At 38.4% G+C, this 57,069-nt stretch carries 62 protein-coding genes and 1 riboswitch (1 of these 63 only partly in view); of the genes, 44 read left to right on the top strand and 18 right to left on the bottom strand.

Going from position 1 to position 57,069, the window contains the following annotated elements:
* The 5 genes from ACIQAA_RS28890 to ACIQAA_RS28870 form a co-directional block, all read left to right on the top strand.
* Positions 1-29: the 3' portion of an aromatic ring-hydroxylating dioxygenase subunit alpha gene (locus ACIQAA_RS28890; RefSeq protein WP_402626519.1), read on the top strand. The gene continues 1,276 nt to the left of window position 1, outside the view; 29 of the gene's 1,305 nt are visible here — the last part of the coding sequence; its start codon lies off the left edge, out of view; it ends in the stop codon at positions 27-29.
* A 61-nt stretch (positions 30-90) separates the two neighbouring features.
* Complete coding sequence (locus tag ACIQAA_RS28885; RefSeq protein WP_402626517.1) at positions 91-600, top strand: aromatic-ring-hydroxylating dioxygenase subunit beta; 510 nt, start codon at positions 91-93, stop codon at positions 598-600.
* A 22-nt stretch (positions 601-622) separates the two neighbouring features.
* Positions 623-1,408, top strand: coding sequence for an SDR family NAD(P)-dependent oxidoreductase (locus tag ACIQAA_RS28880; protein ID WP_402626515.1), 786 nt, complete (start codon positions 623-625; stop codon positions 1,406-1,408).
* Between the two features lie 28 nt (positions 1,409-1,436).
* The gene (locus ACIQAA_RS28875; RefSeq protein ID WP_402626513.1) at positions 1,437-2,405 is read left to right on the top strand and encodes a VOC family protein; all 969 of its coding nucleotides are present in this window, start codon (positions 1,437-1,439) and stop codon (positions 2,403-2,405) included.
* A 273-nt stretch (positions 2,406-2,678) separates the two neighbouring features.
* Complete coding sequence (locus tag ACIQAA_RS28870; protein ID WP_402626511.1) at positions 2,679-3,296, top strand: GntR family transcriptional regulator; 618 nt, start codon at positions 2,679-2,681, stop codon at positions 3,294-3,296.
* Positions 3,297-3,326: 30 nt separating this feature from the next.
* Here ACIQAA_RS28870 and ACIQAA_RS28865 read toward each other — a convergent pair whose 3' ends face one another.
* Together ACIQAA_RS28865 and ACIQAA_RS28860 are read right to left on the bottom strand one after the other, a co-directional pair.
* Complete coding sequence (locus ACIQAA_RS28865) at positions 3,327-4,880, bottom strand: ABC transporter permease/substrate-binding protein (protein ID WP_402626510.1); 1,554 nt, start codon at positions 4,878-4,880, stop codon at positions 3,327-3,329.
* Complete coding sequence (locus ACIQAA_RS28860) at positions 4,880-6,010, bottom strand: ABC transporter ATP-binding protein (RefSeq protein ID WP_402626508.1); 1,131 nt, start codon at positions 6,008-6,010, stop codon at positions 4,880-4,882. The genes ACIQAA_RS28865 and ACIQAA_RS28860 overlap by 1 nt, the downstream gene beginning before the upstream one ends.
* Before the next feature lie 168 nt (positions 6,011-6,178).
* Here ACIQAA_RS28860 and ACIQAA_RS28855 point away from each other — a divergent pair, with 168 nt between their 5' ends.
* Both ACIQAA_RS28855 and ACIQAA_RS28850 read left to right on the top strand, forming a co-directional pair.
* The gene (locus ACIQAA_RS28855) at positions 6,179-6,385 is read left to right on the top strand and encodes a M50 family metallopeptidase (protein WP_402626507.1); all 207 of its coding nucleotides are present in this window, start codon (positions 6,179-6,181) and stop codon (positions 6,383-6,385) included.
* Positions 6,349-6,843, top strand: a complete 495-nt coding sequence (locus tag ACIQAA_RS28850; protein ID WP_402626590.1) for a M50 family metallopeptidase — start codon at positions 6,349-6,351, stop codon at positions 6,841-6,843. The genes ACIQAA_RS28855 and ACIQAA_RS28850 overlap by 37 nt, the downstream gene beginning before the upstream one ends.
* Before the next feature lie 35 nt (positions 6,844-6,878).
* Here the strand turns inward: ACIQAA_RS28850 and ACIQAA_RS28845 are convergent, their stop codons facing one another.
* The gene (locus ACIQAA_RS28845; RefSeq protein ID WP_402626505.1) at positions 6,879-7,217 is read right to left on the bottom strand and encodes a hypothetical protein; all 339 of its coding nucleotides are present in this window, start codon (positions 7,215-7,217) and stop codon (positions 6,879-6,881) included.
* 162 nt (positions 7,218-7,379) lie between these two features.
* Between ACIQAA_RS28845 and ACIQAA_RS28840 the strand changes: the two genes are divergently transcribed.
* Entirely contained in the window at positions 7,380-7,865 is a 486-nt protein-coding gene (locus ACIQAA_RS28840; RefSeq protein ID WP_402626503.1) for a nitroreductase family protein, read from the top strand.
* A 42-nt stretch (positions 7,866-7,907) separates the two neighbouring features.
* On the opposite strand, the gene ACIQAA_RS28835 is transcribed toward ACIQAA_RS28840, so the two are convergent.
* The gene (locus ACIQAA_RS28835) at positions 7,908-8,888 is read right to left on the bottom strand and encodes an NAD(P)H-dependent flavin oxidoreductase (RefSeq protein ID WP_402626501.1); all 981 of its coding nucleotides are present in this window, start codon (positions 8,886-8,888) and stop codon (positions 7,908-7,910) included.
* Between the two features lie 277 nt (positions 8,889-9,165).
* On the opposite strand from ACIQAA_RS28835, the gene ACIQAA_RS28830 reads away from it, so the two are divergent.
* Positions 9,166-10,140: an acyltransferase family protein gene (locus ACIQAA_RS28830; RefSeq protein ID WP_402626499.1), complete on the top strand. Its 975-nt coding sequence runs from the start codon at positions 9,166-9,168 to the stop codon at positions 10,138-10,140.
* Positions 10,141-10,328: 188 nt separating this feature from the next.
* Here the strand turns inward: ACIQAA_RS28830 and ACIQAA_RS28825 are convergent, their stop codons facing one another.
* The 3 genes from ACIQAA_RS28825 to ACIQAA_RS28815 all read right to left on the bottom strand — a co-directional run bounded on the left by ACIQAA_RS28825 (position 10,329) and on the right by ACIQAA_RS28815 (position 12,749).
* Positions 10,329-10,853, bottom strand: a complete 525-nt coding sequence (locus ACIQAA_RS28825) for a MerR family transcriptional regulator (protein WP_402626497.1) — start codon at positions 10,851-10,853, stop codon at positions 10,329-10,331.
* Between the two features lie 53 nt (positions 10,854-10,906).
* Entirely contained in the window at positions 10,907-11,788 is an 882-nt protein-coding gene (locus ACIQAA_RS28820) for a MerR family transcriptional regulator (RefSeq protein WP_402626496.1), read from the bottom strand.
* A 172-nt stretch (positions 11,789-11,960) separates the two neighbouring features.
* Entirely contained in the window at positions 11,961-12,749 is a 789-nt protein-coding gene (locus tag ACIQAA_RS28815) for an HAD family hydrolase (RefSeq protein ID WP_402626494.1), read from the bottom strand.
* 113 nt (positions 12,750-12,862) lie between these two features.
* On the opposite strand from ACIQAA_RS28815, the gene ACIQAA_RS28810 reads away from it, so the two are divergent.
* The 5 genes from ACIQAA_RS28810 to ACIQAA_RS28790 all read left to right on the top strand — a co-directional run bounded on the left by ACIQAA_RS28810 (position 12,863) and on the right by ACIQAA_RS28790 (position 17,230).
* Positions 12,863-13,588, top strand: coding sequence for a polysaccharide deacetylase family protein (locus tag ACIQAA_RS28810; protein WP_402626493.1), 726 nt, complete (start codon positions 12,863-12,865; stop codon positions 13,586-13,588).
* A 168-nt stretch (positions 13,589-13,756) separates the two neighbouring features.
* Positions 13,757-13,901, top strand: a riboswitch (cyclic di-AMP (ydaO/yuaA leader).
* A gap of 105 nt (positions 13,902-14,006) precedes the next feature.
* On the top strand, positions 14,007-14,402 hold the full coding sequence (locus ACIQAA_RS28805; protein WP_402626491.1) for a sporulation protein: 396 nt from the start codon (positions 14,007-14,009) through the stop codon (positions 14,400-14,402).
* A 145-nt stretch (positions 14,403-14,547) separates the two neighbouring features.
* Positions 14,548-14,895 (top strand): hypothetical protein, encoded by a 348-nt coding sequence (locus ACIQAA_RS28800; RefSeq protein WP_045524297.1) that lies wholly within the window; start codon positions 14,548-14,550, stop codon positions 14,893-14,895.
* A gap of 121 nt (positions 14,896-15,016) precedes the next feature.
* Positions 15,017-16,522: an aminotransferase class V-fold PLP-dependent enzyme gene (locus ACIQAA_RS28795; RefSeq protein WP_402626489.1), complete on the top strand. Its 1,506-nt coding sequence runs from the start codon at positions 15,017-15,019 to the stop codon at positions 16,520-16,522.
* A gap of 213 nt (positions 16,523-16,735) precedes the next feature.
* A complete protein-coding gene (locus ACIQAA_RS28790) occupies positions 16,736-17,230 on the top strand; it encodes a L,D-transpeptidase family protein (RefSeq protein WP_402626487.1) in 495 nt (164 codons plus the stop codon).
* Between the two features lie 203 nt (positions 17,231-17,433).
* Here ACIQAA_RS28790 and ACIQAA_RS28785 read toward each other — a convergent pair whose 3' ends face one another.
* Complete coding sequence (locus ACIQAA_RS28785; protein ID WP_402626485.1) at positions 17,434-19,833, bottom strand: immune inhibitor A domain-containing protein; 2,400 nt, start codon at positions 19,831-19,833, stop codon at positions 17,434-17,436.
* A gap of 543 nt (positions 19,834-20,376) precedes the next feature.
* Here ACIQAA_RS28785 and ACIQAA_RS28780 point away from each other — a divergent pair.
* Positions 20,377-21,270: a hypothetical protein gene (locus ACIQAA_RS28780; RefSeq protein WP_402626483.1), complete on the top strand. Its 894-nt coding sequence runs from the start codon at positions 20,377-20,379 to the stop codon at positions 21,268-21,270.
* Positions 21,271-21,444: 174 nt separating this feature from the next.
* Entirely contained in the window at positions 21,445-23,769 is a 2,325-nt protein-coding gene (gene helD / locus ACIQAA_RS28775) for an RNA polymerase recycling motor HelD (RefSeq protein WP_402626481.1), read from the top strand.
* A gap of 42 nt (positions 23,770-23,811) precedes the next feature.
* Here helD and ACIQAA_RS28770 read toward each other — a convergent pair whose 3' ends face one another.
* Positions 23,812-23,949: a BA3454 family stress response protein gene (locus ACIQAA_RS28770; protein WP_402626480.1), complete on the bottom strand. Its 138-nt coding sequence runs from the start codon at positions 23,947-23,949 to the stop codon at positions 23,812-23,814.
* A gap of 95 nt (positions 23,950-24,044) precedes the next feature.
* Between ACIQAA_RS28770 and ACIQAA_RS28765 the strand changes: the two genes are divergently transcribed.
* Positions 24,045-24,521 carry a GNAT family N-acetyltransferase gene (locus tag ACIQAA_RS28765; RefSeq protein ID WP_402626479.1) on the top strand — a complete coding sequence of 159 codons (477 nt, stop codon included), beginning with the start codon at positions 24,045-24,047 and terminating at the stop codon, positions 24,519-24,521.
* On the opposite strand, the gene ACIQAA_RS28760 is transcribed toward ACIQAA_RS28765, so the two are convergent.
* On the bottom strand, positions 24,518-24,748 hold the full coding sequence (locus ACIQAA_RS28760) for a hypothetical protein (RefSeq protein ID WP_402626478.1): 231 nt from the start codon (positions 24,746-24,748) through the stop codon (positions 24,518-24,520). The two genes, ACIQAA_RS28765 and ACIQAA_RS28760, sit on opposite strands and share 4 nt — an antisense overlap.
* A gap of 251 nt (positions 24,749-24,999) precedes the next feature.
* Here ACIQAA_RS28760 and asnS point away from each other — a divergent pair, with 251 nt between their 5' ends.
* Positions 25,000-26,391, top strand: a complete 1,392-nt coding sequence (gene asnS / locus ACIQAA_RS28755) for an asparagine--tRNA ligase (protein ID WP_402626476.1) — start codon at positions 25,000-25,002, stop codon at positions 26,389-26,391.
* Between the two features lie 294 nt (positions 26,392-26,685).
* Here the strand turns inward: asnS and ACIQAA_RS28750 are convergent, their stop codons facing one another.
* A complete protein-coding gene (locus ACIQAA_RS28750; RefSeq protein WP_402626475.1) occupies positions 26,686-26,820 on the bottom strand; it encodes a hypothetical protein in 135 nt (44 codons plus the stop codon).
* A 205-nt stretch (positions 26,821-27,025) separates the two neighbouring features.
* Between ACIQAA_RS28750 and ACIQAA_RS28745 the strand changes: the two genes are divergently transcribed.
* Both ACIQAA_RS28745 and ACIQAA_RS28740 read left to right on the top strand, forming a co-directional pair.
* Entirely contained in the window at positions 27,026-27,247 is a 222-nt protein-coding gene (locus ACIQAA_RS28745) for a helix-turn-helix domain-containing protein (RefSeq protein WP_402626474.1), read from the top strand.
* Between the two features lie 257 nt (positions 27,248-27,504).
* Complete coding sequence (locus ACIQAA_RS28740) at positions 27,505-27,705, top strand: cold-shock protein (protein ID WP_063254447.1); 201 nt, start codon at positions 27,505-27,507, stop codon at positions 27,703-27,705.
* An 85-nt stretch (positions 27,706-27,790) separates the two neighbouring features.
* On the opposite strand, the gene ACIQAA_RS28735 is transcribed toward ACIQAA_RS28740, so the two are convergent.
* On the bottom strand, positions 27,791-28,405 hold the full coding sequence (locus ACIQAA_RS28735) for a PH domain-containing protein (protein ID WP_402626472.1): 615 nt from the start codon (positions 28,403-28,405) through the stop codon (positions 27,791-27,793).
* 156 nt (positions 28,406-28,561) lie between these two features.
* Here ACIQAA_RS28735 and ACIQAA_RS28730 point away from each other — a divergent pair, with 156 nt between their 5' ends.
* Positions 28,562-29,530 carry a DMT family transporter gene (locus ACIQAA_RS28730; RefSeq protein ID WP_402626470.1) on the top strand — a complete coding sequence of 323 codons (969 nt, stop codon included), beginning with the start codon at positions 28,562-28,564 and terminating at the stop codon, positions 29,528-29,530.
* A 42-nt stretch (positions 29,531-29,572) separates the two neighbouring features.
* Here the strand turns inward: ACIQAA_RS28730 and ACIQAA_RS28725 are convergent, their stop codons facing one another.
* The 4 genes from ACIQAA_RS28725 to ACIQAA_RS28710 all read right to left on the bottom strand — a co-directional run bounded on the left by ACIQAA_RS28725 (position 29,573) and on the right by ACIQAA_RS28710 (position 32,909).
* A complete protein-coding gene (locus tag ACIQAA_RS28725; RefSeq protein WP_402626469.1) occupies positions 29,573-30,433 on the bottom strand; it encodes a DUF421 domain-containing protein in 861 nt (286 codons plus the stop codon).
* 27 nt (positions 30,434-30,460) lie between these two features.
* Complete coding sequence (locus tag ACIQAA_RS28720; protein ID WP_402626467.1) at positions 30,461-30,658, bottom strand: DUF1657 domain-containing protein; 198 nt, start codon at positions 30,656-30,658, stop codon at positions 30,461-30,463.
* A 114-nt stretch (positions 30,659-30,772) separates the two neighbouring features.
* Positions 30,773-32,023 (bottom strand): erythromycin esterase family protein, encoded by a 1,251-nt coding sequence (locus ACIQAA_RS28715; protein WP_402626465.1) that lies wholly within the window; start codon positions 32,021-32,023, stop codon positions 30,773-30,775.
* 103 nt (positions 32,024-32,126) lie between these two features.
* Positions 32,127-32,909, bottom strand: coding sequence for a GNAT family N-acetyltransferase (locus ACIQAA_RS28710; protein WP_402626464.1), 783 nt, complete (start codon positions 32,907-32,909; stop codon positions 32,127-32,129).
* Positions 32,910-33,463: 554 nt separating this feature from the next.
* On the opposite strand from ACIQAA_RS28710, the gene ACIQAA_RS28705 reads away from it, so the two are divergent.
* The 3 genes from ACIQAA_RS28705 to ACIQAA_RS28695 all read left to right on the top strand — a co-directional run bounded on the left by ACIQAA_RS28705 (position 33,464) and on the right by ACIQAA_RS28695 (position 35,522).
* Positions 33,464-34,381 carry a YitT family protein gene (locus ACIQAA_RS28705; protein WP_402626463.1) on the top strand — a complete coding sequence of 306 codons (918 nt, stop codon included), beginning with the start codon at positions 33,464-33,466 and terminating at the stop codon, positions 34,379-34,381.
* Between the two features lie 88 nt (positions 34,382-34,469).
* Entirely contained in the window at positions 34,470-35,336 is an 867-nt protein-coding gene (locus ACIQAA_RS28700; RefSeq protein ID WP_402626461.1) for an SPFH domain-containing protein, read from the top strand.
* Positions 35,337-35,348: 12 nt separating this feature from the next.
* Positions 35,349-35,522, top strand: a complete 174-nt coding sequence (locus tag ACIQAA_RS28695) for a type II toxin-antitoxin system antitoxin (RefSeq protein ID WP_402626459.1) — start codon at positions 35,349-35,351, stop codon at positions 35,520-35,522.
* Positions 35,523-35,911: 389 nt separating this feature from the next.
* Here ACIQAA_RS28695 and ACIQAA_RS28690 read toward each other — a convergent pair whose 3' ends face one another.
* On the bottom strand, positions 35,912-36,163 hold the full coding sequence (locus ACIQAA_RS28690) for a sigma-G-dependent sporulation-specific acid-soluble spore protein CsgA (RefSeq protein WP_402626458.1): 252 nt from the start codon (positions 36,161-36,163) through the stop codon (positions 35,912-35,914).
* A 147-nt stretch (positions 36,164-36,310) separates the two neighbouring features.
* On the opposite strand from ACIQAA_RS28690, the gene pssA reads away from it, so the two are divergent.
* Positions 36,311-36,802 (top strand): CDP-diacylglycerol--serine O-phosphatidyltransferase, encoded by a 492-nt coding sequence (gene pssA, locus ACIQAA_RS28685; RefSeq protein WP_402626456.1) that lies wholly within the window; start codon positions 36,311-36,313, stop codon positions 36,800-36,802.
* A gap of 147 nt (positions 36,803-36,949) precedes the next feature.
* Positions 36,950-37,219, top strand: a complete 270-nt coding sequence (locus ACIQAA_RS28680; protein WP_402626454.1) for a hypothetical protein — start codon at positions 36,950-36,952, stop codon at positions 37,217-37,219.
* Between the two features lie 26 nt (positions 37,220-37,245).
* Here ACIQAA_RS28680 and ACIQAA_RS28675 read toward each other — a convergent pair whose 3' ends face one another.
* Positions 37,246-38,127 (bottom strand): VanW family protein, encoded by an 882-nt coding sequence (locus ACIQAA_RS28675; protein WP_402626452.1) that lies wholly within the window; start codon positions 38,125-38,127, stop codon positions 37,246-37,248.
* 211 nt (positions 38,128-38,338) lie between these two features.
* Between ACIQAA_RS28675 and ACIQAA_RS28670 the strand changes: the two genes are divergently transcribed.
* The 18 genes from ACIQAA_RS28670 to ACIQAA_RS28585 all read left to right on the top strand — a co-directional run bounded on the left by ACIQAA_RS28670 (position 38,339) and on the right by ACIQAA_RS28585 (position 56,954).
* Positions 38,339-38,551, top strand: coding sequence for a hypothetical protein (locus ACIQAA_RS28670; protein WP_402626451.1), 213 nt, complete (start codon positions 38,339-38,341; stop codon positions 38,549-38,551).
* Between the two features lie 106 nt (positions 38,552-38,657).
* Positions 38,658-39,866 carry an acyl-CoA dehydrogenase gene (locus ACIQAA_RS28665; protein ID WP_402626449.1) on the top strand — a complete coding sequence of 403 codons (1,209 nt, stop codon included), beginning with the start codon at positions 38,658-38,660 and terminating at the stop codon, positions 39,864-39,866.
* A 68-nt stretch (positions 39,867-39,934) separates the two neighbouring features.
* On the top strand, positions 39,935-40,687 hold the full coding sequence (locus ACIQAA_RS28660; RefSeq protein ID WP_402626447.1) for an SDR family NAD(P)-dependent oxidoreductase: 753 nt from the start codon (positions 39,935-39,937) through the stop codon (positions 40,685-40,687).
* A gap of 31 nt (positions 40,688-40,718) precedes the next feature.
* Complete coding sequence (locus tag ACIQAA_RS28655; protein ID WP_402626445.1) at positions 40,719-42,332, top strand: long-chain-fatty-acid--CoA ligase; 1,614 nt, start codon at positions 40,719-40,721, stop codon at positions 42,330-42,332.
* 97 nt (positions 42,333-42,429) lie between these two features.
* Positions 42,430-42,990 (top strand): TetR/AcrR family transcriptional regulator, encoded by a 561-nt coding sequence (locus tag ACIQAA_RS28650; protein WP_402626443.1) that lies wholly within the window; start codon positions 42,430-42,432, stop codon positions 42,988-42,990.
* A 115-nt stretch (positions 42,991-43,105) separates the two neighbouring features.
* Positions 43,106-44,179 (top strand): phosphotransferase family protein, encoded by a 1,074-nt coding sequence (locus tag ACIQAA_RS28645; protein WP_402626441.1) that lies wholly within the window; start codon positions 43,106-43,108, stop codon positions 44,177-44,179.
* A 34-nt stretch (positions 44,180-44,213) separates the two neighbouring features.
* Positions 44,214-44,993, top strand: coding sequence for an enoyl-CoA hydratase/isomerase family protein (locus ACIQAA_RS28640; protein WP_402626439.1), 780 nt, complete (start codon positions 44,214-44,216; stop codon positions 44,991-44,993).
* Between the two features lie 15 nt (positions 44,994-45,008).
* The gene (locus ACIQAA_RS28635) at positions 45,009-45,983 is read left to right on the top strand and encodes a quinone oxidoreductase family protein (RefSeq protein ID WP_402626437.1); all 975 of its coding nucleotides are present in this window, start codon (positions 45,009-45,011) and stop codon (positions 45,981-45,983) included.
* A 188-nt stretch (positions 45,984-46,171) separates the two neighbouring features.
* Positions 46,172-46,873: a winged helix-turn-helix domain-containing protein gene (locus tag ACIQAA_RS28630; protein ID WP_402626435.1), complete on the top strand. Its 702-nt coding sequence runs from the start codon at positions 46,172-46,174 to the stop codon at positions 46,871-46,873.
* Positions 46,845-48,269, top strand: a complete 1,425-nt coding sequence (locus ACIQAA_RS28625; protein ID WP_402626434.1) for an ATP-binding protein — start codon at positions 46,845-46,847, stop codon at positions 48,267-48,269. Before ACIQAA_RS28630 ends, ACIQAA_RS28625 begins: the two co-directional genes overlap by 29 nt.
* Positions 48,270-48,767: 498 nt before the next feature.
* Positions 48,768-50,231, top strand: a complete 1,464-nt coding sequence (locus ACIQAA_RS28620) for a S1C family serine protease (protein ID WP_402626432.1) — start codon at positions 48,768-48,770, stop codon at positions 50,229-50,231.
* Positions 50,232-50,252: 21 nt separating this feature from the next.
* Positions 50,253-51,146 (top strand): peptidylprolyl isomerase, encoded by an 894-nt coding sequence (locus ACIQAA_RS28615; RefSeq protein ID WP_402626431.1) that lies wholly within the window; start codon positions 50,253-50,255, stop codon positions 51,144-51,146.
* 23 nt (positions 51,147-51,169) lie between these two features.
* Complete coding sequence (locus tag ACIQAA_RS28610; protein WP_402626429.1) at positions 51,170-51,583, top strand: hypothetical protein; 414 nt, start codon at positions 51,170-51,172, stop codon at positions 51,581-51,583.
* A gap of 177 nt (positions 51,584-51,760) precedes the next feature.
* A complete protein-coding gene (locus tag ACIQAA_RS28605) occupies positions 51,761-51,916 on the top strand; it encodes an RAxF-45 family protein (protein ID WP_402626428.1) in 156 nt (51 codons plus the stop codon).
* A gap of 145 nt (positions 51,917-52,061) precedes the next feature.
* On the top strand, positions 52,062-53,936 hold the full coding sequence (gene abc-f, locus ACIQAA_RS28600) for a ribosomal protection-like ABC-F family protein (protein WP_402626426.1): 1,875 nt from the start codon (positions 52,062-52,064) through the stop codon (positions 53,934-53,936).
* Positions 53,937-54,033: 97 nt separating this feature from the next.
* Positions 54,034-55,026 carry an L-glyceraldehyde 3-phosphate reductase gene (mgrA, locus tag ACIQAA_RS28595; RefSeq protein ID WP_402626424.1) on the top strand — a complete coding sequence of 331 codons (993 nt, stop codon included), beginning with the start codon at positions 54,034-54,036 and terminating at the stop codon, positions 55,024-55,026.
* An 83-nt stretch (positions 55,027-55,109) separates the two neighbouring features.
* The gene (locus ACIQAA_RS28590; protein ID WP_402626422.1) at positions 55,110-55,538 is read left to right on the top strand and encodes a cell wall hydrolase; all 429 of its coding nucleotides are present in this window, start codon (positions 55,110-55,112) and stop codon (positions 55,536-55,538) included.
* 102 nt (positions 55,539-55,640) lie between these two features.
* Positions 55,641-56,954 carry a Na+/H+ antiporter NhaC family protein gene (locus ACIQAA_RS28585; RefSeq protein ID WP_402626420.1) on the top strand — a complete coding sequence of 438 codons (1,314 nt, stop codon included), beginning with the start codon at positions 55,641-55,643 and terminating at the stop codon, positions 56,952-56,954.
* The last annotated feature ends 115 nt before the right edge of the window (positions 56,955-57,069 follow it).

Raw genomic sequence — 57,069 nt, 5'->3', positions numbered from 1 at the left:
GTTATTGGCTTGACTTAATGACAAAATGAGATTGCTCTCACACTTTTCATGACCTTTATCAAAAACTAGCAAAGGATTGAGGGAGAAGTTATGACAATTGAAAAGATGCTAGCAACCTACGAGTTTGAACAATGGCTCTATCGGGAAGCTAAACTGTTAGATGATATTGATTTTGATGGGTGGTTTAGTTTAATGCACCCATCTTTAAAATATCAAATGCCGGTTCGCGTTAATAAAGAGGGGATAGAACGCCCCGATTATGCGTTGGATATGTTTGCGTTTGATGATGATATTGAACTATTGAAAATTCGTGTGGATCGTCTAAAAACCGATTATGCGTGGGCAGAAATTCCACCTTCACGGACTAGACGGCTAGTCAATAATGTCAGGTTACTTGATTACGTCCCTGATAAAAAGGCAGTCGTTAACAGTTATTTAATGATTTATCGGAGCCGGAGCACAGATATTCATCACGATTTAATATCTGGTGAACGACAAGATGAATTTATTTTTGAAAATGGAGAATGGAAGCTATCAAAACGCTTTTTCATTGTTGACCAAACGACGATTAATACACGTAATCTAGCTATCTTTGTTTAGTAGCAGGAAGGGGCAGTGTGATATGGCTCAATTAAGTGGTAAATCAGTATATTTGACTGGTGGTGCCTCTGGTATCGGAAAGGCTGTAACAGAGGCTTTTGTGAAAGAAGGAGCAGTGCTTACCGTACTCGATAAGTCAATAGCGGGACTGAATCAATTAAAGCAGCAGTTTGGTGATTCTGTACAATGTATCGAGGGAGATGTTACGAATTATCAAGCACATGCTGATGCAGTTCAAATGGCGGTTGAAGCATTCGGGAAGTTAGATGTTTTTGTTGCCAATGCTGGTGTGTTTGACGGGTTTGCTAAATTCCAAACAGTTACTCCCGAAGCAATGTCAAATGCATATGACGTCCTGTTTGACATCAATGTAAAAGGATATTTCAATGGGGCCAAGGCGTCAGTGGAGGAATTGAAGAAAACAGGCGGTAATATGATTTTCACCGTGTCAGGTGCAGGATTCTATCCTGATGGGGGAGGAGTCTGGTATACCGCCAGTAAACACGCACAAATTGGCTTAATGCGCCAGCTTGCATTTGAGCTGGCTCCTGACATAAGAGTGAATGCTGTTGCTCCGGGAGGAACGTTGACAGCCCTAAATGTCATTTCTCCACTTCAACCATTTGTAAAATCGGTAGATAACGAGACAAAGGAAAAAAGTATAAAATCACGAAACCCGCTTCGGATTGCAATGTCTTCTGAAGACCACGTTGGTGCCTATTTGCTTCTTGCTTCCGATAATGCTAGAGCCATTACTGGAGAAGTTATCTCGAGTGATGGAGGATTATCTGTGCGTGGACTAGGTTAATAAAAATGGGAAATAGAGGTGACCATTTGTGGAAGAATCGCTAACAGAAAAGAAGCCTATGGCAGGAAATAATGAAATCAATCAACTTGCATTTGTTGTACGTGATATTGAGAAGACATCTGAAATGTTTGCTAAACTTCTTGGGATTCCGAAACCAGCATGGTTCTTAACTGGTGATAGTGAAGTTTCCAAAGTGGTTTTTCGCGGCAAGCCAACCAATTCTCGAAGTAAATTAGTGTTTATGAATACACCAACCGTGCAATTTGAACTAATTGAACCAAATGAGGAACCTGGTACAATGCGTGAATTTTTAGATACAGTTGGAGAAGGAATCCATCATATTGCTTTTGATGTAGAATCCATTAAGGAGATTCTGCCGGTTTTTGAGAGTAATGGCTATCCTTTACTTCAAAGTGGTGAATTTACATCAAGTGATGGCAGATATGTATATGTTGATACCTTGAATGATCATAAGACACTGGTTGAACTTCTTGAAAGTGCTGAACCACGAGATACAGAGCCAAGCAAAGAATCCTTTGAACCTTTGCTCGGGACCAATAAAGTGGAGCAACTGGCGATTGTTGTTAAAGATCTCGATGCAGCAGCAGATGCTTACTGTAAACTACTAGGGGTTGAAAAACCTCAAGTGATTCAATCCGGACCGAGCGAGTTAACTCAGGTTGTTTTTGAAGGAGAGCCAACCGAAGGCGATTCTAAATATATGTTTATTAACACCCCACTGCTTCAAATTGAATTAATTGAACCTGGTAAATCTCCAAGTACATGGAAAAAGCATCTTGAAATGCATGGGGAAGGTGTTCACCATATTTCGTTTTTTATAAAAAATATGGAGGGAAAAATTAAGCTGCTAGAGGATATGGGTTATCCTGTTATTCAAACTGGTAATTTCTATAATGGGAAAGGCAGATATGCTTATATGGATACCACTTCGGACTTTAAAGTAATAATAGAATTACTAGAACGATTTGATTCCTAAATTGAGTGCTAGACACCTTTGGTGCCTGGCACTTTTTTAGGTGTATTCAGAAAGATTTGTCTTCAATCAAGGGTCGCCAACACACCCCTTCATTCGGAACAGTTGCCTTTGTACTAACCAAACTATGCTTGAAGTAATCTCTTTTTAGAAACTGCTCTTCATACCAATGTCGACAATGGCAAAAAGTTCTTTATCTGCGATTCGCAACGACATCGTTTTTGGAGTATAGTGGATGTATAAAAAGCAGATGGACACAGCTTAGTGGAGGAATATATGCAGAGGGCACAAATACCAACATATGAACGGATTGCCATTGACTTAGCGAATCGAATTTACGATGGAAAGTTTAAAGTAGGTGAAAAGATTCACGGGAGATCAACATTGGCTAGTGAATATAAAGTTTCACCAGAGACAGTAAGAAGAGCAATAAAGATATTGGAAGATGTCGAGATAGTTCAATCTACAAAGGGCAGTGGGATTGTTATTTCTTCCCGTGAGAATGCCTATAAATATATTCATCGATTTACGAATTTGGCGAGCATAAAGGACCTCGAAAAAGAGATAAACAGCCTTATAGCAGAGCGAGTGAAAATCGAAGAGCAGCTTTTTGATTCGGTTAGAAAAATCATGGATTATTCCACAAAGCTTCGGCATACCAATCCATTAGCACCGATTGAGGTAGAGGTATTGCCCGGCTGTGTACATATTGGTCAGACCATTTCTGAAGTGAAATTTTGGCAAAATACTGGAGGCACAGTCATAGGGATGAAGAGGAAAGGGGAATTGATTATTTCTCCAGGACCATATGCACTCATCCTAGAAGGGGATGTACTTCTTATTATTGGTGATGATGAAACCTATGAGAGAGTCGTCCATTTTATGGAGGATTAAAAAAAGCCGGCAGCGCCGGCTAATTTATTTTTACAATAGTCCTTCTTCTTTTAGAAACTCTGTAGCCACTTTTCTAGGTGATTCCTTGAGGCTGTCAACTTTGTAATTAAGCTTTCGCATTTTTTCATCTGTTAGTTTGCCTGCAAGGGAATTAAGAGCTTCTTTAAGTTCAGGATGTTCCTTTAATGTTTCTTCTTTAACAATTGGAACAGCATAGTATGGAGGGAAAAAGTTTTTATCATCCTCTAACACTTTTAAACCAAATTCTTCAAGGAGACCATCTGTCGAAAATGCATCGATGACGTCACTCTTATGATTATCAAGAGCTGTATAGCGTAAACCTCCGTCTACCGCTTGAACGTCTTTAAACTTCAAATTGTACGTCTCCGAAAGTCCAATTAATCCATCATCACGATTTGGAAATTCAATCGTGGGTCCCATAATCATGCTGTCACTAACTTTGGCAAGATCGGAAATGGTATTTAAATGATATTGTTGAGCTGTATCTTGACGTACTGCCAAAGCATACGTGTTATTGAATCCTAGTGGTTTTAATAAATCAATTCCATATTTCTCTTTGAATTCTTTTTTTACATAGTCATAAACCTTGTCAGGATTACTTTGTGGGCTTTGCTTAAGAATATTAACGAGTCCCGTCCCAGTATATTCGACATACATATCAATGTCGCCATTTTTTATTGCACTAAAAGCTACTTGTGACCCGCCGAGATTCATTTTTCTTTCTACTTCAATATCAGTCTTATTTTCTACTAAATCAGCAAGCATATGTCCTAGAATCAGCTGTTCACTGAAATTTTTAGAACCGATAACAATTTTATCCCCGGCGCTTGTCTTTGAGTAAACAGTAAAGGCACCGGCAGCAACGATGATTATACTAGTAAATCCGATTACTAAACGTTTTATATTTTTACCAGTTTTAGCAGCTGACTTTCGTTTATTCGTATATGAGAATGACGTTTCAAGCTTTCCAACAACAAAGTCAATCAAGAGGGCAAGGATACATGCAGGGATTGCTCCTGCCAGAATCATATAATTATCAACCGTCTGAACACCAGAGAACACCAGATAACCAAGTCCGCCTGCGCCAACGAAGGCTGCGATTGTCATCAATCCGACAGCTGTTACGGCAGAAATTCTGATACCCGCCATAATCATCGGAAAGGCAAGCGGCAGCTGAACCTTTTTCATTGTTTGACTCTTGGTCAGACCGATACCTTTGGCGGCTTCCAGAATGTCAGGATCAATATTCGTTAATCCTGTATAGGTGTTCTTTACGATTGGAAGAAGGGAATAAAGTACAACCATGACAATGGCAGGTGCACTGCCGATACCAATAAAGGGAATTAAAAATCCAAGTAAGGCTAAGCTTGGTACTGCTTGTATGACGTTAGTTGCTCCAATAATCGTCTTCGATAGCTTTGGCTCTCTTGATATCAAAATACCAAGCGGAATACCAATAATAACGGCAATTAAAACGGAAATTATACTTAAATAAATATGTTGACCTAATAAATTAATAATCTGTTCATAGTTCGAACTTAAATAATTATAAAAATCACCCATTAAAAGGCCACCTCCAAATCAATTAGTTGGCTGCTTAAGGCCGATAAAATACTGCTTCTCGTTATAAGTCCAGTTAATTGCTTCGAATGATTGATAACAGGCACATAGCCAATTTTATGTTCATTCATCGTTGCTAAAATGGAAATTAAGTTATGATCCTCTGAAACAGCCAGAATATTCTTCTCCATAACACTATCAATCTCCGAATTTCGATTCAGCAATTGGATTCCTTTTAAGGTGACTAAACCTATTAATATATTATTTTTGTCTGTCACCATTAAACTGTCGACCTTATTAGCTTTCATGATCTCGATCGCCTGTAAAACCGTTCGCTTTGTAGTAATTTTTACAGGGTTAGGTATCATAATATCCTCGGCCATTAACAATTCAGGGTTATTCCAAACTCGTCGCTTTCCAATAAATCCTTCAACAAATTCATTAGCTGGGTTCTTGAGAATATTTTCCGGGGTATCGAATTGGAGAATATCGCCATCTTTTAAAATACAAATCTTATCGGCTATTTTAATCGCTTCGTCCATATCGTGGGTGACGAAAATGATGGTTTTATTAAGTTCTTTTTGCATTTGAACAAGTTCATCTTGAAGTGAGTTTCTTGTCACAGGGTCCAATGCACTAAAGGGCTCATCCATTAAGATAATATCTGAATCGGTTGAAAAGGCTCTTGCTACCCCAACCCTTTGCTGCTGCCCGCCGCTTAATTCCTTTGGGAAACGGTCTAAATATTCAGCAGGATTTAATCCAACTACATCGAGTAGTTCCTCTGTTTTTTTAGCAATTTTAGCCGGGTCTTCACCTTTAAGTTTTGGAATTAATTCCAGATTCTCTCTAATCGACATATGAGGGAATAGACCAGTGTTTTGGATGACGTAGCCAATATTTCTTCTTAGCTCGATAGCATCCATGGTGGAAATATCCTTGCCGTTAACAAAAATCTTTCCTGCTGAAGGCTGGATTAATTTGTTGATCATTTTTAGCAATGTGGTTTTCCCGCATCCGCTCGGTCCGATAAAAACCACTAATTGACCCGCATCAATATCAATTGAGAAGGGTTTAATAATGGTTTTATTTCTGTATTTCTTTACGATGTTTTTAAATTCGATCAAAGTCATTCCTCCTTAATAAAAAATCATTGTACGTAATTTGCAACAACCTAATGTTAACATATAAGTTGTTGGTTTGTCGAATTTATTTCTGTTTAGGACCCATTTTAGCCAAAACTTAATAGATCATAAAATTTTTCAGAATATAAAGAACTCTTCATTGGGTTGGCATTCGTCTTGACGAAAATTCCAATAATTGGTGATTATTTTAGAATGATTAATACGGTGATCCATGAATCTGGTCACGCATTTATGGCTTTATTTGGGGGTAATGTAGAATCCATTTCATTGTACATGAATGCAGACGGAGTGACACACGGTACACAATCGATTTGGATTATTGATTTATTACTTGTGCAGCAGGTTATACAATCGCATCGTTAATTGCTTACGTTTCGTTTTGGTTAATAAAAAAGAAAAAACATATACTTTTTATCGATATGCTATTAGGAATTATCATAATCAATTTGATATTATGGGTACGTAATCCCTATGGTTTATTCTGGCTCGCATCCTTCGGGATTTTGTTTCTAGCGATACTTATTAAAGGAAGTAAAAAGGCAATCGACAACCTAGTGTTGTTAATTGCTTCTGTATTATTAGTGGAATCTGTCAGTACAGCATATGATATTTTCATCATCAGTTTAATTCAGCCGCATGCAGCAGGAGACGCAACCAACTTATCTCAATTAACTGCGTTTATTCCAGCTCAAGGATGGGGGATTTTCTTCTTTGCACAAGCCATTTTTTTTATTATCCATGGTTTTAAGAAGGGATTATTCCGTTTGGGTGAGGGTGAAATCCAGCACAATTATCGACTAGAAGGAACAAAAGAATACTAACCAAAAAGCTCGCCGGATTGGCGAGCTTTCTCACATTAATAGTAATAAGGAAATGGAAAGAAATATGGGAATACAAAGACAGCGTATGGAAAGCGTCGTCTCCTAAAGCGGCGGAATCTACGTCTGCCGTACCCGCCATATCCACCATATCGCATATCATCGGAATCGTCATCGACATCCTCAGGAACGAGCATAGTAACGCCTTCATCATCCATTTCTTGAAGAATACCATTCATTTGAGTGCCATCACTCATTTGACCAACCACATGGTAATTCATATAACGCTGACATGTATTCATGATATTCCGATAATCGCCGACTTCTTGACTACGATACCCTGGATTTCCATTAGGTCCATAGTGATAATTATTCAATATAATCGCCTCCTCGCATACATCATATTCAGGTAAATAGAATTAGTGACCCATTATATTCAGAATATTTAGGCTGTGTAAATATTTTAGAGAAATAGAACATAAGATTGATTAATGTGAATAAAAACACGTGGAATTCCAATATATAAAGGAGGGGCGATAATGGATATCCTTGATATCATAAAAAGCCGGAGGAATATTAAAAAGTTCAAATCACAGGCTGTTCAATTAGACTTAATCTATTCCTGGCTGGAGGCAGCTAAGATGGCTCCAAACCACCGAATGACAGAACCATGGGAAGTGTACTTTATAGGTCCTGACACAAGAGCAAAACTGAACCATAAAACGAATTTTGGAAATGCACCTGTACTAATCGCTATATTATCCAAACATGGTGCTTCCGCAGTTGAAAAAGAGGAAAACGCATTGGCCACTGCTTGTTTTGTGCAAAATTTTAATTTAGCAGCCTGGTCTGAAGGAGTAGGTACATTTTGGTCATCGATCGGAATCACAGCAAAGAATCGGAAAATCCTAGGAGTTCCTGAAAATTATGACCTCGTCGGTGTATTAGGAATTGGGTATCCTGAGATTGTACCAGACCCAAAACCAAGAACATCAATTAAGAATAAAATAAAAAATTTACCTTAACAAAGAAGACAACCAATTGGTTGTCTCTTTTTTATATCGAACTTAATGGCCGCCCACAGCATTTTGATACTCTATTGTAAGGTTATTTATGATTTGCTGCACAGGGAGAATATCCTTAATTTCATCAACTCGTGCCCCAGCAAAGACAAGTCCATTTTCGACATCTCCTCCCATACTTGTAAGAAGGGAATCAAGTGTACAGAAGCGATAAGAACAATTTTTTAAACAATCATGACATTTAGCAATTTTTAATTTGTCTGGCCCGCTGATCAATTTTGCAAAGTTATTAACGATGACTCTTCCATGCAAGCCAACAGTTGTTTTAACTAAAGCTGTATCTTCTTTTCGAGCGTCCACATATTTCTGTTTAAATGAATAAGGAGCATCACATTCTTCACTTGCTACAAACCTTGTGCCCATCTGAACCCCGGCAGCACCCATGGAAATAGCTTTAGCAATATCTTCGCCAGTCATGATTCCGCCTGCAGCAAGGACAGGGATGGATACTGCTTCCACTACCTCAGGAAGAATATCAAACATCGGTCTGTCTGTGCCAAGGTGTCCGCCAGCTTCAAAACCCTCAACGACTACAGCAGCAGCGCCAAGTTTCTCTGAAATTCTAGCCAATTTTGCAGAAGAAACAATAGAAATGACAGGAATGCCAGCCTGTCTTCCCCAAGCATACATATCCCTTGAGATTCCTGCTCCGGAAATAATAAAATCCACTTTTTCTTCAAGAGCCGCTTTCATCTTTTCTGCAAAATCATTCATTGCGAACAATACATTTACTCCAATATATCCGGCGCCTTGTACTAAATTTTTTGCTTTTCTGATATGATCGCGCATTTCAGCGGTGGTAATACCTGTACCTGAGATGATCCCAACACCACCAGCATTTGCTACGGCTGAAGCTAGTTTGCTTAATGAAATTCCGACGCCCATACCTCCTTGGAAAATAGGTACCTTTGGCATGATATGTGCAATTTTTAATTGTGGAAAGTTCAATTTATAACCCCATTTCATTTGTTTAAGAATTTAGAACTTACTCTGCATACTACCATCTATCATCATTTGTGTATGTGATTTTTATCACCAGGTCATAAAATCAGGTTATAGAATTTATTACCACTAGTCATAAAAGCATAGGAAATTACTATTATTATTTTAGGATTGTGATTTGTTTGAAACAAAAAGTAACTTTTATTCAATTTCTTTGTAACATTGATAAGGTAAAATGGTGTAAAATAGGTGTGGAATTTTTTTAGTATAACTTTGTGTGAAAAATTTTAGGGGGGATAGGATGGCTTCCACAGCATGCAGAAGTAAATATTTTGATAATGCCAAATTTATATTAATTTTTCTTGTTGTTTTCGGGCATATGATTAGCCCGTATAAGGAACAGGATAAAATTTTATTTACCTTATATACCGTGATTTTTCTTTTTCACATGCCAGCTTTTATTATGATTTCCGGGTATTTTGCTAAAGGGTTTAAAAAGAAAGGGTATTTGCTTAAAACTTTTCAAAAAATCTTAATTCCATATTTTATCTTTCAAATCATCTATTCTGTTTATTACTTTTTAGTTGGAAAGGAAAAAACGCTTGAATTTGATCTGTTCCAGCCACATTGGTCATTGTGGTTTTTATTGAGTTTATTCTTTTGGAATTTATTACTGTATGTCTTTGCAAGATTAAAATGGGCAGGATTGTTTATTGCGGTTATACTCGGAATCGCAGTTGGTTATTTTGAGAATGCAGGAAGTTTTATGAGTATATCTCGGACATTTGTATTCTTTCCGTATTTCCTTCTGGGGTTCCTATTAAATGGGGACCATTTAAAACGGATCATTGGAGCAAAGTTTTCAGTTCCAGCTGGAGTAGTCATTATCTTCGTCACGTTTTTATTTTTTGGGTTTAGTTTTCCGCAAGACGCTGTCCCATGGCTGTTAGGAGACACCTCTTATGAAAATATGGGAGGTATGCAGCTTAGTGATGGACTGCTTCGTGCAGTACAATACTGTTTAACGTTGATTGTCGTTTTTGGCTTCTTGCCTTTAATCCCGTCAAATCAGTATCGAATAACCAAAATCGGAGAACGAACACTTTATGTTTACTTGTTCCATGGGTTTATCATTAAATCAATACAAGCTATTTTACCGAATGCCGTCTCAGAAAATTATTTATTCCTGCTAGCTTTCTCTTTCGTGGTTTGTATTGTTTTGGGAAGTTATATGATAAAAAAATATACCCGCCCGCTTGTCGAGTTGAAAATATAAAAGCCGAATGTGTTCTGAACACATTCGGCTTTTTAACTAAGTATAAAATTTTCTACTTTGAGAATTGTCTAGCTTCAGCGCCTAGGGGCTCGGGGTCATAAGCCAATCCGTCAAGAAGGTAAAGAGCAACCTTCTCGCCGGCTCGTCTTATGCCTGTCGCCCTTGGCAAGGCGCTTATGCTTTACTAGTTACCCTAAAAATCCAAATAACGAACTTACAAATTTCTTCTTTTTTCTGTTAAGCTTGCCTTGCTCTAAAACTAACGGTTTTTCTGGCAGGGTGGTTTTCGTAATCTCATGAAGCTGTGCTTGCAGGGATTGTACTTGTTTTGTTAAGTCTATAACTTGGCTCTGTAATTCTTCTATTTCTCGGCGGTGCTGCAGCAGCTGATAGGAGGCAACAGAGTCTGCTTTTGAATTCACCTTTGCTTCCAATTCACTGACAATCGAATACAATCTTTCAAGCTCAGCATTGCCTTCAATCGCTTTTACTGTTCCTTTCCTGGTCTTCTTTTCTTGTACAGGAGCAATTTCTTGAAGTAAGGTTCCATTTTGGATTTGTGTCTGGATATTTTTTAGAAGTTCAATATCTTCGTCATTAAAATGATAATGTCCTCGTTCGTTCCGCTCCATCGGCAGTTCTAGCTGTTTTACCCATCGCTGAATGGTACTAGCTGAAACTCCTAATAATTTTGCAACTTGGTTTGTATTCATCATCATTCCCCCCGCTTGAAAAATTTGACTTTAGCAGCAAGCGTCATTGCTTATTACTCCCAGAATTTCCACCATTTCTTTTCTTTTGCCGCAGCTACATCCCGAAAACTTGTTAATAAATCCTGAAAGGCAGCTTCTCTTTGTGTAACTTCATGGCGGAATTGGTCCCGTTCTTTTCCGCGCTCTAAGCGGTCGATTTCAATCGTTTCTGAAAGGTTAAAGATTTCTGTATTTGTAATATCTACGTAATGGGCAAGTTCTTCTGCAGATTGAGATAACTGCTTCGAAAGTGTATAAATCTCTTCTGAAGTTTCGTGAGAGGCATTGGCAATACTTTTGGATAAATATAATAGTCTCTCAGTTGTCTGCTCCGCATTTTTTTCAAGATGACCAGATAGTTGTTGAAACTCAGCTTTTGTAGTTGCTGTAGACTTGGTTATCGATTCAGAAATAGTATTCACTGTATAATGAGCGCCATCTGCAATTTCCTTTTTAACCTCTTCAACTACTTCCTTACGAAGAACACTTCGTATTTCCTCTTTTACTTCATTTAAGAATGTTTGTTTATATTGGTCCATCGCATCGAAAAATTGATCGGCATTCTTAATGGCAAGATCTTCATTCGAAACGGGGGGTACTTCTTGAGGCAAGATTGCCAGGGTTGAGGCTGGAGGTTCGGATATCTCTTCTTCTTCATCTTCTACAAATTCGCTGCCATTTTGCAATGTTTGTAAAATCATTGCGGTACTCAGTTTGTTTTCATACATATACTTAATTTCTAATAGTAAATCAATTTCTACCTGTGAATATATTCTGGCTCCTTGTTTTGTACGTGGAATTTCAAGGTATTCCTCTAGTTCCTCTTCCCATTTCTTCAATGTAGCAGGTTTAACATTTATTTTTTTGGAAACTTCCTTTAATGTGAAAGTTCTCATAAGTGTTCAAATCCCTTCTATCTAATTTACGGTAAAACAGCTATTGATAGTAAATTCTCTATGAAGCCCCCCATTTTCCTGCAGGGTGACAAAAGCTATCAAAACAAGACGTATAACACGAAATACCAACAAATTCATGCAAAAAAAGCTGTGCGCAATGCACAGCTTTTGTTTACTCAACAATCCCTAGAGTTCTTAATCCGTTATAAATTCCTGAATTATTTACGGTTGTCGTTTTATGTTTAGCATATTGAAAGAGGTCAGGATGACCATTTCCCATAGCAAAACCTTCACCAACACTCATCAGCATTTCTTTATCATTTAAGCCGTCTCCAAACGCTATAGCATTTTCCTTTGACAGGCCGAGATGGTTGAGTATGTATTGAATCGCAATCCCTTTATTGACCTTGTCTCTAATTACATCATAACAATGAAGCATTCCATCAAGGTTTACTTGGGATAAGTGGATTTGGTCCTCGATCTTATATAAAACAGTATCCTTTGGTTCTAAGTTGATTAAAGTCATTCCCAGAATCTCATAATCATTGGACGGTAAATAAGGTTTGTTTTTATGTAAGTGGAACTTCACAATAAATTCTTTCACACAATCTGCTTCTAAGTCAGTGAATATATTTTCATCTTTCGTATACAAAACAATTTCATGCTGGTTTTTTTTCGCTATGTCGATGAATTGTTTAACACTTTCCTTTTTCATTGGTTCCTGGAAGAGGTCCTTACCTTGATAAATGGCAAAAGCACCATTATATCCGACAAGCGAGTTTACCTTTAACTCATCTGCAAGATCTCTGATTTCGTGTAATGGTCTCCCAGTTGCTAAAAAAACCTCTATTCCTTTCTGTTGAACCTGCCGAATTGCTTTTACTGTAGTTTGATCAATGGAATCATCGGGCTTGATGATGGTTCCATCAATATCTAAAAATAAAACTTTATACTCAAACATTGAACGGCTCCTTTTATTAAGTATGTTTTCTTAGTTTAACATTAATAACGTGTAGATTAAATATTCTGGGAATAATAGTCGTGATAAGATCGGCAAAAAAGGGGGTTTGTTTTATGTTAAGAGTTGTAATCGTCATTCTGTTGTTAATTAGCCTTCCAGGGGATGCGCTTGCACAGCAGAAGGTTCCAATATTAATTTACCATTCAATTGATGAATACAATGGCAAAGGCTCTAAGGAGTTATTTGTTACACCAGAGAATTTCGAAAAACAGATGGTTTACTTGAAAAATAACGGATATACATTATTAACATTTGAACGCTGGACTGATATAAGTAAAGTGAACAAACCTATTTTTATTACACTTGATGATGGTTATAAAAATAATCAAAATGCGTTTGAGATTCTTCAAAAACTTAGGGATGATAAATTTAAACCGACAGCAACCTTTTTTGTTATTTCTGATTTTATCGGATATTCGAACCGATTATCTCAAACTGATTTAAAAATGATGGCTGAGTCCGGATTGATTTCTGTTCAGTCCCACACAGCTACTCATCCAGATTTGACAAAATTAGAGAATCTTCAATACGAATTAAAAGGCTCGAAGGAAAAAATTGAAAAAATGACAGGAAAACCAGTTATAGCTCTTGCTTATCCTTATGGAAACTTCAATGAACGCGTTGGTTTAGAAGTGAAAAAATATTATACATTTGGTTTGACTACTACACCAGCACTCTATACTAAAAAAGGGCTAAAAAACGAACTCTTATTTTTACCAAGAATTTATATAAAGTATTCCACTAACCTTGATGAATTCGCTGAATTAATTAACAGATAGGAGCTTTTAAAGTTAAACTATGCTACAAGATATCGATGATTCATGAGCAATCAATAGAAAAGTCTTTGTTTTTATTTAAATTTGGAGTTTAAACGGTTAATTTAAGTAAATATCACTCTTTACAACGATTCTAGTTGGGGATAAAATAAGCCTCATAATCATCATGAATTTAATATTCGGCCAAAACCCAGCAACTTGGTTGGGTACGGAGGAACCAATTAATTGGGGTTAATTCTACAATGTAGAAAGGATGAGAACGATCTTTCGCCATCCTACCCGTCAGCTAACTTCGTCGGCTAAAGCGAAGGAGGTCATGGACCGCCAAGTACAGGGGCTTTTTTGTTTTTAAACATATTAAGCATCTTGATTACTATTGCTGGTCTTTTATTATGCCTATTTTAGGGAACAGGTGGAGAAAATGACATTAAAAGATTATTTAACAAAATTAAAAATTGGTTTGCCCAAAACGAATGTCCATTTGGATAAGCAAGTTTATGAAGCAGGAAGTGTCATAAATGGTACCATTGAGATAACAGGCGGCCTATTAAAAAATAAAATTAAGAGATATGATATCGATCTAGTAGGGATTGATTCACAGGCATTTGTAGAAGAAACTTTAAATAGTCATTCCGTTTTCTGTTCTCTTGAATGTAGTCCAAACCAAACTGGAAAGATTACCTTTTTACTCGATGTTCCAGATGAAATTCAACATAATCAAAATACCTTTCAGTATTCCTTAATGATCAATATTGATTTGGGAAATGCAAATAATATTACACAAAGTGTCCCTATCATGATTAATGCCGTTTCATAATGTGTGTCTATTAACCTAGTTATTTATGTAAATCGGAAAAATTTCCTATTAATTGATATAGCTTTGTAAACTACTAGAAATTATTATGAAACCAATCACCAGTATAATAAAGTTATCTTGAGACTTTATTAGGGCGGGTGCAGTAATGGAAGAAACAATGGTAAAATCTTATTTACAGAAATCACTAGAAGAGTGGAAGGATGACATTTCAGTAGTCCTTACAGAAATAGATAAAGAATATGAAGAAGTGGCACAAGAGTTAAAGGTATACTCTTATAAATACGGGATTACCAAGCAAGTCATCCAATCAACAGTGAACGAGGAAATTATTGAAAGTATACGGCAAAGGTATCATAAACCGTTTGAGGAAAGTTATAATCAATTAAAGGAATATATAAAAGACTTAGAAGAGAAGCAGCGCGTTTTTCACATGTTTGTTCAAAAAATTGATGAAGTAAATCGCAAGGAATCGTCAAAGAATACAAATTTATAAATAGTAATATAGTCTGGTCCATATGGATCAGGCTTTTTTTATCATTAATTGAGAATCGTCGGCAAGTGAAAAGAATTTTGCATATAATAATTAGCAGGATTTTATCGAGAGGTGCTGAAGTATGATTACTGCAAGGATCGGAAGCAAGTGGTATCGTCTGCCGGAAAATCTAGAGGATTATTTTAATAAGTTTCGGTCTGGGATCATCGGCATTGATCAAGAATTTGACTCACCGTATGGAAAGAAACCGATTATTTATGCAGATTGGACAGCAAGTGGAAGATTATTTCGACCCATTGAACAAAAAATCTCGGAGGTATTTGGCCCGTTTATGGCGAATACGCATACGGAATCCAACATTACCAGTCTAATGATGACCGGAATTTATAATCAATCAAGAAGGATTATTAAGGAACATATAAATGCTGATGAGAATGACGCCCTCATTCTTGACGGTTTTGGAATGACGTCGGTAATGAATAAACTACAGAGATTATTGGGTATTAGAGTACCAGAGCAATGGAAAGACAAAATAAAGCTTTCTGAGAGGGATAGACCAGTGGTTTTTCTCACTCATATGGAGCACCATTCCAACCACACTTCATGGCTGGAGACCTTAGCAGACGTTGAGATGATCAGACCGGACTCGAAAGGAAATGTAGATATTAATCATCTTGAGCAGCTTCTGTCCCAATATCGGGATAGAGCTGTCAAAATAGGTTCCTTTACAGCATGCTCGAACGTTACAGGAATACAAACACCATATCATCAGCTGGCAAAAATCATGCATAAGCATGGTGGACTTTGCTTTGTAGATTTTGCCGCCTCTGCACCGTATGTGAAGATTGATATGCACCCGAAGGATCAGATGGAAAAACTCGATGCCATTCTCTTTTCTCCACATAAATTTTTAGGCGGACCCGGTACGAGCGGCGTTTTACTTTTTGATAAAAGAATTTATACAAATAAGGTACCAGACCATCCTGGAGGAGGAACGGTTACTTGGACTAATCCTTGGGGTGGACATCAATACATTAAGGACATCGAGCTTCGAGAGGATGGAGGGACACCTGGTATTCTTCAAGCAATTCGTACGGCTTTATGTATAAAGTTAAAGGAACAAATGGGTGTAGAGAAAATTTTAGCTAGAGAAAAAGAACAGTTAAAGCTGCTTTTAACTGGATTAGAGACTGTTCCTAATCTGCATGTATTAGAGAGTCATCATCGAAATCGAATTGGGATTGTTTCATTTACTATTGAGGGTATTCATTACAATCTTATAGTCCGTTTGTTAAATGATCGATATGGATTTCAGGTTCGCGGAGGGTGCTCTTGTGCAGGGACATATGGTCATTATTTATTGGAAATTGACCAGAACAAATCTAAGCAAATTTCCAATAAAATTGATTTAGGCGACTTATCTTCTAAGCCTGGCTGGGTCAGGTTCTCGCTGCACCCTATTATGACTAATGCTGAAATTCGATTGTTTATTAAGGCGATGAAGGAGATTACGAGTAATATTGAGGATTGGAAAAAAGATTATGTTTACGACCCGGCTACAAATGATTACTTTTATACAAAACACACACGTCAGGATATGTCACCACTCTTCAGACTAGAGGATTAATACAAATTTGAAAATTCTGTGAAGAAACATCGTAATCTAACGATATCTTGTCCAAAGTTAATGATTGAAAAAGCAAATCCGAAAATGATTGAAATTCATTAATATTCTTTGAAAAAGCTGCATTCTGACGTTATTCATCTAGACTGCAGCTTTTTTATGTGGCAACGCTTCCTATACCCTGACATATGTTAATAAGAAAAAGGGTGGGATAACATGATTCATATTGTGAAGCGGGGCGATACACTTTACCAACTCTCTTTGGATTATCGGGTAAACCTCGCCAGTCTTTATGCAGCCAATCCTGGTGTCAATTATCAGCAATTATATATCGGCCAAAAAATTCAAATCCCTGGCTTACCAGATCCAAATACAATTCCCTATTCCATTCAAATATCGATTGGGAAGAGGAGACTATCATTATACAGAAATGGAAGGCTCGAAAAAATTTATCCGATTGCTGTTGGAAAAATGCTATCTGGAACCCCGACTGGTGATTTTGTCATTGTTAACCGGCAAATGAATCCAGGCGGACCTTTTGGTGTTATGTGGCTTTCACTATCTAAACAAGGCTATGGTATTCATGGGACCAATAATCCGAGCTCGATAGGTAAAGCTGTTTCAGCTGGTTGTGTGAGAATGCATAACCGGGATGTACTTCAACTTGCCGAAAAGGTTCCAAATGGCACAAGGGTAATCATACGACCATGACAATAAGAACAAGGCTGATTATACATACTAATCGGCCTCAATTTATTTGAAAAAGTGAATCCAATTCTAGTAATTAATCGTATAAATTATATAATGAGAAGACTACAAAAGGGGGGAGTTGGTTTGAGCGGTAATTGACAAAGTAGATCTTATTCAATAAAAAAATCCCACCACCCTTAGGAGGGGAGGTGAGATTTTGTTGATTATTTGTAAATTACAATTGAACCAACAGATTTGTCTTTAGCTTGTCCATTCACTCGAACCTTAAGTCCATAGGTTCCAATTTTACGTCCAGCATCTGGCATGAATGTGTTTTCAAAAGAGTTGCTGTCATTAAATAGTGAAACAGCAGGCTGACTTGGTCCGAACAATGTTTGAACATCAGGATAGTTTAGATTTAATCCTGAAGTTGGGTTTAAACCAAAAGCTGCATCTGCAATATGGTAACGAGAAGACGCTTGAACTGGTGCTCCACCATTAATAATCCATGTTAAATCAGTACTTGGATGAGCATCTACAACGCCTACGAATCCTTCACCTGGGTGAATACCTGTCCAGTTGTCAGTAAAAGTTGGATCAACATACCATACAACAAGACCGCTATCATAGCTCATTAATGATTGTCCCCGTTTGATATTGGCTAGACCTTCGTCAACCCCTGCATGGTTACGCCACTCTAATAGGTAGTAGTGATCAGAATACTTATTTCCGTCTGATTTTTCAAAACCATTTAAAGTAAATGCTGGTGTTGTTTCTGCACCATCTACCACAACGGAAGTACCATCTGCTTTAACATTAATGTTATCTACATAGAAGCCTTTTTCTGATGTTCCCCAATCAGTAATATAACGGAAGCGAAGTTGTACTTTTTTACCTCCATAATGGGACAAATCAAATGTTTGCTTCGTCCAGCCGTTGCTATTACCTGTAAAACCCGGAAGTGCAGGAGCGATTGTTGGATATGCTTCAGGCATTGCACTTGAAACCGTGTTGCTATTGCTTAAAGATTTCCAGGTTGCACCGCTATCCTCAGAGACTTGTACAAAAGCAAAATCCCAATCCTCTTCGATTTGATACCATGCATCAAATTCTAAAGTTGCAGAAGTCTTTCCTGTTAAATCCACAGCTGTTACCATGTTTGTATCGATTTCGTCCTGCTGCCCGCCCCAGTACTCGAAGGAACCAGTAGCAGGTGTATTAATATTAGTAGCCTTTTGTGGCAAGTTTACTTTAGCAGCAACTGCGTTTTTCCCATTTGGGGAATTTGCTTGATCAAGTAAAACTTGAGTTCCTTTTATAGTCACTTCATTCCAGTCTAATTCAACAGTATCATTTGTCCAGTTCCCGCCTAGGTAAGATTGGAAATATGATTTTGCCAAAGGTGAAAATCCAGTTGGCTCTGTACCGCCAATTTTACCAGCCCAAGAACCGCTTGCCATGATTGACCAGTAAGCAACGGCTTCACCAGTACCAGAGTACACTGTATCATATTCATCAGGGTAGCCTAAATCATGACCATACTCATGCGCGAACACTCCAGTTGCACCGTCTTCAGGCATCATGGTGTAATCATAAAATCCAGGCAATCCCGCCCCTAATCCATCAGGGTCCACAAATGATGCGGAACGGTGAGACCAAATTGCATTATCACCTAATGATCCGCCACCAGCTTCTTGACCGACACCTGAGTGAATAATCATTAAGTGGTCTACTAAACCGTCTTTTTCAAGTAAGTTTCCGTCTCCATCTAAATCATGTGGATCTTCTAAATCATACTGATCTAAAGGAATGCCAGCTGCTTTTGCTGCAGCGTAAGTATCTGCAACTAATTTTTTCGAACCGCCCGGAGCTACATTATCATGACCTCCAGATGCTCTATCTGCACCATAATAAGCTGCTGTTCCAGGAACTTTTAACCAGCCGTAAGCTTTCCCATCTACTGAGTATGTTCCACCTGACTGCTCTTCATAGAATTGCTTCATAGAAACAAAATCTTCATTATTTGGTCCTTTAACTCCATCTTCACCAAAAATCATATCCTCAAAGTGTTCCAATGGATAATCAGGATAATAGTTATCCGTTTCATCAGGCTTAATGTTATTATGTGCAAAGTCAGCGTATTCGACAGCTAAGACAAGAACTTTGTCTTCTCTTTTAGCACCGTTGTAAACGCTTTCTTGTACCGGATCAGGATTGCCCTTTAAGTGCCCGTTTTTCTTCCCATTACCATTTAATAATCCATTGTTAAATTCTTTAAAGTTACTTTGCTTTTCTGCTTCAGCTTTTTTTACTTTTGCAGCTAATGGATCTGATTCCTTAACTTTTAATTGTTTGCCTTTTAGCTCAAGGTAGTTATTAAGGAATTTTTGCTTTACTTCTTCTGAAGCATTTTTCGAGAGGAGCCCTTGTTTAATAAATGATTCGATTAATCTCTCTTCATTTACAATCGCTAAATCTAGCGAGCTGTGTGAAGAAAAAGAAGAGGCTTCCGCTTTATGTAGGAGTCCCGCATCCTTAGTCGAAGCATCAATACTTGGGAATCCTGCAAATAAAGTACCTGCAAGCATAACGGAAGAAAGACTAGTTTTAATAAACTTATTCAATTGTATTCCCCATTTCAATGTATTACGGCCGTATTAATATAATATTTAGAAAATTGGGACAAAACAATAGGTGAATTTACCCTAATTTTTAACTGTAATCATTGGGATATAGGTCAAATGGGAGTGTGTTTCGACAAAGAACTTGATGGTTTTGTTGAAATCTGTCGATTTACAAGGGAAAATAAATGTGTTTTGAAAATAATAATAAAGTATTTACATTAATAATCAGATGTGCTCGTGTTGACAAGCATTTGAGCACCAGTGAGGAAGTAATAACTAGGCTTTAATTAAAGAGAAGACAATTTTAATAATTTTTAAATCAAGAAATTTGAATGTAATTTATTTCCTTTTTCATTATATGAAAATATCAAGATGTATTTTTAATATACCAATATATTAAAAAATGACCGCAAAAAATACTTTATTGTAAATTTAATCTAACATTTTTTTTAAGGTGTAGGATGAATGGGGTATATGATGGAATGAAAAGGTACGTGTTTTCAAATACTAACAATAAACTCATTAATGAAATGGGATCTGTGTATGAGGAATCCAAAGAAACGAAATAAAATACCATTTATTATATTGTTTATCATCCACACAAGCATGATTGGCTACTCGTTTTACAAGAGCAAAAATAAAAAGCAATTATTCACACTCTTAATGGCGGATATCGGATTTGCTTATTTGTTAGAGTATGTAGTTTTAAATGTATTTCATGCCTATACGTATAAACCGAGAATAATCAAAAAGAACTTTTTTGACAACGTTTTTGGTGCTATTTTATCACAAGGTATCTTTGTGCCCTTTACCGCTGTTTTTTCTACTGTTGTAAAAATAGGGTGGGTTGGTAAATTACTTGGAGGAGTTTATTTTACACTAATTGAACTGCTGTTTCTAAGGTTAAAAGTTTATAAACATAATTGGTGGAGAACCATATTTACCTTAATCTTGATTCCTCTGTACTTTAAAATTAGTGATTGGTGGAATATTCTTTTAGGCAAAAGGAATCCCTTGGTTCGTTTTATTTCACTTTTTCTTATGATATTGGTTACAGAAGCTAATTTATTATTTTTATTTGCTTTAACTAGAAAGGTTCGTTTCGGTGCAGGGAAATTTCATTCTTGGAAAGAACATTTTATTATTGTTCCGTTGTATGCAATTACCTTGTCTTTATTTTCAACAGTATCATTCTTAAAACAGAATAATTGGTCCGCAAAGCTAAAGGTCTTGCTAATGACAATTGGATTAGATCAGATATTTAAGAAGCGGAAAGTGTTAAAGGAAAAATTCCATGTAGCAGATTATTTTACTGTCCGAATACTGGCGATATTTTTATATGGAAAGTTTAGAGATCTTGTTTACGGAGTGAGAACAACGGGTGAAATAGAAGATAGTGAGGATAAAATGCTGAAAAAAAATCAGAAACAGACATAAAAAAAACGCCTTTTGGGCGTTAGTTACTTATTGTAATTACTAATGAACCATGATAAAATAAGTTTTGGTCTCAGACAAAAAAAGCGTCAGGACAAATCATCTCTATAATAGAATAACACATCAAGCTAAGTCTGTCAAATATTTAGGGACAAAATTTTTCTGGAGAGTGGTCAAATGAGCGATACGGTAAAAAGTGACTTGCAGATGGAGCAGGAACGGGTAAATTTCGTTAGTAGGGAAATCGATAAGAAAAAACTAAAACTCCAGAAAAATACTGGAGGTGTCAGTTCAGATGTACTTGAACTCCGAAAGACTTTCTGGGAGGACGTAACTGTAAATATGGATGAGCCGGATGACGTGATTGAGACGGCAGCCAGCATAAAGCAGCAAGCAGAATTACTTTCAGAGCGGGAACGGACGTTTAAACAAATGGATAAACAGATCCGAATCCTTGAACGGTTAAAATATTCACCATATTTTGGACGAATTGATTTTTTAGAAACAAATGAAAAACATGCTGATCAAGTGTATCTCGGAATTGCTTCCCTTATGGATGAGCATGATGAGAATTTTTTAATTTATGATTGGCGTGCCCCTATTTCAAGCCTATATTATGATTTTGCTCCCGGGCCTGCTTCTTATCCAACGATGGACGGGGAAATCGAAGGCGAAATGAAGCTGAAAAGACAATTTATCATTCGTTCATCGGATATTAAGGCTATGTTTGATACTGGAGTTACCATTGGTGACGAAATGCTCCAAGAGGTCCTTGGGAATAATGCAAATGCACAAATGAAGAGTATAGTCGCTACGATTCAGCGTGAACAAAACCTGATTATCCGTAATGAGCGAAGTAAACTCCTTATTGTTCAAGGAGTAGCAGGCAGTGGTAAAACTTCCGCAGCCCTGCAGCGAGTTGCCTATTTATTGTATAGATATCGTGAAACCATAAAGTCGGAGAATATTATGCTGTTTTCACCGAACCCGTTATTTAACTCTTACGTATCCACGGTCCTCCCTGAACTAGGGGAAGAGAACATGGAGCAGGCAACCTTTATGGAATATCTGATTAATCGGATTGGCAGTGAATTCGATGTAGAGGACCCGTTTGATCAAATGGAATTTTTACTTAACGATGAGGTACATCCAGACTACGATACAAGGGTTAGAGGAATTCGGTTTAAAACCAGTCTAGCATTTAAAGAAATTATTGACCGGTATGTAATCCAACTATCAAAAATAGGTCTGCTTTTTAAAGATCTTGTCTTTCGAGGAGAAGTAATCATATCTAATGAAACAATCTATGATTATTTTTATTCCCTCGATGCGAGTTTCACCATTCCTAATCGAATGGAGATGGTAAAGGATTGGCTGTTAAGGGAGTTAAAAAGAAAAGTCAGACAGGAACGCACCAAAAGCTGGGTAGAGGATGAGATACAATTTCTTGAAAAAGAGGACTTTTTAGAGGTATATCAGGAATTACAAGAAAAAGATCGGTTTACGGAGAAAAGTTTTGATGATTTTGAACAAGAACAAAAGATCCTCGCAGAAAAAGTAGTCAAGCAAAAATTCAGGCCATTATTTTCTCGGGTTAAAAAGTTAAACTTTCTCGATATGAAGGGATTGTATAGCCAGTTGTTTAAAAAGGGTGCCGAAAACCAAGAAATCCTTCTTGATGACTGGACTCAAGTTTGTACACAGACAGTTGATACCTTAGCAAACTATAAAATATCCTACGAGGATGCAACGCCGTTTGTTTACCTGCAGGACTTACTTAAGGGCAGGAAGTCTACAACTGGCATCCGCCATATTTTTATCGACGAAGCCCAGGACTATTCTCCTTTTCAGTTTGCATTGATAAAAAGACTTTTCCCTTATAGTAAGATGACACTGCTCGGGGACTTTAATCAAGCCATTTTCTCAGGTGCAACAGGATCAGCTACAGTTATAACGGATTATGAAGAAAAAGAGGAAGACGTTGAAAAGATTGTTTTGACTAAGACCTATCGTTCTACGAAGGAGATTGTTGATTTCACCAGCAGTTTGGTAGAGGGTGGTGAAAAAATTGAACCATTTAATCGCCATGGTAAGAAGCCATCGGTAAAACTAGCGGAGCAGAACCAATTAAATAGTTTGATTTTGGGTAAAATAAATGAATTTTTAAATGAAGGGCACCGAACCATTGCGGTTATTTGTAGAACGGCTGCAGAGAGTAAAAAGGTATATGCAGCATTAAAAGATGACATTCCTGTCCACCTCATTGAGAAGGCTACCATTGCTTATGAAAAAGGGATATTGGTGATCCCGTCGTATTTGGCAAAAGGAATCGAATTTGACGGTGTTATTCTTTATGATAGTTCACAATACAAAAATGAAAGTGAAAGGAAGTTATTCTACACGGTCTGTACACGTGCAATGCATAGGCTGCACATGTATGCAGCAGAGGATATCAGTCCACTTATGAACCGAGTTCCGGGATCGTTATATGAGCTGGAATAAAGCAAAACAGCGGCCAAAAAGTGGCCGCTGTTTTTAGAGTGTTTAGTTATTTTTCCATTGTTTTTCAACCTGTTCGAAAGCAAGTTGGTAAATTTCCTCATCAGACGTGTTTGGAGATGCTAAAACATTCGTTAAGTAGTCTTTTCCTTCATACGTTACTTTTACATTTACTTGGAGCATGTTATCACCTTTCTCGTTAAATATTTTTGGAATTTTAGATGCTTTTTAGGAAGAATTGTTATAATGATTTTATCGTTTAGCTGGGAGGTCAAAAGATGTCAGTTCATTTTGAAGAGATAACAAAAGAAACGCTATATATTGCGCTTGAAATGATAAATTCAAATCCAGATTACAATTTTATTGAAAATGGCAATGCTCTTAGGGAGCTTGCGGATATAGAAGAAGAGTTTTTGAATCCTGAAACCATTAGTGTTTTTATAAAGCTCGATGATACCTATATTGGGGTTATGGATTATTTAATGGAAAATCCAAAAGATCAGTGCCCATGGCTGGGACTATTAATCATTCATCTTGATTATCAAGGATTTGGTTTTGGTGCACAGGCATATACAATTTATGAAAGTGAGATGCGTAATCGGGGCTTGCCGCGTGTTCGACTCGGTGTTATAAAAGAAAATGTAAAGGCTAAACAGTTCTGGGAATTATTAGGGTTTCTTTATATTAAAACAGTTTTAAATGAAAATGGCAAGGAAATTTTAGTGTATGAAAAAAACTTCCCGAAGGAAGCTTAAACCTCAAGTAATAAGAATTCCTCGGCAAACTTCTGTACGTGGTGTTTGTCGATTTTATTCTTTCTTAATGCAGACTCTGCCAAAATTAACTGGGCTTGGATAGCGGTATTTCTTTTTAAATCCCTAATAGATACATCGCCATTCAGTAATTGAATAGCTTTTTCTCGGATGTCTTGACTCTTAGAAGAATGATACAGGAGAAAAGCAATACAAGTAACTTTGTCCATCATCAACACTCCTTATATAGTTCAAGAATCGAACATTTGCTAATCATTTCGACTTTCTTTATTAAAAATCCTGCTAATATTCTGAAATATTCTAAGGCTAACATGATATTTGTTGAATATTGCTTATTAGGCGGGAGTTTTATATAATATTGAAGGGATAAAAGAAACAATCATATTGTGGAAAATTACCTTCTAGTCCCATAGGGCGGGAGGATTTTTATTTTTACATACGAGTTGGAGGTAGTATTTTAATGAAACAAGCCTTAATTAAGGATTTGTACAGAAATACAGAGAGCTATATCGGCCAGAAGGTGCAATTATCTGGATGGATCCGCACGATTCGCGATTCAAAAACTTTTGGTTTCATTGAATTGAATGATGGCAGCTTCTTCAAAGGTGTTCAAATTGTATTTGACGAGCAGCTTGAGAATTTTAAGGAGATTGCAAAACTCCCTATTAGTTCATCTATTAAGGTAGAAGGAGATTTTATTCATACTCCGCAAGCTAAACAGCCATTTGAAATTAAAGCGACGAATATTTCTATCGAAGGACTTTCTAGTAGTGACTATCCATTGCAAAAGAAGAAGCATTCATTTGAATATTTAAGAACTATCGCACATTTAAGACCACGGACGAATACATTTTCTGCTGTTTTTCGTGTTAGGTCTTTAGCTTCCTATGCGATACATAAATTCTTCCAAGACAAGGGATTTGTTTATGTGCATTCACCAATTATTACGGGAAGTGATACAGAGGGTGCAGGTGAAATGTTCCGAGTTACAACGTTAGATATTGATAACCCTCCTAAAAATGAAGAGGGAAAAACGGATTTAACAAAGGATTTCTTTAATAAAGAAACCAACCTGACAGTAAGCGGACAGTTATCTGCCGAGGCTTTTGCCCTAGCATTCCGCAATGTTTATACATTTGGTCCGACATTTAGAGCGGAGAATTCTAATACTGCAAGACATGCAGCAGAATTCTGGATGATTGAGCCGGAATTGGCTTTTGCTGAGCTTCCAGATATTATGGACCTGGCTGAAGATATGGTTAAGTATGTCATTGGTTATGTCCTTGAACATGCTCCAGAAGAAATGAATTTCTTCAATAGCTTTATTGAAAAAGGATTATTAGATCGCCTCAACAATGCTCATACTTCAAGTTTTGGACGTGTGACATACACAGAAGCAATAAATATTCTGATTGAATCAGGCGAGAACTTTGCTTATCCTGTTGAATGGGGACTCGACCTTCAAACAGAGCATGAACGCTATTTATGCGAAAAAGTATTCAAAAAACCTGTTTTTGTAACAGATTATCCGAAGGAAATTAAAGCCTTCTATATGAGATTAAATGAAGATGATAAGACAGTTGCCGCAACAGATTTACTTGTACCAGGAATTGGAGAATTAATTGGCGGAAGTCAGCGTGAAGAGCGCGAAGACATTCTTGCTGGAAAAATAAATGATCTTGGTATGAATGAAGAGGATTATTGGTGGTACCTAGAGCTTAGAAAATACGGCGGGACAAAACATTCTGGCTATGGTCTAGGTTTCGAACGCTTAATTATGTACCTCACTGGTATGTCAAACATTAGGGACGTTATTCCATTCCCAAGAACCACAGGTAATGCAGAATTCTAAAAAAGAAAAGCGGAAGCGCCTTGCCCAGGGGCGACAGGAATAAGACAAGCCGGCGAGAAGGTTGTTCTTTAACCTTCTTGACGGATTGTATGAAATGTGGAGGCGACTGCCCTGGGACGAAGGCATAAGACGACCACTGCAAGAAGGCGCTTTTTGCCTTCTTCAGTGGGTGGTTTATGACTCGAGTCCCAAGGAGCCGAAACTAGACACGCTTATGACCCCGAGCCCCTAGGCGCTGAAGCTAGACAAAATAAAAGAAGACCAATCCTCTGGATTTGGTCTTTTTTCATTCATCTATGGAGTTTGAAATTCTTCCTCGAAAAAAAATGTACCGGGATGTTCCTTAACAATGTAAGAATATCTTTTCATGTTCTTTACATACTGCCATTTTAAAATCGTTACTTCCTCGCCAGTGTCTTTAAGTTTCACAGTTTGCCCGCTATTGAATCTGTTATTTGAATTCCTCAAATCAACACCCCTTTTTTCATCAAATTTAATTATAACACATTTATTGGCCTTCCGCTTGTTTCTAATTAATGAAGCTTTTTCTGTGACATCTTTACGTAGGATAAAATGTGATTCCTTTCATTTACATTTTCATTGTGTTACACTAATTAAAAAGTGAGGTGTCATTTTGTCAAATTATAAAGCGAAAAAGAGTAACCTCAAAGCCTTGTTATCAAAAAATAGGATGAATCTCGAAGGGTTGGAAAAGAGCACACACATCCCTTTGGAACAACTTAACGGGTACATGTCAAAAAAAGTCATGAATCTAAGTGCAGCAATGACGATTTCTAAAGAGTTAAATTGCCAGATCGAGGATTTATACGACTGGGAATTAGAAGAAAAAATTTAAGTTCTTCTATGAGGTCACTAGGGTAATCATCCTAGTGACATTTTTAATAACTTGACCAGTCTGTGAGAGGTTTATACAAGCATGAAAGGGAAAATAATGGGCGAGACCTTGCTTAATTCTTCTTTTTTTGGTATGATTATGAAGAATTATTTTTGTTCGGTAGTAAAGGGAAGAATAAGTTATTGCTTTTCGCCTGGATCTTTAAAGAGCAAGAATAGTAATACAATGTGTGGATTACACACTAGGAGGCAACAAATATGGAAAACGGTAAAGTAAAATGGTTTAATGCAGAGAAAGGTTTCGGATTCATCGAGCGCGAAGGCGGAGAAGATGTATTCGTTCACTTTTCAGCAATCCAAGGCGAAGGCTTTAAAACTCTTGAAGAAGGTCAATCAGTAACTTTCAATGTTGAGCAAGGTGCTCGTGGACCTCAAGCAGCTAACGTAAACAAAGCTTAATCACATAGTGTGAAAAAAAACAGACCTTTTTGGGTCTGTTTTTTTGTTTTCTAACTGCCTCTACTTGAAGAGGCAGTTAGACCATTTAGTTATTAATATATTTTTCAAATACATAGCCAAAATCTTTTACACTATATTGCTTTTTGCTATCCTCTAACCATTGGAAGGCTGCCTGGTTTAACATTTTAAATTGAACCACCAGGTTGTTATCCGAATTAGTAACCCGGCCTAATGTGGTTGAAGCAATATCAAGGCTTTCTTTGGCAAATCGAAGAGAAATCTCATTGTCATGAGTGATTTCTGATATTTTAATGAGTGCCTTGTATAAATCTTTGACTTCTTCAATATGTTTTTTGTGGACATCAATAGAGAATGGCTGTGCACCGATTTTAAACTTAATTTCAATATCGAGGTCGACCGTACCCGCTGTTTCCAGCTTTACATCTGAGATCCGATTTGTAGCATAACTGTAGCGATGAAGCATCCTTTTTTTACTTGTTGCACTTGTTCCATCAAGATGAATTAGGGCATTATTGGTGAAACAATATTCATCCGATTTAGATTTTATTAAAAAATAAATCCTTTCATTATCTTCATGCATAACATAATCATCAGAATCAACCTTATCATAATTTTCTGGTTTTATGACGGAACCCACATCACTTAGTCCTAATATATCTGCTGCAACTTTTCCAAACATAAAATCAACCTCGCTTACAAAATATTTTAATTGCCATTCAACTATACGAATAGGTTATCGAGAAGTTTCAAGATTTTTGAACGACAAAACAATTTATGCTGTAGATTATGGACTTATGCTCTCTTTCTAATAATCAATAAAGGTGGATGGACATATATGCGTCCGATGATCCTTGGCACTTTGGCTGCCTTCTTTTTTGCGTTTACATTTATCATTAATCGATCAATGGAACTAGAAGGGGGGAGCTGGATTTGGAGTGCTTCGCTTCGTTATTTTTTTATGATTCCGTTCCTGGTGCTCTTAGTTTACGGGAGGAAAAACCTTAAGCCGCTATTCGAGGAGATGAAGAATAATCTACGGGCCTGGCTGGTATGGAGTTTTGTAGGATTTGTGCTATTTTACGGCCCGATTTGTTTTTCAGCAGCCTATGCACCTAGATGGCTAATTGCTTCCACCTGGCAGATCACGATTATCTCAGGCTCCCTTTTAGCGCCTTTTTTTGTAGAGACCGTCATGACTCAAAAGGGTCCAGTCAAGATAAAGGGAAGAATCCCTATAAAAGGCATGGCGATGTCGTCGATTATTTTGCTCGGTATTATTTTAATGCAGGTGGAGCAGGCAGATTCTCTTAATAGTAGAGAAGTTTTCTTAGGTGTTATTCCCGTCATCATCGCTTCATTTGCCTATCCTTTAGGCAATCGAAAGATGATGGATGTGTGCGGAGGGAGGCTGGATGTTTTTCAACGCGTATTAGGAATGACCATAGCAAGTATGCCGCTATGGATCGTTTTAGCCATTTATGGCATGTTTACGGTGGGTCCGCCAAGCATAGGGCAGTCTGTCCAATCTGGAATCATTGCGATTACATCTGGTGTGATTGCAACGATTTTATTCTTCAAGGCAACAGATTTGGTAAGGGGAAATATGCAAAAACTTGGGAATGTAGAAGCCACTCAGTCAGGGTCTGTTTTATTTTCCGTAATTGGAGAGTTAATCCTGTTGAAAGCAGCAGTTCCATCCATCATATCATGGACAGGAATGTCGCTGGTCATAGGAGGAATGATACTTCACAGCTGTGTGTCGCATAAAGGCGGTATTCTTAATAGGAAAAAAGCCACTGCATAATCAAAGAGAGCCTGATTACTCATGGATCAGGCTTTAATGCTTTTAACCTGTTAGGTAGGGCGTCAGCTTATCAATTGTCTCCTGTAACAGTTTTGCGTTTTTCTTATACATGGCTCTTGACTTCTCGTCTCCCGTTCCCAAAGAAAATATTTCTAAATCAGCCTGGGTTTTTTTTAGTGTTGCTAACAATAGTGGTCGTTGATTATTGGAGGGAATATTCATTTTGTCATCATATAAATCAACTGTTAATTCTCCATATGAATCGACCTGCCCGATAAATACATTTTCAAGTGTAAGCCCGAGCTTCTCTAACTCTGTCCTAAGCCATCCTCTACTCTTGCCAGAAGACCTCAATGGGTCATCTAAAATGCTTCCGTCCATTATGACTGTTTGGGGTGCTTTTTCATTGGGTACCTTCATGTTTAAGTCTTTAGGCGTCAATGGGCGATTTTCTTTTTTCAATAGAGCACTAAGATTTCCCCGTGGTTCTAAAACTGCAAATTCAACATCCGCGATACGGTAAATATCTTTTTGGCGAAGAAGGGCTGATAATTCGTCAATCGAATATTTTTCCTTCTTTAAATTTTCTTCAAGTACCTTACCATCCTTTATGAAAACCGTCCCTTTTCCTTCAATGAAGTCCCGGAAGGTTTTACTCTTTAATGCTAGAAGGTCAGCAAAAAGGGTTGCAAAGGTAAAGATCGCAATAGCCATCATACCTTGAAACATATTTTTCTCAAGGCCAGCTATTGCCTCGCCGGCAATACTGCCGATTGTTATTCCAGAAACATACTCAAAAAAAGAAAGTTCAGAGAGTTGCTTTTTTCCAAGAAATTTAGTCATAAAAAATAAAAGACTTAAGAAGACAAAGGAACGAACAATGGTTTCCGGCCAGCTAGGCATATTCTTTCACCTCTGAATTTCCAACCTTTATTTTTGAAAATCAAGTCGATCCAGTTCCAACACACGTACCTGCAAATCTTTTTTTACGGAAGCGATGGTTAACATGGATTCGTGAAAGACTTCTTGAGCATTAGTATCTAGTGAATTTAAGGCAAGGGAAGATAATTGTGCTTCAATTCCTTTCAAATTTACCAGGCATTGCTTGATGCTTGCAGCATTGGACATGAACATCGCCCTCTCTTTAGTGAAAACGATTAGGGCTGGAAGGGACACCAACCCTATTTAATAGTATTCTGCTTTTTCCAATACATATGTAAATCGTTTTTTCTATTAATGACGCTAGAAAACAAGACTCCCTGATTTTAAAGGATGTAGTGCATGTGTTTTGTCTACAAAGATAAATCCATCGTACCGGCTGCTCATTATAGATGGCACATAATTTCCATAGTGCTCATATTCCGGTCTATATACAACACCAATGGCACGGTGACCGATGCTTTGCTTGAATTCTCTACGATTCTCATCGTTAAACAAGAGGTATTGGTTAAAAGCACCCGCTTTATGCATCAGGTTTTCCCAGCTCCCAGCTTGGGCCTCAGGAACTTTCGTAACGCGAAAATCAACTCCCCATTCCGTTGATGCAATCACTGTACCGCTGTTGGTTCCAAAGCCAACAATGTAAACACCTTCAGGATAATTCTGTTCTCTAATCAACTGGCCGACATTCACCATTCCAGCTTCTTTCATATCGGTTGCACGGGCATCTCCTACATGTGTATTGTGTTCCCAGATGATTACTTTTGCACCTTCACCATAGTACTTCATTACAGCATTCAGCGCTTCAACCATATGGATGTCTCTTACGTTCCAAGACTTTGAGTCGCTTAAGACCATTGTCCGGTAATACTCTTCAGCATTGACAGTAACAAGAGCATTGACCTCCATATTCAAGCTGTTTTCTTCATCATCATCATATTTCCACTTATTCTTTTGGATGGTATTTAAAAGCGAAAGGGCTTCTTTAATACAATTTTCGGATAAATATCCTGCAGAAACCGCATAGGATTCATTATTTCGATTATAGGGTTCAAAGCAGGAGAAGGCATTTTTTGCCTGCTTAAGCCCTGAATTACCGGTCCTCTCTAAATATTTAATGATTTCGTCCAAACTCTCCCAAAGACTATAGACATCTAATCCGTAAAATCCCACTTTATTCTTAAGTCTAGTTTGTTGATTATAATTTCTTAACCATTCTACTAAATCAATCATTTCTTCATTTGCCCACATCCATGTCGGCCAGCGGTTAAAACTTTCAAGAGCTCCTCTAACGTCATTTTGTGATCCGATGTTTTTTATGTAACGATTAATGCTTTGACAGGAAGGCCAGTCTCCTTCCACGGCAATAACAGAAAATCCTTTTTCCTTAATTAACCTTTTAGTGAGTTCAGCGCGAATCGTGTAGAACTCGGAAGTACCGTGGGAAGATTCACCCAGAAGAACATACTTGGCATCACCAATTGCTGCTAGCAGAGGATCAAGATCGTCTACGGACTCAAAGGGTTTAGCGTATTTTTTTACCGACTCGAACATATGCAGACATCCTTTCATAGATAGTGATACTGCTAATGTTCCCTAATGGCTTAGCTAAATAACAAAAAACTCCTAATATAATTTAAGGAGTTTTTGCATATTTTCATCTGTACATCGTCCACTTTCCAATATCCTTAAACCCAAGTCGTTTATAGATACGTCCAGCCTCAGGATTATCATAGAATAAACAGAGTACTTTGCCTTCATTTAAAACATCTTTAAAAAGCTTTTGCATAATCGCTGTTGCCAATCCTTTACGGCGATATTCTTTCCTTGTACAAACACCAACAATCATAGCAGAAATGGAATTCTCCGCAGTCGTAGATACACATGCTGTCATCTGTCCGTCTTCTTCTGTAAAATAGCTCCTCGCAGTGTTGGTTTCCATCGAGGTACGTAACATTTCAGCTGCATCATCTCTGATTTGAAATTCATCAATCGATTTGCGAATAGCTAATATTTGGTCTAAGTCATTAAGGGTAGCTTTTTTAATGTCCAAATTAGTTTCTCCAAGACTTTCTGTACTTTTGCACTCTGCAAAAAAAGTTTCCTGCTTTTTACCGAGCTGAAGCTCCTGGAATACTTCGAACTTTTCAACAATATCTGATTTACCGGACAGGAAGAATGGCCTTGGGAAGGAGGTGATAATCGATACAAACTTATCTACATTAAATTCACCTTTTGCGTATGGAATAAAGGATTGATAGAATCTGAGAAGTACGGCCTTAATTTCTCCATGTTTATCGAATTCTGCCCAGATTTCTTGGAAGTCAGAATCATATCCAAAAACCTCTAAATCCCCAATAATAAATAAATTAATGGAAGGCTCCTCACTCAAAAAAGAGAGGACTATGTCATGGTCATTTTGAGTTAATTTTCTAATCATTATATGCTCCCCCTTTGCTGTTAATAGCGTAATCAAATAATGGCTGAATTTCAATATTAATAAATTAATTGTTTCCTAATCTACAAAAATTTACAATAGTCTAGTAATTTAGAAAAGTTTACCGATTTGTCACAACACTCTGTGTAAAGGAAATTTTTAGGTGGTTTTCTATAGATGTAAAGGATATGAGTCAATCAGTAAAAATGTTTCTTTAAAGGAATTTGAATTCCATTTCATTTCATGTGAATTAATTCCTTCAACGGAACAACACACATCGGCTGATGCTATAAACTTCTATTAGTTCGATAAAATGACTAAAAAGAAGCATGAAAAAACATTTTGGCTGATGTCATGGTTGGGTCCCCTAAGAGGTTAATTTCCCAAGTAGCTGTCTCAAATAGAGGCGGCTTCTTTAATTTTTTTGAATAGAAACATTGTCCTGTATCTGCAGAATCCTAATTAAAAAAGTGGGAAATAAAGTGCATAAAAATTCAAAAAACTATCATTTTATTGTTATAATGGAATTAGAAATTTTATTCGAAAGGGGCAAGATAATGTCAGGAATGCCAAATATAGGTCTAAACGAGCAAAATAAGATAATTTTGGAAAAAGTTCAACACCGGGGGCTGCCAACTAGAAAAATTATTCAAAGAATCCTGCTTATTACAGTTGGTGCAGCATTAATGGCGGTAGGGTTGGAAATTTTTCTTGTACCCAATCATGTTATTGATGGAGGCATTGTAGGAATTTCGATCATGCTTTCCTATTTGACTGGTTGGAAATTAGGTTTCTTTATTTTTCTTCTAAATATCCCATTTTTCTATATTGGTTATAAACAAATTGGAAAAACCTTCGCTTTATCCACTCTTTACGGAATTATTATTCTATCTATTGGCACCACATTACTTCATCCAGTACCTGCTTTTACTCAGGATATCTTACTTGCAACTGTTTTCGGGGGAATCGTTCTCGGAATTGGTGTAGGGATAGTCATCCGCTACGGAGGATCCCTGGATGGTACAGAAATTCTTGCTATTCTCTTTAATAAAAAGCTTCCTTTCTCTGTTGGGGAAATTATCATGTTTTTTAATTTATTCATTCTTGGAAGCGCTGGTTTTGTTTTCTCCTGGGATCGGGCGATGTATTCGCTGATTGCCTATTTTGTTGCTTACAAAACCATTGATATTACAGTCACTGGTCTTGATGAATCTAAATCGGTTTGGATTATTAGCGATAATTCAAAGGAAATTGGTGAGGCAATTATGAATCGTCTTGGCCGTGGTGTTACCTATATTAACGGAGAGGGTGCCTACTCAGGGGATCATAAGAAGGTGATTTTCTGTGTAATTAACCGTCTCGAGGAAGCAAAGTTAAAAGAAATCGTTACTGAAAATGATGAAAATGCCTTTCTCGCCGTTGCCGATATCGCGGAAGTTCGCGGAGGCAGGTTTAAGAAAAGAGATATCCATTAAAAAGCTGCCGTTTTTGGCGGTTTTTTTTGTGGTCTTTTTGATATTAAAGTGATATCATTATGATATAGAAATTAAAGGAGTGATTGGCTTGAAAGAAAAAGAAATGTTTAAGTTAAATGGGATTATAGGTGTATTCCTTTTTCTTTTATTCGGTGCAATAACGGCATTTAGTTTCAGGCAATTTATTTTGAGTGAAAATTTTCTGATTTTGGCTGGAACTTTTATAGCACTGATTTTAACAGTCTTGGTCTTATCAGGTTTCACTATTATTCAACCAAATCAAGCGAAGGTGTTTACGCTTTTCGGGAGTTATCTGGGTGTCATCAAACAAGAAGGATTTTGGCTGTCGATGCCGTTAACAGTTAGAAAAAATGTTTCACTCAGAGTTATCAATTTCAACAGCGATAAGTTAAAAGTTAACGACCTGGAAGGCAACCCAATTGAAATTGCTGCAGTAGTGGTTTACAAGGTGTTTGACTCTGCAAAAGCGGTTTTCGATGTTGAAGATTATAAAGAATTCGTTCATACTCAAAGTGAAACAGGTCTGCGCCACATAGCAAGTCAGTACCCATACGATAATTTTAATAATGATTATGAAATCTCTTTGCGTCAGCATTCTGATGAAGTTGCAGAAGAATTAACGAAGGACCTGCAGCATAGACTTCAGCTGGCTGGTGTGGAGATTATCGAAGCAAGAATCATGCACTTAGCCTATTCAAGTGAGATTGCTCATGCAATGCTTCAAAGACAACAAGCCAAGGCAGTTTTAGCTGCAAGAAAGGTAATTGTTGAGGGAGCTGTATCAATGGTTAAATCAGCGATTGACCAATTGAGCACAGAGGGAATAGTAGAGCTTGATGAAGAAAAGAAAGCGCAAATGGTAAACAATCTAATGGTAGCGTTAGTTTCAGAAAAGGGAAGCCAGCCGATAATCAATACAGGAAGTATCTATTAAGGTTGTGATATAGTGGCTGAGAAAAAAAGGTTTCTATTGCGCATTGATCAGCAAATTTATGACGCGCTTGAAAAATGGGCGGAGGATGAATTCCGTAGTGTAAATGCTCAAATAGAAATTATTATAAAAAAAGGGTTAAAAGACTCGGGGAGACTGAAAAACTCCCAAAGAAAAAAAGATGAATAAGATAGCAGATTTGTCGGAGAAGGCGGGCGATTTATGAAATCGCTCGTTTTCTGTCGTTTTGTGAAGAAAACGCATGAAAAAACATCAACTTTTGTCGTTGTATGCGCTTACCTAGGAAATAAATATTAAAGAACTCGACATATTTCCCAAAGGAGAGATGTCAGTAAAAAACGGACAATGCTTTTTGGGGATTTACAACTAGGCTGTGTTAAAGGGTATTGTTGATTGTACGACCCTGTTGATTTGTGCGGAAGGTGCGAGACTCCTGCGGGAGGACGGGGCAGGGGAGACCCCACAGGCGCTTAAGCGCCGAGGAGGCTCCCCCGGACCGCCCGCGGAAAGCGAAGCACCTGTAGCACAATCAACAGGCAAGTTTAACACAGCCAAAACTAAAAAAGGAGTTCGTAAACTTCATTTAATTCATGTGCCCGTTTTTCATCTTGTTCTTCTTTGGCATGGTTAATTTCCCTAGGCAGCATGTCATTTAAAAAGTTAATCTCCTTTTGAGTTAGATGTCTTACAAAATCACCCTCATTTGAAAAATTCCCTTCAGACAATTTTCGATATAAATGTCTGCCGTCGGAATGGCCATCACTGTAATTTGATAATATTTCGCGTAAATAGCCCAATGTTTTGTCCATTTATGTCAACCATCCTTTCATTTAATATCTTTTGACGAAATGGAATTTATAATACCTGTATCAATTTAGATTCACTTTTAAATATTTTGTGCAGAATATAGAAGAGCAATTAGTGGATGGAGACTTGCCACAAAAAGGGGGATCTGCTTGATAAATCATCTGGTAAGAGCAGTGCCAAATTTATTTACGATTGGAAATTTATTATCAGGGGTATTTTCCATTACTTTCAATATGAACGGATACTTACAAACGGCGGCAATGTTTATTTTTTTATCCGCTATATTTGACTTTTTTGATGGACGGTTAGCTAGAAGATTAAAGGTTAATAGTGAATTTGGTGTAGAACTTGATTCGTTAGCAGACATTGTCAGCCTTGGTGTTGCACCCGCCCTTCTTTTTTACTCTTTGGAACCACCTTCCATTTTCACAACGATCGCATTTGTGTTATTTCCCACTATGGGAGCTTTACGTTTGGCGAAATTCAATGTAAAACCCACAAGAGGTTATTTTATGGGTCTTCCGATTACGGCGGCTGGGCTTTTATTGGCTGGTATGGGAGTATTCCTGTATAGTAATGCACTCATAACCATTGTACTTTCGATTCTTATGGTAAGCCCTGTAAGAATAAAAAAGTTATAACACATCATGTGAACCTCTTTATAATCTGTAAACAAATAACATTTCAACAGGTGTTTTCCAAACATATTCTCACCTTAATGGCAAACATTAAGCTAATGGAAGGGGTATTTTACTTTCCATTTCATGTTAAATGAAGGAGTGCTTTGGATGAGGAATATGGTAATGCCGTTTTTCAATATGTTTGGTAAAAAACGAAAGAACAGAGGGACCATGTGGATATCGCTTCTTGGAGTTGGAATAAGCGCCGCCGTTTTTGGGCTGACAAGAGGAAAACGAAAAAATATTGTGCGGCCTTTTCAAGAAGTAGTCCAAAGCTTTACACCGAAAAAAAACATAAATATTAATAACACCGCACTCGCTGAGTTCTCTGAAGAATTATTAGCAAGTGCGTTGAGAAATGATCATAAAGACCGTTAAAAAAAGTCCGCATTTTGCGGGCTTTTTCATAGTGGCGGATAAGGAACCTTCTTTGGCTTGTATTCAATGACTTCGGAGGAATATAACTTAATCACTAAAAGATTCCCAACCGTTCTAGCCTGGATTAATATGGGTTGATTGTACATGTTTTTGAATTCAAAGTCGGGACCATACCAACTGACAGTTGCATCACGTCCAGGAGGAATATATGGGACATGTCGGCTGTGAGAAAAACGCTGGACAATTTTCAATCCTGCACTATCAACAGCATTAAATAAAGTAGAAGAAACCTGACATATTCCCCCGCCGATATCTTCTGCATATTCACCTCTCACAATCACTTTAGCCTTTTCGTAGCCCTTTTCACTTGTTCTCTTACCGACTACTTTATTAAATGAAAATGTCTCACCAGGAAAAACGACATGATTATTAATGGCTTCGACAGCCAGCTTAATATTGACTGAACGCTTTTTATTTCTTGGATTAAAAGAAGTAATGTAACGGCCAATCCGAATATTTTTAATATCTGATAGTAATTCACTATCTACTTTTGGATAAACAGGGTACATTGGAATTTCTAAGGTTGAAGTGCTTTGTTCAAAAAAGAAGGAATAAAAGTTTTCTGTAAAAGCTTGTCGATTGACACTAAGACCAAGCTGCTCAGGAATAATATTTCCATGCTGATCAAGTTTTGCATTTTTAGGAGAAACCGAAAACTGTTTCTCCATTTCTCTTACTAGTTGATCATATTTTTCAGTATCCAGAATAGTGAGACTTGGATCACCGACAGAATATTCTTCTCTATAGATAGTCGAAAAAGGTTTCCCTTCTTTTGTTAGCTGCAGACTAGCTTGAGGAATCACTTGTTGAATCATCAGTAATAAACTAAATAACCATTTCATACCCATATCGTACAAACCTCCTCAACATAATTTGAAGCAAAATTTGTTTTTTTATGTAAAGGTTAGGCTGAATAATAGCTAAATTTATACTTCATTAGAAGGGTGACTCCATACAAGTGTCATTCTTTTTTAGGATTTGTTGAAATAAACGTAGAATAATAGTATATAATCAAGTAATAACACGAATTACGCAATGTGCTAGCAGATTGCTATTTAAATGATAGGAGTGTCTCCCTTGGCTGAAAATGGAAGAATACAATTAAATGTAAGAATTTCAAAAGAAACCTCTGACAAACTGGATGAAATTGTTGAATACTACCAAGAAAACCTCAAATTAGGTCGCGTATATAAAGGAGATGTTTTAACCGATATTATTGAAAAATCATATGAATTAATGAATAAGCAAAAAAAGGGAATAAAAAGATATTAAAATATTTGTTAGAATATTTAGAAATAAATTTGAATATTTAATCTTTGGAGGTATAATAGTAGTTGTAGGATACCAACTGGTTAGTATGTATGGAGGGGTGGAGCAATTGGACTTTTTATATTCCGCTAAAGTGAAAGAGTTACAGACAAAGCTGACAAACTTCATGGAAGAACATGTATATCCCAATGAAAAAGTATATGAGCAGCAACTGAATGATCAAGAAAATCGGTGGAGTGCTGTTCCTGAGGTAATGGAAGACTTAAAGGAAAAGGCAAAGGCTGCTGGTCTCTGGAACTTATTTCTCCCAGAAAGTGAATATGGTGCAGGTTTAAACAATCTGGAATATGCCCCGCTTTGTGAAATTATGGGACGCTCCCTAATTGGACCAGAAGTATTTAACTGTAGTGCACCTGATACCGGTAACATGGAAGTGATTGTTCGCTATGGTAAAGAGGAACATAAGGAAAAGTGGCTAAAACCATTATTAGCAGGAGAAATTCGCTCTTGCTTTTCGATGACAGAACCGGCCGTTGCATCTTCTGATGCGACTAATATCGAAGCAAGCATCGTTAGAGATGGTGATGAGTACATTATAAATGGACGTAAATGGTGGTCATCTGGTGCAGGAGATCCTAGGTGTAAAATTGCGATTGTCATGGGAAAAACAGACTTTAATGCCAACCGTCATGAACAGCAGTCGATGATTCTTGTACCACTTGATACACCAGGGGTGACAATTGAACGAATGCTGCCTGTTTTCGGTTATGATCATGCCCCGCATGGACATGCTGAAATTACCTATGAAAATGTTCGTGTTCCGGCAGAAAACATTCTGTGGGGTGAAGGAAAAGGATTTGCGATTGCCCAAGGCAGATTAGGTCCTGGAAGAATTCATCACTGCATGAGGTTGATTGGTGCTGCAGAACGAGCTCTTGAACTTTTGTGTAAGCGTGTTCAAGAACGCGAAGCCTTCGGAAAACCGCTTTCAAGCCAAGGGGTTATTAGAGAGTGGATTGCCGATTCAAGGATTGAAATTGAACAAGCCAGGCTCCTGACTTTAAAAGCAGCCTATATGATGGATACGGTTGGAAATAAAGAGGCAAAAACAGAGATTGCGATGATAAAAGTAGTGGCACCTAACATGGCATTACGTGTTATTGATAGAGCCATTCAAGCATTTGGTGGAGCCGGAGTTTCAAATGATTTCCCGCTTGCAGCGATGTGGGCAAACTCTAGAACATTGCGGCTGGCAGACGGACCAGATGAAGTCCACCGTGCTCAGATAGCTAAGCTTGAATTAAAGAAATATCAATAGTATCTCGTTCGTACTGTTAAAAGATATGTTTTAGATAGAGATATTAGGAGAGAGGTTAGTGAAGTAACATGAGATTGAATGGAAAGATAGCCATTGTCACCGGCGGGGGCTCTGGAATTGGACGCTCAACTGCGATCCGCTTTACAAGCGAAGGGGCAAAGGTAACGGTTGCTGACGTGGACACCCTTGGTGGTGAAGAAACTGTCAGTCTGATAAGAGAATCAGGAGCTGATGCTGTTTTTGTTAAAACCGATGTGAAGGATTCTAATCAAATAAAAACACTTATCAACACCACAACAACTACTTTTGGCGGCTTGCATATTTTGGTTAACAATGCTGGAATTGGCCATTCAGAGGTTAGAAGTGTCGATCTTGCAGAAGAGGAATGGGATCACGTAATTGATATTAATTTAAAGGGCGTTTTTCTTGGAATTAAGTATGCGGTACCTGAATTAATAAAATCAGGCGGCGGAGCGATTATTAATACTTCTAGTTTACTAGGCTTAAAGGGTAAAAAATATCAAGCTGCTTATAATGCCTCGAAAGCAGGTGTGGTGCTGTTAACACAAAATGCTGCACTTGAATATGGCAAGTATAACATCCGTGTTAACGCCATTGCTCCTGGGGTTATTGACACGAAGATTATCGATGGCTGGAAGCAGGATGAAAGAAGATGGCCGTTTATTTCGAAGGCTAATGCACTAGGCAGAATTGGGACACCTGATGAAGTGGCAAATGCTATATTCTTCTTAGCTTCAGATGAAGCTTCGTTTATTACAGGTACAACTCTATCTGTTGATGGCGGCGGGCTTACTTTTTAGTAATTATATCTTATTTTTTGGAGGGAAACCAATGACTGAAAAGAAAGTATGGATGGCTCAATACCCAGAAACGATTTCTTCTACAATCTCAAACCCTGAAAAAAATCTAGTAGAAATACTTGAAGAGACTACAGCAAAGTATCCCGCCAATCATGCACTATCCTTCTATGGCAGAAAAATTACCTATCAGCAATTACTAGGACTTTCTCAAGGCTTTACCTCTGCACTCCAGCAAAATCAAGTTCAAAAGGGTGACCGAGTGGCACTTATGCTTCCAAACTGCCCGCAGTATGTTATTTCTTATTACGGCGTATTAGGGGCAGGGGCAATTGTGACACAAGTAAACCCGATGAGTGTCGAACGAGAGCTTGAATATATTTTAAACGATTCAGGAGCCGAAACGATTGTTGTCATGGATGCTTTTTATCCAAGAGTAAAAACTGTTCAACCACGAACAAACTTGAAAAATATAATAGTTGTCAGCCTGCAGCCCTCTGGACAAGATTTCACACCAGATCGCAGTTTTGAAACCTTCCTCGCAGATGGAAATGGAAAGGTAACACCTGTTACGATTGAACTGGAGCATGACATTGCAGTTCTCCAATATACAGGAGGCACCACGGGGAGATCAAAGGGAGCGATGTTAACACATCAAAACATCGCGTCGAACGTCCTTCAATCCTATGAATTCTTCAAAAATGAATTTGAATTAGGAAAAGAACGCTGTTTAACGGTTATTCCACTTTTCCATGTATTTGGTATGACAGCCTGTATGAACTTAATGATTTTTACAGGCGGGGAATCGATCATGCTTCCACGTTTTGAATTGGAGGAAGTATTAAACACCATTAAAAATGAGCAGCCAACGACATTCCCAGGGGTTCCAACCATGTATGTGGCGATTACGAACCATCCACGTGCTGAGGAGTACGGAATTAATAGTATTAAAACCTGCAATAGCGGCAGTGCACCTATGCCAGTAGAACTTCTACGTGAGTTCGAAAGAAAAACAGGGGCAAAAATTTTAGAAGGATACGGACTTTCTGAAGCATCACCAACCACCCATTGTAACCCTCCGTTTGCAGACCGTAAACCAGGAAGTGTAGGAATTGGTATGCCATCGACAGAATACAAGATTGTAGATGTTGCCAGCGGCTTGGAGGAAGTTCCAGTTGGAGAATTGGGTGAAGTCATTATTAAAGGTCCTCAAATCATGAAAGGCTACTGGAATATGCCAGAAGAAACAGCCCATACATTAAGAGATGGCTGGCTCTATACCGGTGATATTGCAAAAGTAGACGAAGACGGCTATTTATATATCGTGGACCGTAAGAAAGATCTAATTATTGCGAGCGGTTTCAATATCTATCCTCGTGATATTGAAGAAGTCCTTTATGAGCACCCTTCTGTTCAAGAAGCCGTTGTCATCGGAGTACCAGACCCGTACCGTGGGGAAGATGTAAAGGCTTTTGTGGTTTTAAAAGCTGGTCAAACAGCAACTGAAGAGGAATTGATTCAATATTGTAAACAAAATATGGCTGCTTACAAGGTTCCTCGCATGGTTGAATTTCGTGAGCAATTGCCAAAAACCCAAGTTGGAAAAATTCTCCGTCGTGCCTTACGAGAGGAAACGGTTTATCAATAAAAAGACTGACAATTTTCTGCCGGATGCCCGTGTTTGCAGCGAAATAGAATATGGTATAATTTCACTAGACATATTACAGATTGCGAGGACATGAGCGGTGAAAGACAAAATAACAGAACATAGTATTAATCTGTTCGAGAAAAGAGGTTTCAAGGAAACATCCATTCAGGACATCGTGGATTCAATTGGTGTTACGAAAGGGACGTTTTACTATTATTTTTCAAGTAAAGAAGAACTCTTAATGGACATTCATCTCGGATACATTAATTACTTACTAGAAAAACAAAGAAAAATACTGGATGACAATAGAAGCTGTAAAGAGAAGCTATTCGATATTGTCTACATGCTAATAAGTAATATTAAAATACAGGGTTCGGCTGCGAAAATCTTTTTTAGAGAAATGAAAAATTTGAATGAAGAAAGACTTGCTTTAATTGTGCCAAAGCGGGATGAATTTCGATTGAATGTCGAGAAGCTGCTTAAAGATGGAATCAAAAACGGAGAGTTTCGGGCGGACTTGAATGCACCTATCGTTACATTTGGGATTCTAGGTGCTGCCAATTGGAGCTATCAATGGTTTAATCCAGAGGGAGTTTCTACAGACCGCGAAGTAGCAGAAGTTTTTGTTGAAATGATTTTAGAGGGAATACAAGCGTAATAGGTAAATTTCATGGAGGGTTTTTTCTTATCTTAAACCCTCTTTTCTCTTTTGTATACTAACCAGTGGGTATATTTCGAAGAGACTGAATTTTTAAAAATCAAGGAGGGATAGGATGCCTCATCAAATGAGTAAGGATACCATTCCTGTCCGTAAAGGGGAAGAATTAAATTTAGCTGTTTTAGAACAATTTTTACGGAGCAATATTGAAAATCTGCCAAACAGTCCCCTTGAGATTCTGCAATTTTCCGCAGGTCACTCAAACTTAACGTATCAGATTAAAATGGGTGAATGGGAAGCGGTTTTACGCCGCCCTCCGTTGGGACCGGTTGCACCGAAAGCGCATGATATGGAAAGGGAATTTAAAATCATCTCTGAGCTTCATCCAGTCTTTTCAGTTGCACCGAAGCCAATCTTGTTTTCCAATCAACAGGACATTGTCGGTAGCCCATTCTTTATCATGGAACGAAAAAACGGGATCGTCATTGATACTTCCTTCCCTGATGAAATTACGGTAACCAAGGAACTATGCCAACAGCTTTCAGAAATTATGGTCAATAAATTAGTGGAACTTCACGGAATTCATTACACAGAGACAGGACTAGGAGCGATCAGTAAGCCAGAGGGATTCACGGAAAGGCAGGTTCATGGATGGATTGGCCGATATGAACGGGCAAAAACGGATGATGTGGATGCTGTCGTGACTCTCAAAAAATGGCTGACGGACAATATTCCGGTTCAACAAAGTGCTGCTATTATTCATTATGACTATAAGTTTAATAACGCCATGTTTAATGAGAACTTAACTGAAATGGTAGGACTTTTTGATTGGGAAATGACAACAGTAGGAGATCCACTTGCAGATCTCGGTGTAGTGCTGGGCTATTGGAATCAAGTTGATGACCCGGAGGATTTAAAAAAGGGGTTGGGAAGAGCACCGGTAACGGTGAACGATGGTTTTTTTACGAGAAGACAATTTATTGAGCTTTATGCGAAGAAAAGCGGCCGGGACGTTACTGCTATGAACTTTTATTTAACTTTCGCCTACTTTAAATTAGCGGTCATATGTCAACAAATATATTACCGATATAAGAAAGGTCAAACGAATGACCTTCGATTTGCTAACTTCAACTTTAAAGCAAAAATGTTAATTGAGCATGCCGTTAAGGTTGCTTCTGGAGAGTTGTAACTCGTCTTAAATAATAGGAGAGAGGAAGATTTTATTGGAGAATAAAGATTTATTAGTGGAAAAATTGGGTCCTGTGTTGTCATTAACATTAAACCGTCCAGAGAGTCTAAATGCATTTAGTCCGGACATGGTTCTTGGATTAAAAAATGCACTTCAAGAAGCAAAAAACGACCCGGATGTACAAGTAATTGTCCTGTCAGGGGCTGGACGCGCCTTTAGTGCTGGCGGAGATGTAAAAACAATGGGGCAGGCAGATGGAAATCAAGTCTATGAACATATCGGAAAATTAAACGAATTAATTTTACAGATGAAAGATTTAGAAAAACCGATCATCGCTGCTGTTCATGGCTTTGCTGCAGGAGCAGGATTTAATTTAGCCCTAGCCTGCGATATCATTGTTGCGGCTGAGGATAGTAAGTTTGCACTTAGCTTCTCAAAGGTAGGTTTGGTATCGGATGGAGGAGGTTCTTACTTCCTTCCAAAGCTGATTGGCCCGCATTTAGCTAAGCAGTTTTTCTTTAGTGCTGAACCGATTCCTGCAAAACGTCTCTATCAATTAGGAGTCATTAATTCATTGTTCTCGTTAGAGAGGCTCCAAGAAGAAACCACGAAACTAGCATTAAGTTTAGCCCAGGGTCCTGGGAAAGCATTTGGTAAGCAAAAGAAATTAATTGACCATTCCTTCAACAGCTCACTTGAAGAAATATTGGAAGAAGAACGTCTTACTCAAGTCTTAATGGTACAAACAGAAGATCACAAAGAAGGCGTCGCGGCGTTTAAGGAAAAAAGAAAACCAGTATATAAAGGTAGGTAGAAAGGAAGTCTTAAGATGAAAGCTGTTCAATTACAAGAATATGGCGGGCCAGAAGTATTAAAGATGGCAGAGATTGAGAGACCAATTCCTGCAGGTCGTGAAGTACTAATTGAAATTAAAGCAATCGGCGTCAATTATGCGGATACAGCCAGAAGAGAAGGTCAGTATGTGGTCAAAACACCGCTTCCCTTTATTCCAGGTGCTGAAATCGCAGGTGTGGTGGCAGCCGTTGGTGAAAAAGTAACCACTGTTAAGCCAGGAACGAGAGTTGTTACCCTGATTGAATCAGGCGGTTATTCAGAATTTGCTCTTGCCGATGAGCGCTCATTAATTCCTCTTCCCGAACAATTAGATTTTCGTCATGCAGCGGCACTTCCGCTCCAAGGATTAAGTGCCTATCATGTGTTAAAAACGATGGGCAGGTTAGAAATGGGGGAAACCGTTCTTGTTCATGCAGCAGCAGGTGGTGTAGGAACACTAGCGGTACAATTAGCAAAGCTGTTTGGTGCTGGAAAAATTATCGCAACCGCAAGTTCTGCTGAAAAATTGGAACTAGCACGCCAAATGGGTGCGGATGTACTCGTGAATTATACGGAGTCAAACTGGGTTGAACAGGTTTTAGAAGCAACTGGCGGGAAAGGAGTAGATGTGGCACTTGAGATGGTGGGCGGTGAAGTTTTCAATAAAACATTAAAATGTCTGGCCGCCTTTGGCCGTCTCGTTGTGTTTGGTGCAGCCAGCGGGGAACAAAGCAAAATGTATCCTTCTTCACTGATGGCTCGAAATCAATCTGTTATAGGCTTTTTTCTGCCGCAGATTATGAGAAAGCCTGAGCTGCTTCAACCGAGTTTAGTAGAGCTGCTAACCTATCTCGGTGAAGGAAAGCTCAAGCTTACAATAGGCGGAGTGTTCCCGTTAGAGGATGCAGCGGATGTACATCGGTTATTACAATCACGGAAAACCACTGGTAAGTTAATATTAGAACCGTAAATCATTTCACCAGCGCTTATATATGCAGTGTTAGAGGTCTGGAAGATTCCAGGCCTCTTTTTCATGGGGATATTAACAAACTATGAACAAAGTATTAAATAGCCGGGAAGTTTTTGCGATATAGTTGATATGAGAGAAAAATCGTATAAACTGAAGAAAAGAAGAGTTTTTGCTGGGAGTGACGGATTTTGAAAATACTCGTGATTGAAGATAACACTAGTGTGTGCTCGATGATTGAAATGTTTTTTGCAAAGGAAGGTATTCAAGGAACCTTTGTAAATGACGGCCTTGAAGGGTATAACACCTTTAAAGCAGGGACTTGGGATGCATTGATTGTGGATTGGATGCTGCCAGGGATGGATGGGGTAAGTATTTGCCGGAAAATTAGAGAGGAAAATTATACGGTGCCGATTATAATGCTGACTGCGAAGGATACAGAGTCAGACCAAGTACTGGGCCTTGAAATGGGTGCAGACGATTATGTTACTAAGCCATTCAGCCCGCTTACCCTGATGGCAAGAATTAAGGCGGTAACACGCAGATATCAAACCCAAGTGACTGCCCAAATGGATGATTTTCTTCAGACAGAACATTTTAAAATTAGTAAAAATACGAGAGAAGTCCTTGTCGATGGAGTGCCTATAACAAACCTTACACCGAAAGAGTTTGATCTTTTATATTACATGGCAGAACACCCTCGTCAAGTTTTTTCAAGAGAACAGCTCCTAGAAAGGGTTTGGGGATATCAATTTTACGGTGATGAACGAACCGTAGATGTCCACATTAAGCGGCTGCGGAAAAAAGTAGAAACTACTACGCAGCCATTCTTCCACACTGTATGGGGAGTAGGTTATAAGTTTGATGAGTCGATTCAGACAGATAAGAATTAAATATTTTTCTCAACAGTTTATCAGCCACATAAGTATCATTATTGTTGCTTTTCTTGTCTTAAGTCTTTTGTTTGCTCATTATGTCGGTAATTTGGTGTATGAGGAAAAAGCTGATGAATTGATTTCTTATGGAAAATCTATCATTTCTGATATTGAACGAAATCCGATTGCAACGGATCAAATCATCACTCAATATAGTAATACTTTACGTTCAAGAAAGATTAGTTTTAGTATGTTTGATCAGGAGGCAAATCTGTATGCTGTCGGACGAAGTGGACCTGCCATTGAGTTGAAACCTTCAGAGTGGGAAAAGATTACAAAAGGTCAAACCATTATTGTCCAAAGTGATTATAAACGATTTGATCAAGACGGTGTGACATTTGTTGTTTTACCCTATATAGATAATCGCGACAGGTTTGTTGGCGGAATCTTGTTAACCTCGCCAATCAGTGGTTCAAGTGCGATGATTCGCCAAGTGAATCAATTTTTAATTTATACGATACTGATTGCACTAGGGGTATCGTTTTTACTCAGCTGGCTGCTGTCTAAAATCCATGTGAACCGGATTAAGAAGCTGCGTGAAGCGACATCGCTTGTTTCTGCTGGAGATTACCATGTGCACGTACCTTCCTCGAATTTTGATGAGATTGGTGAATTAGCCAATGACTTTAACCATATGGTAAAAAAATTAAACCATTCGATGGAGGAAATTTCAGCCCTTGAGAATCGCAGACGTCAATTCATGGCCGATGTTTCTCATGAAATGCGGACACCGTTAACCACCATTAGCGGGGTGATAGAGGGTTTAAAAAATGACATGATTCCGGAAGAGGACAAGGAAAGAGGAATCAATTTAGTCAGCCAAGAAGCCAAGCGGCTTATTCGTCTCGTTAATGAAAACCTAGATTATGAAAAAATTCGCTCGAACCAAATTCAGCTGTTTAGGGAAGATATTCAGTTATTAGAACTTTTGGAAATTATTCAAGAACAATTATCCGTACAGGCAGACGAGAAAAATGTTCAAATCATGGTTGAAGCAGACGAAGAGATCATCGTGAATGCTGACTATGATCGACTCGTACAAATTTTAATTAATATTACAAAGAACAGTATCCAATTTACTTCAGATGGTACGATTTGGCTGCGTGGCCGAAAAGAACAGAATACTACGATTATTGAAGTAGAGGATACTGGTATTGGCATCGACCCAAGCGAAGTTGAAAAAATTTGGCGGCGATTTTACAAAGCTGAAATCTCCAGAACCAGTAATCCTTACGGGGCATTTGGTCTAGGGCTATCGATCGTAAAACAGCTCGTACTCCTTCATAACGGAGAGATCGACGTAGAAAGTGAAAAAGGAAAAGGTACGAAATTTACCATTACCTTCAAACAGTAGGCAGCAGGGAAATCCCTGCTGTTTTTTTTAGGTCTCATTCGGACAGGGCAAGCCCAAAAAGAGTTGTAGCTGTCTGAATGGAGGTCGCATTCGGACAAGGCAAGCCCAAAAAGAGTTGTAGCTGTCTGAATGGAGGTCGCATTCGGACAAGGCAAGCCCTGAAAGAGTTGAAGCTGTCTGAATGGAGGTGTCATTCGGACAAGGCAAGTCCAAAAAGAGTTGAAGCTGTCCGAATACCGGTCCCATTCTGACAACGCAAGCCCTAAAAGAGCTGAAGCTGTCTGAATTGAGGTCTCATTCGGACAAGGTAAGCCCTAAAAAAGCTGAAGCTGTCCGAATACCTTTCTGATATAGATAGGATTGCAAAAAATCCGACTTTTTTCTTAATTATTTCCAAATCCCGTTATAGTTTGTTAACAATTTTTTCATATTTGTGGGCTAAAGTATAGATACAATAATAAATTACACAAATTCCACGTGTAAAGGAGTAGAAAGACTATGAACTACAAAGATGAATTCGACAGAGAAAATGAGAATTACAGTCAAAATACATCAGACGAAGTTTCAGATGTTCAAAATAGGAAGCCAGAAGAGTATGAATTAACTTCCCCGAATGAAGGAGAGCGTGAACCTGTATTTACTCAAAGCAGGTTGGAGGAAACGGTTGAAGAAAGGGCAGCGGAATCTATACCAGAGGAACAAACTCTATCAAATCCGAAAAATATATCGGATGAACCTTTAACTGCGCAGCCTGCCAACCGAGTAGAAATAAAAAACAGCGCACAGAAAAAGAAGAGAAATGTTAGGGGCTTTGCCTCAATGGTGGCAGCGGGTGTCGTCGGTTCTGTATTAACCTTAACCGTTCTCCCATACACCGACTACATGGACAACTTTTCAAAAATCGAAAGTCAATCCATTGGTACAGTTCAGCAAAATACAAATACGGAGGCTAATACCGTAACCGCCCAGCCAACATCATCAAAATCATCAAAATCATCCTCATCGATCGCAGATACGGTGGAACAACTTTCAAAAACAATTGTGGGAATCGTGAATTACCAACAACAGCAAAGCCGAGGCTTTTATGGAAGCAATTCACAAAGTGTTGAAAGTGGTACAGGCTCAGGGGTTATTTTTCAAAAGAATAATGACATTGCCTACATTGTCACCAATAACCATGTTGTGGATGGTGCCACAAAATTAGAGGTTTCGTTATATAACGGTGAAAAGATAAGTGCAGAAATTGTTGGGACAGATGCATTAACTGATTTAGCTGTCTTGAAAATTGACAGTAAATATGTTGAAGCGACTGCACAGTTTGGTGATTCTACCACACTTCGACCAGGAGATCAGGTATACGCAATCGGGAATCCATTAGGGCTTGATTTTGCTAGAACGGTAACCCAGGGAATCGTTAGTGCCGTCAACAGGAGTATTGACGTTTCAACCTCAGCAGGTACATGGGAGACCAATGTTATTCAAACAGATGCAGCCATAAATCCTGGTAACAGCGGTGGTGCGTTAATTAACCCTGAAGGATTAGTAATCGGAATCAACAGCTTAAAAATTTCCGAAAGCGGCGTAGAAGGGTTAGGATTTGCAATCCCAAGTAACGACTTAATCCCAATCGTGAATGAATTAATTGAAAACGGAAAAGTAGAGCGGCCATATCTTGGAGTTGGTTTGGCTGATCTAACTGAAGTTCCACAATTATATTGGGGGAATCTCCCTGAAAGTGTGAAAGAAGGAGTTATGATTACAGCGGTTGAACCAAACTCTGCTGCAGCTAACGGAGGGTTAGAAGCTCAGGATGTGATTGTGTCCATGAATGGTACAAAAATCGCGGATTCCTCAGAGCTAAGAAGATATTTATATTCTGATGTAAAAAATGGCGAGGAAATTAAATTTGAAGTATATCGTGACGGAAAGCTTACCACTGTAAACGTTAAGCTGGCGAAATAATCTAAGGGAGCAATCAAAAGAATGACTTTTATCAAACAAAATAAAACACTGTCTTTAATTATCGTGGTACTAATTCTCGCAATCGGTATTTTTCTAAGCCTAGCGTTAACAAAGGATACAGCTGTTGCAAAAATAAATGGTGAAGCCATCAGTAAGGATGAGCTGTATGATGTGCTGGTGGAGCAATACGGGGCAGCTGCCGTTGACCAAATAATAGCCGATAAAATTGTTGCCTCTGAAGCTAAAAAAGAAAAGGTTACGATTACAGAAAAAGAAGTAAATGCAGAAGTGGATAAATTAAAGGAGTCTTATGGCGGGGAAGATGTATTTGACCAGATGCTCGCATCGAATAATACAACACTAGATGCCCTTAAAGAGGATTTAAAAAGTTATTTAACCTTACGTAAACTCCTAATACCTCAAATAGAAGTTACTGATGAGGAATTACAGACCTATTTTGATGAGAATAAGGATTCATTAGGTGAGGCAGAACAAGTAAAAGCAAGCCATATTTTGGTTGAAGATGAAGCAACAGCGAAGGAAGTTAAACAGAAGCTCACCGATGGAGCAGATTTCGCAGAATTGGCTAAGGAATATTCAACGGATGAGGGTACAAAAGAAAATGGAGGAGAGCTCGGCTTTTTCGCAAGAGGCACCATGGTTACTGAATTTGAGGATGTAGCCTTTACATTGCCAGTTAATGAAATTAGTGAACCAGTAAAAACGGATTATGGGTATCATATAATTAAGGTAGAAGAGAAAAAGGAAGTAAAAGAAGCAAATTTTGATGACAGTAAAGGAGAAATAAAAGAAACCTTGATTGATCAAAAAATGGAAACGGAATACTCCACTTGGCTTGAAGAAAAGAAAAACGATTACGATATTGAAAATTCCCTTGAAAGTGTAGTTGGATAACTGTTCATGAAGAGGTGAAAAGGGTGAATCAGGTCGGAAGATACGCAGCAAGTGAAGAGGTAGATGAGTTCGAACTGATGAAAATGGTCATGGACCTGCCGGAAAAAGACAAAATGCTTATGTGGTCTCAAGGTTATATCGATCTAGTTGTTGAAAAAATGCCTGAGTATGCTCGTGATATTTTGGAGAACCGAAAAGAAAAATGGGAGGATACAAAGGCATTTTATCAGAATCAAATTGAAGAAATATTGAATGACGAGGAGTTTATAAAGCAGGCAAGGGGCGAACGGAAGCAGTTTGCCCTTTTCGTCATGGAGCATTATCGTGAACTTCAGTCCTTATTGTTTGCAGCCTATGATGGAAAAATTACCGAAGAGGATGTCAGGAAATTTGTTTATCGCCGAAGGTTCGGCGGCAGGAAAAAGTATCTGCATTAGGGTGGTCTCGCGGGATAATCCGCTGATTCGCGGGAATATTAAAAAAGCCGCGGGATTAATTCGTAATCTCGGGGGAATAAGCCAGAAACCGGCGGGAAAAATTAAAACCTTTTGATTAGTCTGAAAAAATAGGCTTGCAATCATTGCCAGAACTATTTACAATAAAATTATCTTGAAATGAAACGGAGGTGTAAAGAGATGGTTCGTTCTATTTTTGTACGTGTGCAGTGGCTTGAAGCGCTATATTTGTGCCGTGCAATTTTTCATGAGGTAGTTTTCAAAGGGGGTAGTCTGCCCTTTTTCCAAAATTACAAAATGAAAATAGAACGATAACACATCTCTTTACCCATAAGTAAAATAGGTAATAAGAGGGTGCCTTTTTAGCACTCTTTTTTCATGCCGATTTTTCGAGCTGCGGGTATCTATGGATGCCCGCAGTTTTTTGCGTGAAGAGAGTGTTCAAAAAAGGAGAATGAACATGATCGTATGCAGTGTTAATCATATAGTAAAATCATTTGGCGGAAATATTATTTTTGAAGATTTATCCTTTGAGGTCCACGAAGGAAATCGGGTGGGATTGGTTGGACGAAACGGCTGCGGGAAAACCACTTTATTAAAGCTGCTTGCCAATCAAGAAACAGTAGACGGCGGCGTTATTCATTGGAAAAAGGGGCTGAAAATAGGCTACCTTGCCCAAATTCCCGATTATAAGGACTTAACCGTTAAGGAAGTGCTAAAGACAGCATTTGACCAGCTAGTCGAGACAGAAACAAAACTACAACAATTAGAAGTCGAAATGGGGCAAGAGTTGACTCCTGCCTATTTACAAAGGCTCATGGATCAATATGGAAAGCTTCAAGATGATTTTATCCTAAACGGCGGCTATGAAATGGATGCACAAATGGATCGAGTTTCCCATGGTTTAAATATTATTGAGCTTTTAGATAAACCTTTTTCACTCTTGAGTGGCGGGGAAAAGACAAAGGTCGGTTTGGCATTAAGCTTACTAAAGAAACCGGAGCTTTTATTACTGGATGAACCGACAAATCATTTAGACTTAATGGCAATCGAGTGGCTTGGGACATTCCTTAAGGAATATACCGGTACCATTATTTTGATTTCTCATGACCGTTACTTTTTAGATGAAGTGGTAACAAAAGTACTGGATATGGAAGATGGGGAAATTGAGCTGTATCATACGAACTTTAGCGGCTTTGTAAAAGAAAAGGAAGAACGATTGTTACGGGAGTTCCAGGAATATCAGGAGCAGCAGCGGAAGATTAAAAAAATGAAGGAAGCCATTAAACGCCTTCGTGATTGGGCCAATCGTGCCAATCCACCTAGTGCTGCCCTTCATAAACGGGCTACTAATATGCAGAGGGCACTGGACCGCATGGAGAAACTTGATCGTCCGAAGCTTGATGTGAAAAAAATGGCGATTGATTTTGAGGCGATTGACCGCAGCGGGAAGGATGTTATTAAACTAGAGGATGTCTCTAAAAACTTTGGCAGCCGGAGGCTTTTTGAAAAAGTAAATATGCTTGTTCAGTACAAGGACCGGACCGCGGTCGTTGGTGAAAACGGAACAGGTAAATCAACTCTGTTAAAAATGATACTTGGTGAATGCGAGAGTGACACAGGAACCGTTAAGGTTGGCAGCAATGTGAAAATTGGCTATTTGTCGCAGCATGTTTTCCATACCATTGGGGATGAACGGGTAATCGATGTATTTCGCTCAGAAGTAAGTGTTAATGAAGGGGAAGCACGTCATATTTTAGCTCGGTTTTTGTTTTACGGACCAGCCGTTTTCCGAAAGGTTAATCAATTAAGCGGTGGTGAAAGAATGCGCTTGCGCCTTGCACAGCTTATGTATCAGGACATAAATCTGCTGATCCTGGATGAACCGACGAATCACCTTGATATTGATTCGTGTGATGTTTTAGAAGAAGCCCTCGAACAATTTAATGGCACGATTTTAGCTGTGTCGCATGACCGTTATTTTCTCAATAAATTATTTAATAAAGTTTATTGGCTTCAGGATGGGACCGTTTACTTCTTTGATGGGAATTATGACTGGGCTAAGGGAAAATTGAGTGCTGTAAAAGTGGTTCAACCCATAAAGCATGAAAAAGCTGCACCAAAAAAGGTTGAAAAACCTCAAACAACTATGGCTTCCGTCACTGTGGTGGATATTGAACAAAAGCTTGAGGAGCTGGAAACGCAAATTCACTTGTTGAAGCAGAGGATGGAAACAGGAGTAGATCTTGAAATGCTGCAAAAACAATACACAGAGTTAGAGCAGTTGGAAACGGAAAGAGAACATTTATATAAACAACTCGATGATGTAGTTTAGTAATCCACCCTCAAGAGAAAAGCCTCTCTTGGGGGATTCATTATTACTTCGGTAAAGTTTATAATGGTAGGTGATAGTACAAAGGGAGGGATTTAAAATGGTGTATCAAGCGGATGAATCTCGATATGGTACGATGAAATACAATAGAAGCGGGCAATCTGGCTTACAATTGCCAGCCATATCACTAGGTTTATGGCATAATTTCGGCGGAGTGGATACATATGAGAATGGCCGTACAATGCTAAGAAGAGCATTTGATTTAGGAATTACTCACTTTGACCTTGCAAACAATTACGGACCACCCCCTGGTTCCGCTGAAGAGATGTTTGGACACATGTTAAAAACGGACTTTGCACCTTACCGGGATGAAATGATTATTTCCTCCAAAGCTGGTTATACCATGTGGCCGGGACCATATGGGGATTGGGGTTCAAGAAAATATCTGATTGCAAGTTTAGATCAAAGCTTAAAACGAATGGGTTTAGATTATGTTGATATTTTTTATTCTCACCGGCCAGATCCAAATACACCCCTTGAAGAAACAATGGGTGCACTAGACTCTGTCGTTCGTCAAGGTAAAGCGTTGTACGTAGGGATTTCCAACTATAGTGCGGAACAAACAGAGGAAGCGGTAAAAATCTTGAATGAATTGGGAACGCCATTAGTCATTCATCAGCCAAGCTATTCCATGCTAAATCGCTGGATAGAGGACGGTTTGCAGGATGTTCTACAAGAAAATGGAGTTGGCTCGATTGCATTCTGTCCGTTAGCTCAAGGTTTGTTAACGAATAAATATGTAAACGGCATTCCAACTGAATCTAGAGCTGCTAAACCAGTAAGCTTCCTAAGTAAAGACCAAGTAACAGCGGAAGTTGTGAATCGGGTGAAAAAGCTGAATGAGGTTGCAGTCGAACGCGGCCAAAATCTAGCACAAATGGCTCTGGCCTGGGTTCTCAGGGGAGGAAGGGTAACTTCCGCTCTAATTGGGGCAAGTCGGGTAAGTCAAATAGAAGAGAATGTTGCTGCGTTAAATAATCTTTCATTCTCGGAGGAAGAATTAAATAGAATCGAAGATATATTAAAAAGTTAAAACTGCCATTTTGTTAGCCATATAGTCAACGATTACTCCCGCCAGATTACGATATAGGTATACGTATATGGGAGGGCGATGTGATGGCAGTAGTAAAAGCCAGGTCTTCGGATATCGATCTTTTAGCAAGACTGCTTAGGGCAGAAGCTGAAGGGGAAGGCACCCAAGGTATGCTGATGGTGGGGAATGTTGGTATAAATCGTATTCGTGCAAACTGCTCTGATTTTAAGGGTATCAGAACCATTCCGCAAATGATTTACCAGCCACATGCATTTGAAGCTACTACAAAAGGTTATTTTTATCAACGAGCTAGGATGGCAGAAAGGCGTTTAGCTCAAAGAGCCGTTGATGGTGAAAGGATTTGGCCGTCTAAATTTGCTCTTTGGTATTTTAGACCGCAGGGTGACTGCCCGCAAACATGGTATAATCAACCCTTAGTTGCACGTTTTAAGCGGCATTGTTTTTATCAGCCTTCTGGCGAAGAGTGTGAAAATATTTATAATACCTATTAATATTAAATGGAGCCGAAAATTTAACGGCTCCATTTATTTTGCTTTTCGAAATATACAGCAATCATTATAATTAATTTTATTAAAGCTAAGGTTGGTATAAAAATGAATAGATTCTCGATAAAACAATTAACATTACTCCTTACCGTAACGTTAGCAGGAGTTATCTGGTCTGTAATTTTCCATCATCCACTCGTCATTGGGTTTCTGCCGGGTTATCTCGTTCTTGTCTATCTATCAAAGCGAAATAAGCAATCTTTTAAACAAATCCTCCAAATTAGTAGTAGAGGAGTGTACAAGACTAGGATTGTTATTCTTATACTTTTCCTGGTAAGTTTCCTGCTTCCATCTTGGTATCTGTCAGAAACCATTGACCAAATGGTTAAAATTGCACTTTATTTTATTAATCCGCACTATTTTTATGTGTTAACGTTTGTCGCAGCGATGGTCTTTTCAATGCTTCTTGGTACAACGGTGGGGACTCTCAGTGCAATTGGTATTCCCATTATAGGGACTGCTGCGGTCCTAAACCTGCCATCAGAGGTTGTAGCTGGAGCATTGGTTTCAGGAGCGTTTGTTGGCGACCGAACGTCACCATTTTCTAGCGCCCATCAGCTTTTAGCGCATACATTAGAATTACCGGTTAAAAAGCAATGGAGTGCAATGCTCGCTACAACAGTAATGGCTGTAGTGGTGTCGATGTTGTTTTATGGTACTTTTGACTTCTTTTCTACTGAGAAAATGAACCAATCCATTCCTTTTCAGTGGAGTGAGTTGACTTTGTTGAAGTTTATTCCGCCTGTTGTTTTGCTCCTCTTAGTTCTGTTTAGGCTGAGCATTATTTATGCCTTTTTATCGAGTGTGCTAAGTGCTGTTATTATTTCTATAGCAGCAGGCGGTGCTGTTACAGAAATAGCTTTAGCTTTTTGGCATGGGATAGAAGGTCTCGGCGGCGGCTTCCTTCATATGTACGAACTGCTGCTGTTTCTTGCCTTAGCTGGTGCTTACAATGGTTTATTGGAGGAATTGAATGTCATTCAGCCTTATTTAGATAAATGGCTGCAACGTTCAACTTCTTTAACAGGTGATACATTAAAAACTTTCTCAGCCACCTTATTAATTAGTGTGATTGCGGCTAATCAAACGCTGCCGATTATTTTAACTGGGAGATCCTTCCTGCCTCATTGGAAAAATAAATATGGGGAAGAGGAATTAGCGAGGGTGATGGGGGATACGACGATGTTATTCCCAGGAATGGTACCATGGAGTGTGCTTGCGATTATGTGCAGTACCATTGTCGGAGTTCCTATCCTAGAGTATCTGCCTTATGCGTTATTCTTATGGCTATTGCCTCTTTTAACGTTGATGGTTTCCCTGTTCAAACATATCCAAAAATCAAAAAGAGCAGCAGCAACTTAACAAAACGGAGTGTATGCTCCGTTTTTTATGTGCGCTTGGCAGCGCATCGCTCTTATGGGTGAAAGTCCCTAACATGCCGTTGTGGCGGAAATGTATAGCTGACAGGTAGTGCGAG

Source organism: Neobacillus sp. NPDC093182, assembly GCF_044754045.1.
The sequence above is the reverse complement of the archived record's forward strand: the minus strand, read 5'-3'. Positions and strand labels throughout refer to the sequence as shown.

What these genes read in the sequence shown, in the direction of transcription:
- ACIQAA_RS28885 (WP_402626517.1), top strand. Translation starts at nt 91, where the DNA reads ATGACAATTGAAAAGATGCTAGCAACCTACGAGTTTGAACAATGGCTC.
- ACIQAA_RS28880 (WP_402626515.1), top strand. Translation starts at nt 623, where the DNA reads ATGGCTCAATTAAGTGGTAAATCAGTATATTTGACTGGTGGTGCCTCT.
- ACIQAA_RS28870 (WP_402626511.1), top strand. Translation starts at nt 2,679, where the DNA reads ATGCAGAGGGCACAAATACCAACATATGAACGGATTGCCATTGACTTA.
- ACIQAA_RS28865 (WP_402626510.1), bottom strand. Translation starts at nt 4,880, where the DNA reads ATGGGTGATTTTTATAATTATTTAAGTTCGAACTATGAACAGATTATT.
- ACIQAA_RS28860 (WP_402626508.1), bottom strand. Translation starts at nt 6,010, where the DNA reads ATGACTTTGATCGAATTTAAAAACATCGTAAAGAAATACAGAAATAAA.
- ACIQAA_RS28840 (WP_402626503.1), top strand. Translation starts at nt 7,380, where the DNA reads ATGGATATCCTTGATATCATAAAAAGCCGGAGGAATATTAAAAAGTTC.
- ACIQAA_RS28835 (WP_402626501.1), bottom strand. Translation starts at nt 8,888, where the DNA reads ATGAAATGGGGTTATAAATTGAACTTTCCACAATTAAAAATTGCACAT.
- ACIQAA_RS28830 (WP_402626499.1), top strand. Translation starts at nt 9,166, where the DNA reads ATGGCTTCCACAGCATGCAGAAGTAAATATTTTGATAATGCCAAATTT.
- ACIQAA_RS28825 (WP_402626497.1), bottom strand. Translation starts at nt 10,853, where the DNA reads ATGAATACAAACCAAGTTGCAAAATTATTAGGAGTTTCAGCTAGTACC.
- ACIQAA_RS28820 (WP_402626496.1), bottom strand. Translation starts at nt 11,788, where the DNA reads ATGAGAACTTTCACATTAAAGGAAGTTTCCAAAAAAATAAATGTTAAA.
- ACIQAA_RS28815 (WP_402626494.1), bottom strand. Translation starts at nt 12,749, where the DNA reads ATGTTTGAGTATAAAGTTTTATTTTTAGATATTGATGGAACCATCATC.
- ACIQAA_RS28810 (WP_402626493.1), top strand. Translation starts at nt 12,863, where the DNA reads ATGTTAAGAGTTGTAATCGTCATTCTGTTGTTAATTAGCCTTCCAGGG.
- ACIQAA_RS28805 (WP_402626491.1), top strand. Translation starts at nt 14,007, where the DNA reads ATGACATTAAAAGATTATTTAACAAAATTAAAAATTGGTTTGCCCAAA.
- ACIQAA_RS28800 (WP_045524297.1), top strand. Translation starts at nt 14,548, where the DNA reads ATGGAAGAAACAATGGTAAAATCTTATTTACAGAAATCACTAGAAGAG.
- ACIQAA_RS28795 (WP_402626489.1), top strand. Translation starts at nt 15,017, where the DNA reads ATGATTACTGCAAGGATCGGAAGCAAGTGGTATCGTCTGCCGGAAAAT.
- ACIQAA_RS28790 (WP_402626487.1), top strand. Translation starts at nt 16,736, where the DNA reads ATGATTCATATTGTGAAGCGGGGCGATACACTTTACCAACTCTCTTTG.
- ACIQAA_RS28780 (WP_402626483.1), top strand. Translation starts at nt 20,377, where the DNA reads ATGAGGAATCCAAAGAAACGAAATAAAATACCATTTATTATATTGTTT.
- helD (WP_402626481.1), top strand. Translation starts at nt 21,445, where the DNA reads ATGAGCGATACGGTAAAAAGTGACTTGCAGATGGAGCAGGAACGGGTA.
- ACIQAA_RS28770 (WP_402626480.1), bottom strand. Translation starts at nt 23,949, where the DNA reads ATGCTCCAAGTAAATGTAAAAGTAACGTATGAAGGAAAAGACTACTTA.
- ACIQAA_RS28765 (WP_402626479.1), top strand. Translation starts at nt 24,045, where the DNA reads ATGTCAGTTCATTTTGAAGAGATAACAAAAGAAACGCTATATATTGCG.
- ACIQAA_RS28760 (WP_402626478.1), bottom strand. Translation starts at nt 24,748, where the DNA reads ATGGACAAAGTTACTTGTATTGCTTTTCTCCTGTATCATTCTTCTAAG.
- asnS (WP_402626476.1), top strand. Translation starts at nt 25,000, where the DNA reads ATGAAACAAGCCTTAATTAAGGATTTGTACAGAAATACAGAGAGCTAT.
- ACIQAA_RS28740 (WP_063254447.1), top strand. Translation starts at nt 27,505, where the DNA reads ATGGAAAACGGTAAAGTAAAATGGTTTAATGCAGAGAAAGGTTTCGGA.
- ACIQAA_RS28735 (WP_402626472.1), bottom strand. Translation starts at nt 28,405, where the DNA reads ATGTTTGGAAAAGTTGCAGCAGATATATTAGGACTAAGTGATGTGGGT.
- ACIQAA_RS28730 (WP_402626470.1), top strand. Translation starts at nt 28,562, where the DNA reads ATGCGTCCGATGATCCTTGGCACTTTGGCTGCCTTCTTTTTTGCGTTT.
- ACIQAA_RS28725 (WP_402626469.1), bottom strand. Translation starts at nt 30,433, where the DNA reads ATGCCTAGCTGGCCGGAAACCATTGTTCGTTCCTTTGTCTTCTTAAGT.
- ACIQAA_RS28720 (WP_402626467.1), bottom strand. Translation starts at nt 30,658, where the DNA reads ATGTCCAATGCTGCAAGCATCAAGCAATGCCTGGTAAATTTGAAAGGA.
- ACIQAA_RS28715 (WP_402626465.1), bottom strand. Translation starts at nt 32,023, where the DNA reads ATGTTCGAGTCGGTAAAAAAATACGCTAAACCCTTTGAGTCCGTAGAC.
- ACIQAA_RS28710 (WP_402626464.1), bottom strand. Translation starts at nt 32,909, where the DNA reads ATGATTAGAAAATTAACTCAAAATGACCATGACATAGTCCTCTCTTTT.
- ACIQAA_RS28705 (WP_402626463.1), top strand. Translation starts at nt 33,464, where the DNA reads ATGTCAGGAATGCCAAATATAGGTCTAAACGAGCAAAATAAGATAATT.
- ACIQAA_RS28690 (WP_402626458.1), bottom strand. Translation starts at nt 36,163, where the DNA reads ATGGACAAAACATTGGGCTATTTACGCGAAATATTATCAAATTACAGT.
- ACIQAA_RS28680 (WP_402626454.1), top strand. Translation starts at nt 36,950, where the DNA reads ATGAGGAATATGGTAATGCCGTTTTTCAATATGTTTGGTAAAAAACGA.
- ACIQAA_RS28675 (WP_402626452.1), bottom strand. Translation starts at nt 38,127, where the DNA reads ATGGGTATGAAATGGTTATTTAGTTTATTACTGATGATTCAACAAGTG.
- ACIQAA_RS28670 (WP_402626451.1), top strand. Translation starts at nt 38,339, where the DNA reads ATGATAGGAGTGTCTCCCTTGGCTGAAAATGGAAGAATACAATTAAAT.
- ACIQAA_RS28660 (WP_402626447.1), top strand. Translation starts at nt 39,935, where the DNA reads ATGAGATTGAATGGAAAGATAGCCATTGTCACCGGCGGGGGCTCTGGA.
- ACIQAA_RS28655 (WP_402626445.1), top strand. Translation starts at nt 40,719, where the DNA reads ATGACTGAAAAGAAAGTATGGATGGCTCAATACCCAGAAACGATTTCT.
- ACIQAA_RS28645 (WP_402626441.1), top strand. Translation starts at nt 43,106, where the DNA reads ATGCCTCATCAAATGAGTAAGGATACCATTCCTGTCCGTAAAGGGGAA.
- ACIQAA_RS28635 (WP_402626437.1), top strand. Translation starts at nt 45,009, where the DNA reads ATGAAAGCTGTTCAATTACAAGAATATGGCGGGCCAGAAGTATTAAAG.
- ACIQAA_RS28625 (WP_402626434.1), top strand. Translation starts at nt 46,845, where the DNA reads ATGAGTCGATTCAGACAGATAAGAATTAAATATTTTTCTCAACAGTTT.
- ACIQAA_RS28620 (WP_402626432.1), top strand. Translation starts at nt 48,768, where the DNA reads ATGAACTACAAAGATGAATTCGACAGAGAAAATGAGAATTACAGTCAA.
- ACIQAA_RS28615 (WP_402626431.1), top strand. Translation starts at nt 50,253, where the DNA reads ATGACTTTTATCAAACAAAATAAAACACTGTCTTTAATTATCGTGGTA.
- ACIQAA_RS28605 (WP_402626428.1), top strand. Translation starts at nt 51,761, where the DNA reads ATGAAACGGAGGTGTAAAGAGATGGTTCGTTCTATTTTTGTACGTGTG.
- abc-f (WP_402626426.1), top strand. Translation starts at nt 52,062, where the DNA reads ATGATCGTATGCAGTGTTAATCATATAGTAAAATCATTTGGCGGAAAT.
- mgrA (WP_402626424.1), top strand. Translation starts at nt 54,034, where the DNA reads ATGGTGTATCAAGCGGATGAATCTCGATATGGTACGATGAAATACAAT.
- ACIQAA_RS28590 (WP_402626422.1), top strand. Translation starts at nt 55,110, where the DNA reads ATGGCAGTAGTAAAAGCCAGGTCTTCGGATATCGATCTTTTAGCAAGA.
- ACIQAA_RS28585 (WP_402626420.1), top strand. Translation starts at nt 55,641, where the DNA reads ATGAATAGATTCTCGATAAAACAATTAACATTACTCCTTACCGTAACG.